The sequence below is a fragment of the bacterium genome (genome assembly GCA_030685015.1).
Lineage (GTDB): Bacteria > CAIWAD01 > CAIWAD01 > CAIWAD01 > CAIWAD01 > CAIWAD01.
Window position 1 is genome coordinate 1 of sequence record JAUXWS010000105.1, and the last position, 50,563, is coordinate 50,563.

40 protein-coding genes and 1 pseudogene are annotated in these 50,563 nt (G+C 67.3%); 31 read left to right on the forward strand and 10 right to left on the reverse strand.

Going from position 1 to position 50,563, the window contains the following annotated elements; all coding sequences use genetic code 11:
* The coding region (locus Q8O14_15285; protein ID MDP2362091.1) for an SUMF1/EgtB/PvdO family nonheme iron enzyme at positions 1–679 on the forward strand (679 nt) is incomplete at its 5' end.
* Between the two features lie 105 nt (positions 680–784).
* Here Q8O14_15285 and Q8O14_15290 read toward each other — a convergent pair.
* Genes Q8O14_15290 through Q8O14_15300 form a run of 3 tightly spaced genes read right to left on the reverse strand, consistent with a single transcriptional unit; the run spans position 785 to position 3,113 of the window.
* Positions 785–1,561: a hypothetical protein gene (locus Q8O14_15290; protein MDP2362092.1), complete on the reverse strand. Its 777-nt coding sequence runs from the start codon at positions 1,559–1,561 to the stop codon at positions 785–787.
* Positions 1,558–2,319, reverse strand: coding sequence for a hypothetical protein (locus Q8O14_15295; GenBank protein ID MDP2362093.1), 762 nt, complete (start codon positions 2,317–2,319; stop codon positions 1,558–1,560). The genes Q8O14_15290 and Q8O14_15295 overlap by 4 nt, the downstream gene beginning before the upstream one ends.
* An 11-nt stretch (positions 2,320–2,330) precedes the next feature.
* Entirely contained in the window at positions 2,331–3,113 is a 783-nt protein-coding gene (locus Q8O14_15300; protein ID MDP2362094.1) for a hypothetical protein, read from the reverse strand.
* A 136-nt stretch (positions 3,114–3,249) separates the two neighbouring features.
* On the opposite strand from Q8O14_15300, the gene Q8O14_15305 reads away from it, so the two are divergent.
* From Q8O14_15305 to Q8O14_15320, 4 genes and pseudogenes are all read left to right on the forward strand, one after another.
* Positions 3,250–3,918, forward strand: coding sequence for a helix-turn-helix domain-containing protein (locus tag Q8O14_15305; protein MDP2362095.1), 669 nt, complete (start codon positions 3,250–3,252; stop codon positions 3,916–3,918).
* 823 nt (positions 3,919–4,741) lie between these two features.
* Positions 4,742–6,805 (forward strand): RecQ family ATP-dependent DNA helicase, encoded by a 2,064-nt coding sequence (locus tag Q8O14_15310; protein ID MDP2362096.1) that lies wholly within the window; start codon positions 4,742–4,744, stop codon positions 6,803–6,805.
* Positions 6,806–6,810: 5 nt separating this feature from the next.
* On the forward strand, positions 6,811–8,220 hold the full coding sequence (locus Q8O14_15315; GenBank protein MDP2362097.1) for a DNA-processing protein DprA: 1,410 nt from the start codon (positions 6,811–6,813) through the stop codon (positions 8,218–8,220).
* Positions 8,221–8,601: 381 nt separating this feature from the next.
* Positions 8,602–8,985, forward strand: a pseudogene (locus Q8O14_15320) (SUMF1/EgtB/PvdO family nonheme iron enzyme).
* A gap of 165 nt (positions 8,986–9,150) precedes the next feature.
* Here the strand turns inward: Q8O14_15320 and Q8O14_15325 are convergent.
* Together Q8O14_15325 and Q8O14_15330 are read right to left on the reverse strand one after the other, a co-directional pair.
* Entirely contained in the window at positions 9,151–9,927 is a 777-nt protein-coding gene (locus tag Q8O14_15325) for a hypothetical protein (GenBank protein MDP2362098.1), read from the reverse strand.
* An 11-nt stretch (positions 9,928–9,938) separates the two neighbouring features.
* Positions 9,939–11,108 (reverse strand): hypothetical protein, encoded by a 1,170-nt coding sequence (locus Q8O14_15330; protein ID MDP2362099.1) that lies wholly within the window; start codon positions 11,106–11,108, stop codon positions 9,939–9,941.
* Between the two features lie 71 nt (positions 11,109–11,179).
* On the opposite strand from Q8O14_15330, the gene Q8O14_15335 reads away from it, so the two are divergent.
* Entirely contained in the window at positions 11,180–13,963 is a 2,784-nt protein-coding gene (locus Q8O14_15335) for a S8 family serine peptidase (GenBank protein MDP2362100.1), read from the forward strand.
* A gap of 49 nt (positions 13,964–14,012) precedes the next feature.
* Here the strand turns inward: Q8O14_15335 and Q8O14_15340 are convergent, their stop codons facing one another.
* Positions 14,013–15,365 (reverse strand): SpoIIE family protein phosphatase, encoded by a 1,353-nt coding sequence (locus tag Q8O14_15340; GenBank protein ID MDP2362101.1) that lies wholly within the window; start codon positions 15,363–15,365, stop codon positions 14,013–14,015.
* Between the two features lie 289 nt (positions 15,366–15,654).
* The gene (locus tag Q8O14_15345) at positions 15,655–16,170 is read right to left on the reverse strand and encodes a DinB family protein (protein ID MDP2362102.1); all 516 of its coding nucleotides are present in this window, start codon (positions 16,168–16,170) and stop codon (positions 15,655–15,657) included.
* Between the two features lie 98 nt (positions 16,171–16,268).
* On the opposite strand from Q8O14_15345, the gene Q8O14_15350 reads away from it, so the two are divergent.
* Complete coding sequence (locus Q8O14_15350) at positions 16,269–16,676, forward strand: c-type cytochrome (protein MDP2362103.1); 408 nt, start codon at positions 16,269–16,271, stop codon at positions 16,674–16,676.
* A gap of 54 nt (positions 16,677–16,730) precedes the next feature.
* The gene (locus Q8O14_15355; protein MDP2362104.1) at positions 16,731–17,915 is read left to right on the forward strand and encodes a hypothetical protein; all 1,185 of its coding nucleotides are present in this window, start codon (positions 16,731–16,733) and stop codon (positions 17,913–17,915) included.
* Positions 17,916–17,969: 54 nt separating this feature from the next.
* Here Q8O14_15355 and Q8O14_15360 read toward each other — a convergent pair whose 3' ends face one another.
* On the reverse strand, positions 17,970–20,273 hold the full coding sequence (locus Q8O14_15360) for a methyl-accepting chemotaxis protein (protein ID MDP2362105.1): 2,304 nt from the start codon (positions 20,271–20,273) through the stop codon (positions 17,970–17,972).
* Between the two features lie 104 nt (positions 20,274–20,377).
* Between Q8O14_15360 and Q8O14_15365 the strand changes: the two genes are divergently transcribed.
* From Q8O14_15365 to Q8O14_15390, 6 genes are all read left to right on the forward strand, one after another.
* Positions 20,378–21,817 carry an alpha/beta hydrolase-fold protein gene (locus Q8O14_15365; protein MDP2362106.1) on the forward strand — a complete coding sequence of 480 codons (1,440 nt, stop codon included), beginning with the start codon at positions 20,378–20,380 and terminating at the stop codon, positions 21,815–21,817.
* Positions 21,818–22,240: 423 nt separating this feature from the next.
* A complete protein-coding gene (locus Q8O14_15370) occupies positions 22,241–23,620 on the forward strand; it encodes an MmgE/PrpD family protein (GenBank protein ID MDP2362107.1) in 1,380 nt (459 codons plus the stop codon).
* A 180-nt stretch (positions 23,621–23,800) separates the two neighbouring features.
* Positions 23,801–24,652 (forward strand): ABC transporter ATP-binding protein, encoded by an 852-nt coding sequence (locus Q8O14_15375; protein MDP2362108.1) that lies wholly within the window; start codon positions 23,801–23,803, stop codon positions 24,650–24,652.
* A 1-nt stretch (position 24,653) separates the two neighbouring features.
* Positions 24,654–25,952 carry an ABC transporter permease gene (locus Q8O14_15380; protein MDP2362109.1) on the forward strand — a complete coding sequence of 433 codons (1,299 nt, stop codon included), beginning with the start codon at positions 24,654–24,656 and terminating at the stop codon, positions 25,950–25,952.
* Between the two features lie 61 nt (positions 25,953–26,013).
* Positions 26,014–27,126: a tRNA pseudouridine(13) synthase TruD gene (locus Q8O14_15385; GenBank protein ID MDP2362110.1), complete on the forward strand. Its 1,113-nt coding sequence runs from the start codon at positions 26,014–26,016 to the stop codon at positions 27,124–27,126.
* The gene (locus Q8O14_15390; GenBank protein ID MDP2362111.1) at positions 27,123–28,124 is read left to right on the forward strand and encodes an isoaspartyl peptidase/L-asparaginase; all 1,002 of its coding nucleotides are present in this window, start codon (positions 27,123–27,125) and stop codon (positions 28,122–28,124) included. Before Q8O14_15385 ends, Q8O14_15390 begins: the two co-directional genes overlap by 4 nt.
* Before the next feature lie 93 nt (positions 28,125–28,217).
* On the opposite strand, the gene Q8O14_15395 is transcribed toward Q8O14_15390, so the two are convergent.
* A complete protein-coding gene (locus tag Q8O14_15395) occupies positions 28,218–28,607 on the reverse strand; it encodes a co-chaperone GroES family protein (protein ID MDP2362112.1) in 390 nt (129 codons plus the stop codon).
* 132 nt (positions 28,608–28,739) lie between these two features.
* Here Q8O14_15395 and Q8O14_15400 point away from each other — a divergent pair, with 132 nt between their 5' ends.
* From Q8O14_15400 to Q8O14_15430, 7 genes are read left to right on the forward strand one after another with little or no spacing between them, the layout of a single operon-like run.
* Positions 28,740–29,165 carry a SufE family protein gene (locus Q8O14_15400; protein MDP2362113.1) on the forward strand — a complete coding sequence of 142 codons (426 nt, stop codon included), beginning with the start codon at positions 28,740–28,742 and terminating at the stop codon, positions 29,163–29,165.
* 58 nt (positions 29,166–29,223) lie between these two features.
* Positions 29,224–30,021: a M55 family metallopeptidase gene (locus Q8O14_15405; GenBank protein MDP2362114.1), complete on the forward strand. Its 798-nt coding sequence runs from the start codon at positions 29,224–29,226 to the stop codon at positions 30,019–30,021.
* Positions 30,021–30,701 carry a phosphoribosylanthranilate isomerase gene (locus Q8O14_15410; GenBank protein ID MDP2362115.1) on the forward strand — a complete coding sequence of 227 codons (681 nt, stop codon included), beginning with the start codon at positions 30,021–30,023 and terminating at the stop codon, positions 30,699–30,701. The genes Q8O14_15405 and Q8O14_15410 overlap by 1 nt, the downstream gene beginning before the upstream one ends.
* Positions 30,698–31,117 (forward strand): secondary thiamine-phosphate synthase enzyme YjbQ, encoded by a 420-nt coding sequence (locus Q8O14_15415; GenBank protein MDP2362116.1) that lies wholly within the window; start codon positions 30,698–30,700, stop codon positions 31,115–31,117. The genes Q8O14_15410 and Q8O14_15415 overlap by 4 nt, the downstream gene beginning before the upstream one ends.
* A 2-nt stretch (positions 31,118–31,119) precedes the next feature.
* The gene (locus tag Q8O14_15420; protein MDP2362117.1) at positions 31,120–32,424 is read left to right on the forward strand and encodes a glycosyltransferase; all 1,305 of its coding nucleotides are present in this window, start codon (positions 31,120–31,122) and stop codon (positions 32,422–32,424) included.
* Positions 32,421–33,629, forward strand: coding sequence for a glycosyltransferase family 4 protein (locus Q8O14_15425; GenBank protein MDP2362118.1), 1,209 nt, complete (start codon positions 32,421–32,423; stop codon positions 33,627–33,629). The genes Q8O14_15420 and Q8O14_15425 overlap by 4 nt, the downstream gene beginning before the upstream one ends.
* The gene (locus tag Q8O14_15430) at positions 33,626–34,861 is read left to right on the forward strand and encodes a M23 family metallopeptidase (GenBank protein MDP2362119.1); all 1,236 of its coding nucleotides are present in this window, start codon (positions 33,626–33,628) and stop codon (positions 34,859–34,861) included. The genes Q8O14_15425 and Q8O14_15430 overlap by 4 nt, the downstream gene beginning before the upstream one ends.
* Positions 34,862–34,956: 95 nt before the next feature.
* Here the strand turns inward: Q8O14_15430 and Q8O14_15435 are convergent, their stop codons facing one another.
* On the reverse strand, positions 34,957–36,783 hold the full coding sequence (locus Q8O14_15435) for a peptidylprolyl isomerase (protein MDP2362120.1): 1,827 nt from the start codon (positions 36,781–36,783) through the stop codon (positions 34,957–34,959).
* A gap of 129 nt (positions 36,784–36,912) precedes the next feature.
* Here Q8O14_15435 and Q8O14_15440 point away from each other — a divergent pair, with 129 nt between their 5' ends.
* From Q8O14_15440 to Q8O14_15485, 10 genes are all read left to right on the forward strand, one after another.
* Positions 36,913–37,743 carry a phosphatidate cytidylyltransferase gene (locus Q8O14_15440; protein MDP2362121.1) on the forward strand — a complete coding sequence of 277 codons (831 nt, stop codon included), beginning with the start codon at positions 36,913–36,915 and terminating at the stop codon, positions 37,741–37,743.
* 28 nt (positions 37,744–37,771) lie between these two features.
* A complete protein-coding gene (locus Q8O14_15445; protein MDP2362122.1) occupies positions 37,772–40,474 on the forward strand; it encodes a SpoIIE family protein phosphatase in 2,703 nt (900 codons plus the stop codon).
* Positions 40,471–41,304, forward strand: a complete 834-nt coding sequence (locus Q8O14_15450) for a biotin--[acetyl-CoA-carboxylase] ligase (protein MDP2362123.1) — start codon at positions 40,471–40,473, stop codon at positions 41,302–41,304. The genes Q8O14_15445 and Q8O14_15450 overlap by 4 nt, the downstream gene beginning before the upstream one ends.
* Entirely contained in the window at positions 41,286–42,173 is an 888-nt protein-coding gene (locus Q8O14_15455; protein MDP2362124.1) for a type III pantothenate kinase, read from the forward strand. Before Q8O14_15450 ends, Q8O14_15455 begins: the two co-directional genes overlap by 19 nt.
* Positions 42,174–42,192: 19 nt before the next feature.
* Positions 42,193–43,704 (forward strand): N-acetylmuramoyl-L-alanine amidase, encoded by a 1,512-nt coding sequence (locus Q8O14_15460; GenBank protein ID MDP2362125.1) that lies wholly within the window; start codon positions 42,193–42,195, stop codon positions 43,702–43,704.
* Positions 43,705–43,779: 75 nt separating this feature from the next.
* Positions 43,780–44,751 (forward strand): hypothetical protein, encoded by a 972-nt coding sequence (locus Q8O14_15465; GenBank protein MDP2362126.1) that lies wholly within the window; start codon positions 43,780–43,782, stop codon positions 44,749–44,751.
* Between the two features lie 126 nt (positions 44,752–44,877).
* Positions 44,878–45,930 carry a DHH family phosphoesterase gene (locus tag Q8O14_15470; GenBank protein ID MDP2362127.1) on the forward strand — a complete coding sequence of 351 codons (1,053 nt, stop codon included), beginning with the start codon at positions 44,878–44,880 and terminating at the stop codon, positions 45,928–45,930.
* A complete protein-coding gene (locus Q8O14_15475) occupies positions 45,927–46,874 on the forward strand; it encodes a hypothetical protein (GenBank protein ID MDP2362128.1) in 948 nt (315 codons plus the stop codon). Before Q8O14_15470 ends, Q8O14_15475 begins: the two co-directional genes overlap by 4 nt.
* A gap of 227 nt (positions 46,875–47,101) precedes the next feature.
* The gene (locus Q8O14_15480) at positions 47,102–48,646 is read left to right on the forward strand and encodes an acyl-CoA carboxylase subunit beta (protein MDP2362129.1); all 1,545 of its coding nucleotides are present in this window, start codon (positions 47,102–47,104) and stop codon (positions 48,644–48,646) included.
* A gap of 173 nt (positions 48,647–48,819) precedes the next feature.
* Positions 48,820–50,355, forward strand: a complete 1,536-nt coding sequence (locus Q8O14_15485) for a YifB family Mg chelatase-like AAA ATPase (protein ID MDP2362130.1) — start codon at positions 48,820–48,822, stop codon at positions 50,353–50,355.
* Positions 50,356–50,563: the final 208 nt, after the last annotated feature.

The following is a 50,563-nucleotide window of genomic DNA, read 5'->3' on the forward strand; positions in this document are numbered from 1 at the left end:
AGTTGAAAATGATGTTGTAATGAACGGTAATGTGATTTTGCATATTAATCAAGAATATATGATAGGATTTGTCGGCAATGAATTCTTACTCAACGAAGTTTATTACGGCGTTTATCATGGACAGGCGAGCGACAATCATCCAGTTACTGGAGTTACATTTTATGGTGCGATAGAATACTGCGATTGGCTGTCAGCCATAACTGGCCTTGAACCATTTTATAATGGCAATTTAGACAACAATGAATTCCATAATCCTTATTTAAGTAATGGATATCGTCTTCCAACATCTGCCGAGTGGGAATATGCTGATCAATATAATGATCATAGAATTTATCCGTGGGGGGATTTTGGGCCGCTTCCTGAAATCGTCAATGCTCATCAATGGTATGGCGGAACAACTCCAGTTGGTTCGTTTCCAGATGGATCCGGCTTGCTTGGCATTATGGATATGGCAGGAAATGTTTGGGAATATTGTAATGACTGGTCATATGATTACACCACCGATTCAGTTATAGATCCAATCGGTCCAGAATTTGGCACAAGCAAAATCTACAAAGGTGGGAGTTGGCTAAACACGCAAGGGAATTATATGTATTCATGTTCTTTTAGAGTTATAGGTTCGCCAATTTCTTTTGCTGATGCGACACACGGATTTAGAATATGTAAGACGATAAGATAGAAAATTATAAGAGCAGACGAGATATCAGGGGGTCATCTTGATCCCCTTTTTCTACCTCCTCCCCCTCCCTTCAAAATCCTCACCACCCCACCAACTCCAACCACTTCACCTACCTTGCCCAACCATCATCACCACCCCTGTCCCATTGTCTTCCGACAGCACCCGGTAAAACCCACGCTCCTGGTCTACCTGGTTGCGGTGGGTGAAGGTTGTGCTGGGAGTGTAGCCGATCCTGGTGAAGCGGACCCCACCATCCAAGGCAGAGGACCATTCAATCCGATACGCAGTCGCTGTAGGCACTGGGGTCCAGCTGATCACGTAGTCTTGGCCAACCTGCTGGATGTCAAGTTCCTGTGGCGGACTGATAGGTGGATTGCCGGTGGCGATGCCGTAGACAGCAAAGTTTTGGTTGCTGGCATCAACTTGAACTATGACATCGTCAAAACCATCGCTATCATAGTCTAACACAATTGGACCGCCGTGAACAAGAAGTGAGGCCAATAGTGCTCCACTTTCGATGTCGATAATCTGACAAGTTTGCGTGTTTGGTATTCTATAGAAGTATTCTCCCGATCCCGGATTTCTCATTTGCAAACCGTAAACAATATGGTATGATGATCCACTTCCCTGTGGATAAACATATCTTATTTCATAAGGAATGGTATATCTATGAAGAGAAACAGCATCATAATAACCATTTCCAGTAGGCAATTCTTTGCATCCATCATTATTTACGTCAATTGGTTCCATAACCTTGGCTGAACAACTTAAACCACCAGGCGTGCCAAAGCTTATAAAACTTGCCTTCAGCACAATGTCTTGTGCCCAGACCAAACCGCTCCCAGCCAACAAGGTGGCCAAGGTCAACATTTTCACATTCATTTTGTGCTCCCAACCATCCTGACCACCCCTGTGCCGTTATCTTCCGACAGCACCCGGTAGTATCCCTGTGACTGGTCGGCCTGGTTCCTGTGGGTGAACGAGGTCTCCGTGGTGTATCCTATCCTGGTAAAGGATACGCCGTCGATGGCAGATGACCACTCAACACGATATGCCGTTGCCGTAGGCACCGCAGACCAGCTGATGACGTAATCCTGGCCTACCGTTTGGATGTAGAGTTCCTGGGGAGGCGAGATGGGCGGATTGCCGGTGGCTACTCCGAATACCTGAAAGGTAGTCATATCCAAGGGGATCAGGACATCATCAAGCCCATCATTGTCAAAGTCGTATATCATAATTTGATCACCAAGAACAATTTGCTCGGTCAAAAGGTCACCGGAGTATATGTCAATGAATTTCCATTTTAATGGTTGATAAGTATTATCAATAGCGATATATTCCGCAATTCCAGGATTTCTCATTTTTGCTACAAATATGTTGTTATAAGCAAAGCTATGGTTATTATTGCAAAAAGGCAGAAAGTAAGGAGCTGTTGTTATAGTATCAAAAAATCCGCACGGAAGGATAGGTATCTCGTCAATACCGTCACAATTTACATCAGTCGGAACCACTTGTCGAACTGCCGTTAGCATTGAAGTTAAAGACATTTGTGGATGAAATGTTGCCTTCAGAACAATCTCCTGTGCCCATCCCTGATGCAGGATGGCCAAGACTGCAAAGGAACCGATGATGGATTTCATAGGATGCCCCGTTAACGCCTTCCTTCCCCAGCCACAGGCCCAGAACGTCCACCAGCTGTCACAGCGATGACCTTGTAGAAGCCTTTTGGTACATCGCCAAAGCCTATGTGTTGGAAGGTCGAGCTTGTTGCATAGCCGACTTGTGTGAAGCAGGGTGCGTCCGGATCCGCGGACCACAGCACTCGATAGCCATCTGCATTCGGGACGGACTGCCAAGTCAGCAGGACATCTGGCCCAATGGTCGTGATGTCGAGGGTTTGCCCGGGGGAAGCGAGGAAGGAAGAACCAACACCATAGACTTGATATGTGTAACAAGTCGGGTCATCTCCGTAACCTGTTCTTGGAGAGAATACAAAGATGTCATCCAATCCATCAGCGTCGTAATCTCTGCACACAACTCTCTGAACTCCACCGGCTGTCAGCCCTTGGAAAATGATTTCACGAGTATTTATATCATAAACATAGATGCCATCATTAGACCCGTTTACGAATTCACCAACCCATTGATTTCGGCACTTACAAAGACAAACATTCGACGGAAGTGCATACATATCACTCATGCTTGCAGGTATTACATACATCTGACCGGTAATGACATTTAGTAATCCTATCCCACCTTGTGGTCCTGCCGAATATCCAGTATTTACCTCCAATACGCCATCGCCGTCCACATCGATATCAAGCCAAGAGGTTAGACCATTGTATAGTGAGATGTTGGCCATCTGCCCAGTGTGCTTCAATCCAATCTGGGCGAAAGTCACCACAGGCACGATAAACAACCAAGCGATCTTCATAAGAACTCCGGCCATTGACGCGGGGGAGGATGCCGAAACGAAGGCAAATGAAGACGGAATATGCAAGGAAGAAGTCAGGAGAGTGACATTGGGATACTATCTTTGATAGATCAACTACTTCAGGTAGGCCAGAGACGTGCAGATCCGCCACCACATCCATTACCTCGACCGCGGGGAGGATTGCTACCGGGCAGAACTTCGCTTTGATCCGCCTTATGATGTTGGCGTTATGTTGGGTGCCATCGACCAGATCTACCCAAAGGATCTCGGCCATCATCCCAGTGCCCAAGCCGTCGATGTGGACTACGTGTTGAGCGTGGTGTCTGCAAACGGCGTGCTACACGTTGTGGAGCCCGTGGACAAGGCATCGGTTGTCAGCGTCACCATCCGCCAAGGCCACACGGTGCAGGACCTGGTGGTGCGGGAGAGTGATGAAGTCATCCTGCTGGCGGGCACGAAGTGTCTTGTGTTGTGGGTGGTGGCGGGAAACCCCGGCATCTTGGCGGTTAAGGCCCTCGTTGTGCCCGACAAGGATGGCACGCACAGCAAAATCCGACGCAACATCGGCGACCTGCCCTTGCAGGAATACCTGACCAGGAAGCTCCTACACAAGCCGGAGGACGAAGACCTGGCTGTCACCCGGTGGCCGGATGTGTTGAAGACCCGCGAGGCATCCGCATATCTGCGGATCGGGGATAGCACCCTTCGTCAGAAAGTGGCGGAAGGGCTGATCCGTCGCACGGCATCCAAGAAATTTCTGAAGGTGGACCTGGATGCATACCTCGCGGGCATAAGGAAACGCTGACCGTGTGCCCAAAATGTGCCCAAAAAGCTGACGAGATCCACCATTTTTCAGCTGTTTCTGGCGGTCGGACATTGCGAAACTCGGCACGTAAAGTTATGATAATCAACAAGAAATGATGACCATCAACGGATAGGCAAGAAATGCGTCTGGCGAGTCCCTCCCTCTCCGTTGAAGAAAAAGGCCCGCCAGGGCCTTTTTCTTCAACGGAGAGGCATATGTGGGTCCCGCGCTTAGCGGGACCTTCCTTAGGGATTCACGGAGTCGCGACGAGTCACATCGCTGCTCTGTGGACCTGATGCGCGACTCCGTCGACCCGCTTGATCATCAGCGCGGCTTGCCGCGATGATGGTCCTCCGAGGGGTTCCGCGCTTGGCGGAACCTTCCGCCGGGTCCTGCACGCCCGAGCCATTCTCATGGGCGAAGCGGGACATCTGACCCGGGCGTGCTATCCCACCCAACGCGACCGCCGAAGGCCAAGATGGCCCGCCAGGGCCTTTTGCATGAACGGAGAGGAATACATGGGGCGTGCGCTTGGCACGCCTTGCCATAGGGATTCGCGTGTTCGCGCCGACGACCAAGGCCCGTGTCGCGAACATTGTCCGCGAACACGCCGACCCGCTCGACCATCAGCGCGGTTTGCCGCGATGAGGGTCCTCCGAGGGGTTCCGCGTTAGCGGAACCTTCCACTGGGTCCTGCCCGCCCGAGCCATTCTTTTGGGCCAAGCGGGAGATCCTCCGCGGGCATGCCTTCCTACCCACCATGACCGCCGAAGGCTACCAGTGGGGCCATCGTTTAGCGACATTCACGGCCATGAGCTCGCCCATGAACTATTCCCCGGCCAGGGCCTTGGAACTGCTGCGCATCGGCTCCGGCATTCCCGCGGCATCCTTTCGAGAAGGCCAGGAAGACGCCATCCGTCATGTGGTGGAGGGCCGGGGTCGCCTGTTGGTGGTGCAGAAGACAGGCTGGGGCAAGAGCTTCGTCTATTTCATCGCGGCGCGCCTCCTGCGCGAGCAAGGCAGCGGGCCGGCCATCTTGATTTCACCCTTGTTGGCACTGATGCGCAACCAGATCCGTGCCGCGGAGAGAATGGGGGTACGTGCGGCCACCATTCATTCCGACAACCAGCAGGACTGGCCGGAGATCGAGAGTCGCCTGGCGCGCCATGAGATCGACTTGCTGTTGATTTCGCCGGAACGCTTGGCCAACGAGCATTTCACGGGCAAGGTGCTGGCCCCCATTGCCGCTCAGGTTGGTCTCCTGGTCATTGACGAGGCGCATTGCATATCAGATTGGGGTCATGATTTCCGACCCCATTACCGGCTCATCGAACGCATCGTGCGAACCTTGCCCCCCACTTTGCGCTTGCTGGCCACAACGGCCACGGCCAATGACCGGGTGATGGAGGATCTGCGCTCGATCCTGGGTCCACGTCTGGAGGTCATGCGTGGCGATCTGAACCGGCCATCCTTGCTTCTGCAGACAATCACCATGCCCAGCCAGGCCGAGCGCATGGCCTGGTTGGCGGAGCGGATCCCCGCCTTGCCCGGCAGCGGCATCGTTTACACCCTCACCGTTCGGGATGCCAGGCAGGTGGCGGAGTGGTTGGCTTCGCGCGGCATGCTCGCCCAGGCCTACACCAGCGATTCCGCGGATCGCGAGAGCTTGGAGGATGCCCTGCTCGAAAACCGCATCAAGGTGATGGTGGCCACCACGGCCCTCGGCATGGGCTTTGACAAGCCGGACCTGGCCTTTGTGATCCACTACCAGACACCTGGTTCCGCCGTGGCCTATTACCAGCAGGTGGGACGCGCCGGACGCGCCCTGGAAGCCGCTTATGGCGTGCTGTTCAGCGGCGCGGAAGACGCGGACATCACGGACTACTTCATCAACTCCGCTTTCCCCACGCGGGAGGAAGTGCGGCAGGTCCTCTCCACCCTTGATCAGGAAGCCCAAGGCCTCTCCATCCCTGAGATCCTCGCCCGGATCAATCTCAGCAAGGGCCGTGTGGAGAAGGCCTTGTTCCTCCTCTCGCTGGAGTCGCCGGCGCCCATCGTCAAGGATGGAAGCCGCTGGCAATTGACCGCGGCGCAGCTAAGCCCCCAGTTCTGGGAGCGCGCCGAGCGATTGACCATCCTGCGGCGGGCCGAGCAGGCGCAAATGGAAGAGTATGCGGCCTTGCGACAGGGCCACATGGAGTTCTTGATCCATGCGCTGGATGGCGACGCCAGGGGCATTCAGCCGCCCCGCCTTGACCCTTTGCCCGCCGGAACCAAGCCGGCCCTGGTCCAGGCGGCCATCGAGTTCCTCAGGCGCACGAAGCTCGTCATTGAACCACGCAGGCTTTGGCCAACGGGCGGGATGCCATCACTCGACCAGAAGGGGAGGATCTCTCCCAAATTCCAGATGGAGGAAGGACGGGCTCTTTGTGCCTGGGGTGATGCGGGCTGGGGAAGTCTGGTTCGGCAGGGGAAGTACCAGGATGGACACTTCTCGGATGACCTCGTGCAGGCTTGTGCCAGGATGATCCGGGCATGGCGGCCACAACCACCCATCGAGTGGGTCACGGCTGTACCATCCTTGCGTCACCCCCGCTTGGTGCCGGATTTTGCCCGGCGCCTGGCAGCGGAGCTGGGCCTGCCTTTCCAGGAATCCTTGCGCAAGACAGGGCATCGTCCGGAGCAGAAGACCATGGCCAATTCCATCCAGCAGGCCCGCAATGTCGACGGATCTCTCAGCGTGAATGCACTGGCCGTCCTGCCTGGGGCCGTCTTGCTGGTGGACGACATGGTGGACTCGCGCTGGACACTGACCCTGGGGGCCTATCTTCTTCGCGAGCACGGCGGTGGCGCCGTGTTTCCCTTGGCTCTGGCCACAACAGGATAGACACCATGTTCTCCCAAATCAGCCCGAACACCCAGGCCATGTTGATGCTCACCGCGCCCCTGATCACAGGTCGGGGTGTCGCCGAGGGGGACCTGCTGAAACCCAGCGAGTACAGAGTGCTGGCGAGGATGCTGCGCGACAACGAGGCTGAGCCGGCCGACTTGATGGGTCCGGCGGGCCTGAGCCTGATGCAGCGGCTGCCGGTCCCGCTGGATCCCTCACGGATTTCACGCTTGTTGAATCGCGGCTTTCAACTGAGCCAAGCCATCGAACACTGGAGTGCGCGGGCCATCTGGGTGATCAGCCGTGCCGACGCCGCCTACCCCGACCGCTACAAGAAACGGCTGCGCGAGGAGGCGCCCATCGTGTTGTACGGTGTGGGCGACAAAGGTCTGCTGGATCAGGGCGGGCTGGCCGTGGTCGGTTCCCGGGATGCATCCCCGGCGGCGCTGGAACACGCCCGGGCGGCGGGTCGACTGGCGGCGGCCGCGGATGTGATGATCATCTCGGGCGGGGCGCGGGGCATCGATCAAGCCGCCATGGCCGCCTCGTTGGAGGAGGGGGGAAGGGCGGCCGGGATCTTGGCCGACAGCCTGGAACGCGCCGCCCTCGAACGTAGCTCGCGGGAGGCCCTGATCCATCGCCGCCTGGTGCTGACCTCGCCCTACGATCCTTCCGCCCGCTTCCAGGTTGGGCATGCCATGCAGCGCAACAAGCTGATCTATGCCTTGGCGGACCTGGCCTTGGTGGAGGATTCGGACCACAACCGGGGGGGGACCTGGGCGGGAGCTGTTGAGCAACTCGAGAAACTGCGCTTCGTGCCCGTGCTCGTGCGGGACGACCACGATCAGAGCAAAGGCCTGTCGGCATTGGTGCGCAAGGGAGCTAGTCGGTGGCCGGAGCCCCGCGGCCCCGCTGAACTGCACCAGTTGATCAAAAGCATGGAAAGCACCGGCGCCTTGTCGAATCCCTATCAGCTGGCCCTGGATGACCCGGGTGTCCTCGCGGCCAAGCCCGACCCGACACGTGTGCGCGAATCACCGGCGGGTGCTGCCCCAGACGTGCAGGAACTAGCGAGTTCCGCCATGGCCCCCGCATCCAGTCCAGTCGCCCAGCCAGTGTGCAAGGCGAGCGTGGCGCCAGCATCCACCATGGCTTGTGAACTCTACCTCTTGGTGCGGTCACTGGCCTCCCGCCTGTCCGAACCCTTGCTCGAGAGGGAGATCGCGGAGCTGTGGGGCGTGACGCCCAAGCAGGCGAAGGCATGGATCGGCAAGCTGGTCAAGGATGGCATCCTGCTGCGCTCCGTGCGACCGGCTCGCTACCGGGCCCAGCCTCAACCTCTGCCGCTCCTTGAGGAGGAGCCAGATCCAGCAGAAGATCGCCCGAAGGGATCCAAGGCCACCAAATCGTGACCATGGAACGCGGCATGACGAGGGCATGATGGCAGCCCTGGCCCTGTCCTGGCTGCAAATGCCGGGCTGGGCCATGAGCTTTGGCCCCGCCATCGCTCCCGGCGAGGTTGCGGCCGGGCGCGTTTTTCTACGATTAGATCGTGTGGCGAGAAATCTCGAAAACGCTGGTCCAACGATCCTAACCACACCCGTTCCATTGTCTTCTGAAAGAACCCGGCGGAATCCACGTTCCTGATCGCATGGGCGATTGCATTTAAATGATAGCATCGCTCATTTCTCTGTTGAGTGTCCGGTAGCATTGGACCTGGTTGGGCATATCCAAACGGATATGAGCTAGAGGAGTTACCTGTAAAGGAGGTTAGTTAGTACGGTGCCGTATGTTATTGCGACTGGCGTAGTTTAATGGATGGGCTCCCTTCGTATTACAATGAGAACTGGGAACTCATCACTCCTTCTAATAGTCAATATGGAGCAATAGGTTATCGTTTACCAACAGAGGCCGAGTGGGAGTTTGGTGTAAGATATAATGATAATCGTTCTTACAATTGGGGCAATAAATCGCCTGATTGCCAAAGAGCAAACTTTTATAATGAAGAATTTTGTGTTTGGTGGACAAGTCCAGTTGGAAGTAATCCTGTTGGTACATCTTGTTTAGGATTACAGGATATGTCTGGTACTCTATTAGAGTGGTGCAATGATTGGTATGATGACTACAGAGCTGATCAAAAAATCGATCCTTTAGGCCCTTCTACTGGCAGTCTTTAGGTGTTCCGCGGTGGTCATTGGGATAATAGTGATGTTGCATTGAAATGTGCTAATAATAATGCGGGAAACCCGAACACTCGTACCAGCAATGTTGGTTTCCGCATCTGCAGGACCGCCCAATATGGAAGGATTAGCAATCAACCATTGGACATCCAGACTGTGATGTTAGAAATCAATGTAGAGCATATGTCCGTTTGATTCGCCTCTTCGAATTCCAATAGTCATGAAATCTGATCCATCAAACGCTAGTCCCCAAAACTGATACCCGGTAACTTTGATAGAGTCAGCTGTAGATCCATAGTAGTTCAATTTATAAATAGTAGACCACCTATCTTCATTTGGATTCAATCTACTTGGATGCATAACACAACATATATAGTTTCCATCCCAACAAGCTCCACTATTAAATGTAGAATTATTCATTGAGTATATTAATTGACCATTTATCGATACTTGGCTCCAAACACCATTGAAAAGCCATAAATCTTGTCCATCAAAAACAATGTCTTGTGGATGAGGTACTGGCGATTGCCAACTTAACAATACATTACCCTCTCTATCAACTTTGTAAACGTTTATAATTGGGGTCGTGATTGTGTATGTTATAGGGCCATCATGAACCCAAAAATATTCACCATCCCATTCGATTGCTCCACAACGCCCACCAGGCGCGGGAAAGAAGTCAATAACTTCACCTTCTTCATCAAGACAGCAAAGGTACCGAGAAAATGATATATAACTGCTAACAACCCACAAGTTATCCCCATCCCAAGTCATTCTACCAGAGCCTAAAGTGTCAATAATTGGAAAACTCACTCTGACATTGTTATCTTCCATTTCAGACTCGCATCCGAAAACCATTAAAACAGAAAATAGCATCATTACTAATCTAATGGCTGAAACGGAAGCGTAATTTATCTCTATAAACGAGTATGCTTTCACAATTAGACTCCTTATCTATTCTTAAGTTTGCCGTGAACTTCGGTCGCAAAAATAATTCCACCCTGTATTAGAATGTTACTCGCTTCGCCAGGAGGATAATCACCGGTCAGTCTGGATGCTTCAACGAAAATTCCATTCTGACCGAAAACACAATAAGTACCTGCACCAATAGTTGTTAACCTACCACCTTCTTCAATATCAATTTCACCAAAGCTATGAGGATGACTATCTGTGCCGGTTAAGATGAAGAAACCAAGACCGCCAGAAACGTACGGATAGATGTAGCCCCTTGTCATTGAAAATCTATTCCCAAGAAGCAATTTCATTTGAAGAAAGTTACATCCAGCACTGACATTTCTGCCATATATCTCATAATTGTATTTCGTCAATAAAGTTACATCCAAAGCCGTCCCAAGATACTTGCCATGAAGAAAGGCATCACCAATCAACAGCCCACTTTCACCGATTTCATCCCCTTCGACGGTGCTTTTGTTGATATAGCCGAAGCTGATCGCACCACCGCCATTGACTAATCCCTGGCATGTAGAAGACAAGAGAAGTACCAAGGCAGGGGAGATCATTTGTCTGGCATTCATAGGACACCATCCTGATGTTTTACTTTTGGAATTATTACTACTTTCCCAAGTGAGTACTTCACCGCTCTGCCCACTTGCCCCAACCATCCTGACCACCCCCGTCCCGTTGTCTTCCGATAGCACCCGATAGAAGCCACGCTCTTGGCCTACCTGGTTGCGATGGGTAAAAGTTGTGCCTGTGGTGTAGCCGATCCCAGCTGCAATTGGACTCCTGGGCAGATGTCGATGTTGGATTGTGAAGCCTGTGACGCGTGGGTGCGCGAGGGTGGCAAATCCGGCCTTAAGATTCAATGGGGAATGTCGCAAGCCACAACATCCATCATGCACCAGCCGACGGGACAATCCTGTGCTGGAATGGACGAGGCAGGGCCCTTGATCCTGGATTGCCTGGTTCCAGTGGGTGAAGGTCGTGCCCGTGGCATAGCCGATGCGGGTGAACGTGGCCCCGTGGATGACGGATGACCATTCCACCCCACAGGCCTTCGTGCCGGCTGCGGGCCAACCCGTCCTTCTTCCATTTTTCCATTGGGCGGACGGAGGAGCTTCCTTAGCTTCGCCTCGCCCAACGCCGCCGCGACCATCCACCCGCTGCTCCCCGCCGGGGGCTTGCCGTGCCGCGCGGCGCCCGCGTCACCAACCAATGAGAGGGAGCCCTCATGCGCCTGCCCACCCTTTGCCTGCTCAGCCTGCTCGCCGCCGGCGCCGCCTCGGCCTGGACCACAGGCGGCACACCCTATGTCGAGGGACAGATCCTCGTGCGCTTCGGCGAGGACGTGAAGGACGAGGCCGAGGCCCGCCAATGGCTGGCCGACGACCGCTGCGAGCCGGCCCGCGCCCTCGCCCCCTCCCTGGGCATCTGGCTGGTGGAGTTGAAGGAGGGTCTCTCCGTGGAGCAGGCCCTGGCCGAGCTGGAGGGCAACCGCGCCCTGCGCTGGGCCCAGGCCGACCACAAGCTCCAGTGGCGCCAGACCTTCCCCAACGATCCCATGTGGTCCAGCCAGTGGGACCTGCACAACACGGGGCAGGGCGGCGGCACGCCCGACGCCGACATCGACGCGCCGGAGGCCTGGGACCTGGGCACGGGCGGCCTGGACGGCAACGGCGACCCCATCGTGGTGGCCATCGTGGACGGGGGCATGGAGCTGACCCACTCCAACCTGGCGCCCAACCTCTGGGTGAACGCGGCCGAGGCGGCGGGCACCCCCGGCGTGGACGACGACGGCAACGGCTACGTGGACGACATCAACGGCTGGGACGCCTACGCCGGGGACGGCAGCATCCCCTCCAACGGCCACGGCACCCACGTGGCGGGCACGGTGGGGGCGCGCGGCAACGACGGCAGCCAGGTGACCGGCATCAACTGGAACGTCAAGTTGATGGCCGTGGCCGCCTCCAGCGGCACCACCTCCATCGCCGTGGCAGGCTACAACTACGTGCTGGTGCAGAAGACGCGCTGGCTGCAGACGGGTGGAGCGAGCGGCGCCAACGTGGTGGCCACCAACTCCAGCTTCGGCGTGGACCTGGCCAACTGCGCCAGCGGCTCCTACCCCGCCTGGAACGACGTGTACAACGCCATGGGCCAGGTGGGCATCCTCTCCGCCGCCGCCACGGCCAACGCCAATTACAACGTGGACGTCCAGGGCGACGTGCCCACCGGCTGCTCCAGCGACTGGCTGGTGACCGTCACCAACACGACCAACACGGATGTCAAGTACAACGGCGCGGGCTACGGCGCCACCACCATCGACCTGGGGGCGCCGGGCACCAGCGTGCTCTCCACCTACACGGGCAACGGCACCAGCACGCTCACGGGCACCTCCATGGCCACGCCCCACGTGGCGGGTGCCATCGGCTTCCTCCACAGCGTGGCCAGCCCTGGCTTCACGGCCGAGTACAACGCCGACCCGGCGGGGGCGGCCCTCACCCTCAAGCAGATCATCCTCGACACGACGGATCCCAAGCCCTCCTTGCAGGGCATCACCGTCTCCGGCGGCCGCCTCAACCTTTTCAACGCCGCGCTGGAACTCTCCACCTACGGCGGCGGCCTGCTCGAAGGGGTGGTCAGCAGCCAGGCCTCGGGCGATCCCCTCGCCGGCGCCCTCGTCGTGGCCAGTCCGGGCAACCGCAGCACCACCAGCAATGCCCAGGGCGCCTACATCCTGGCCCTCCAGCCCGGCGACTACCTGCTCAGTTTCAGCGCCTACGGCCACCAGACGGCCGAGCTGCCCCTCACCATGCCGGCCGAGGGCGGGGCCACGCTGAATGCCGCCCTGGCCGCGGCGCCCATGGCCACCCTCTCCGGCGTCCTGCTGGGCGGCGACGGCCTGCCCCTGGCCGGCGGCGAGATCGAGATCCAGGGCGCCCCGCTGCCCTCCCAGATCACGGACGGGTCCGGCGGCTTCTCCTTCCAGGTGCCCCTGGGCCAGGAGGTGGCGCTGATCAGCCGCACGGCGCCGGGCGAGCTGCATGATCCCCAGGAGGCCGACGCCCACGGTTATCGCGCCTTCGATCCCGGCGACGCCGACTGGAGCCGCACGGTCCTCACCCTGGCCGGCGACCAGGTCGTCACCCTGCGCGGCGCCAACCGCGCCGTCTACGCTTGGACCACCATCAGCCCCGAGCAGGGCGGCCCGGGCACGGCCCTGGTCTACACGTCGGACGACCAGACGCAGACCATCGCCCTGCCCTTCCCCTTCACCTACTACGGCCAGGTCTTCACCACCCTCTCCGTCTGCGGCAACGGCTGGCTGGCCCTGGGCGCCACCACCAGCACCGAGTACCGCGGCCAGGCCATTCCCACGGCCGCCCAGCCCAACGCCGTGCTCGCCCCCTTCTGGGAGGACCTCTCCCCGCAGCAGGCCGCCTCGGGCGAGATCAGCACCTGGCACGACGTGGCGGACGGCCGCTTCATCGTCGAGTTCTTCGACATCCGCCAGTACACGCCGGCCACGGACTTCGAGCGCTTCCAGGCGATCCTCTTCGATCCGGCCCAGCACCCCACTGTCACGGGCGACGGCGCCATCCTCTTCCAGTACGCCCAGGTGGGGGAGACGGACAACACGACGGTGGGCATCGAGGACCCGGCGGGCGCCGTGGGCCTCCAGTACTACTACGGGCGCGGCAACGGCGTCAACACGCCGGGCGGCATCCTGCCCTCCACCAACCCGGCCCTTGCCCCGGGCCTGGCCCTGCTCTTCACCACTGGCCTGCTGCCGGTGGAGGCGGGGCTGGGACCCGTGACCGATCTGGCCATCGCGGTCCAGACCGGCCAGGTGGCGCTGGACTGGAGTCCTGTCGCGGGCGCCACGGCCTACCGGGTGGAGAGCGCCCCCGTCCTGGGCGGTGCCTGGACGGGGGCCGGCGTGGTGGGCGCGCCGGGCTGGAGCGGGCCCGCGCCGGCGGACGGCCAGCGGATCTACCGCGTGATCGCCATGAATTGAAGCGCTGCCACCGGAGCATGCTGGAAGGGGGCCCGCGCGGCCCCCTTGCTCATGCCGGGGGAAGGGCGGAGGCCGTCTCGAGGACCAGCAGGGTCAGATCGTCGAAGGGAGCCGCGGCGCCCACGAAGGCGTCCACGGCGTCCAGCACATCGTCGATCAGGGCCTGGGGGCCGTCCGCCGGCCGGCAAGCCAGCACCAGGGCCTCCAGCCGGTGGTCGCCGAACTCCTCCTCGGCCAGGTTGAGCGCCTCGGTCACGCCGTCGGAGAAGAGGACCAGCACCTGGCCCGGGTGCAGCTCCCGGCGGCCGGTCTGGAAGTCGACGAAATCGAAGGCCCCCAGCAGCGGCCCGCCGATCTCGAGACGCTCGAGGCCCCCGGTGGAGGGCTCGGCGAGGAGGGGCGGGTTGTGTCCGGCGTTGACGAAGTCCAGCATGCGGGTCCGCGGATCGTAAATGCCGGCGAAGAGCGTGGCGAAGGATCCTTCCGGCGAGTCGCGCAGCAGGCTCAGGTTGACGCGGGCGATGATCTCGTCCAGGCTCTGGTCGTACTCCAGGTGGGAGCGGAGGGTGGAGCGCAGGGCGCTCATGAGGAGGGCGGCGGCCGGTCCCTTGCCGCAGACGTCGCCCAGGGCCAGGCCGATCCGTCCGTCGGCCAGGCGGAAGAAATCGTAGTAGTCACCTCCCACCTGGCTGGCGGGACGGCTGAAGCCCGCCACGCTGATGGTGCCGTCCAGGGCGCCGGCCACCGGCCACAGGCCCTTCTGGATCTCGTTGGCCAGGGCCAGCTGCTCCACCAGGCGGGTGTGGGTCAAGGACTCCCGGTGCAGGCGGTCGCGCTCCAGGGCGATGGCCGCCTGGTCGGCCAGAGCCTCGAGCAGGGCGAGATCCTCCCGGTCGAAGGGCGTCTCGCCCCGGCGGTTGAGGGCCTGGAGGACGCCGATCACGCGGCCGTCGGGCCGCTTGACGGGGACGCAGGTGAGGTTCCGCGTGACGAAGCTGCCGGCCAGCTCGCCGAAGAAGCGCGGGTCGCGGGCAGGGTCGTTGCTGAAGAGGCCCCGCCCCTCACGCGCCACCCAGCCGCAGATGCCCTGGCCGGCAGGGATGCGGCGGCCGGTGATCTCGGCGCTGGCCGGACCCGTGGGCAGGTGGAGGACCAGCTCGCCGCTGGCCTCGTCGAGCAGGAGCAGGGAGCTGGCCTCGGTGCGCAGGATGGCCGCCGCCGAATGCATGATCGAGGCCAGCAGGCGCTCCGGCTCCAGGCTGGAATTGATCTGTCCGATCTGCTCGATCAGCTTGGCCAGCCGCGGAGCGCCGCAGCAGGCGAGCGGATGGTCGGCGCGCCGGAGGTCGGGTGGCGCGGCGCCCTGGGTGGCGGCGCTGCTGGAATCAAGATCCTGATGCATGGACACTCCTGCGCTGCAGCCTGGCTGGCGGTGGATTCCCGGGTCTCCACTTTGCATATGCTTGAATAGTAAGGGGAACCTAAGTTATGAGGCAGGACGGGTCAAGGTGACTGAACTGGATTCGAGGTGAAGGAGGCCGGTCGGGCGCGGCCTGCGAGGGGATGCTGGTCCAGGGCGGGACCGTCACTGCCGTGATCCCTTGGCTCAGCCTGGCAGCTTGTGCTGGAAAGCGGCGGAAGGAGCGGGCCGGGTGGGGCGATGAAGGCCGCGAAAGGGCCGGGACCGACAGCTAAGCGATGGGTCCGGCATAGTCCGGGACGAAGGGGGCCGCCTCCCGGCGCAGCCAGAGAAGGTGCAGGCGCGTCAGCTGCCGCAGGTGGAGCAGGTCGTGGGCCGCCCAGGCCGCCAGGAGGTCCCCGGCGCGCAGGGAGAAACCGTCGCGGTGGGTGTGCTCCAGCTCCCAGTCGGGCGCCGCCAACTGCTCCAGCCAGGCCAGCGAGGCGGCGCGCTCCTCGCGCCAGCGGGCCGCCACTTCCGCCAGGTCGCGCCCGGCGTAGGCCCGCGCCTCCACCCAGCCCCGGGGATCGATGGGCGGCCAGTCCCCGGCGGGATCCGCCAAGGTCTGGCGCAGGCGAGCGCGGAAGTCCTCGCGCTCCTCGTCCAGCAGGTGGCAGGCCACGTCGAGAATGGACCAGTGGCCTTCCGCCGGCCGCCAGCGGGCCTGCCCTTCATCGACTCCCTCCAGCACCATCTCCAGCCATGTGGCCTGGCGTCGCAGCGCTTCAATCATCTTCCGAGCGTCCATGCCTTCCTCCTTGCCGGCCCAAGATGGCACCCAGCGGCCTGTCCTGCTTTCCTAACTTGCGGCCAAGGTCCCTCGACATCCATCACACGAGGTTGCACATGAAGACGCTGCTCCTGCCTGGTCTCGCCCTGGGTCTTCTGCTGGCCGCCGGATGCGGCGGCGACAAGCCCGCCGACCAGGCCGCCACGGTGGCCCCCGACGCCGCGCCGGCCGCCGGTCCGGCCTATCCCGTCGACCTGGAGAACGGCAAGCGGGTCTACGACAAGGCCTGCTTCGCCTGCCACATGACGGGGGTGTCGGGCGCGGCCCCGCTCACGGACAGGGCGCGCTGGACCATCCAGGCGGCCAAGGGGATGGCCACCCTGCACAAGCACGTCATCGAGGGCTTCACCGGGGAGTTCGGCGTGCTGCCCGCCAAGGGCACGTGCATGGATTGCACGGACAAGGACCTCCACGACGCCATCCATTACATGCTGGACCAGGCCGGCGTTCGGCCCACGTACTGATCCCGGCGCCGGGGCGGTGCGCCGCGCCGGCCCAAGCATTGCCACAGGATGCCCATGCACCCACCCGATCCGGACCGGCTGGCGGCCTCTCGCCGTCGTTTGAGCCAAGCCGGCGCCCGCGCCGCCACGCTCGAGGACTATGCCCAGGCCCTCCTGATCCACGTCAACGAGGCGGCGGCCGCCCTGCGCCATCCGGCGGATCCGCCCCGCGGCAGCGTCTTCCGCGTGGGCCTGGCCTACCTGGGGGAGGACGGCCTGGTCATCCCCGTGCCATTCCGGCACCGCGCCCCCTCCCTCTTCCTGGACCAGTTCCATGTGCTGCCCCTGCACGCCACCAGCCTGGGTTCCCTCGTCGAGCGGGGCCGGGGCGACCGCATCGACGACATGGAGGCCCACCTGGCCTCCCGCGGCATCTCCCTGTCAAGCCAGGTGGCCCTGCGCGAGGGGATCCGCTCCAATGTCCGCCTGCCTTGGCGAAGCCTGGACCGCCACGGCTTCCTCTGGTTCTCCGCCGACACGCCCCGCTTCTTCGATGACGCCCTCTTCGCCCACCTGGAAGGCCTGGTGCCCGAGGTGGAACTCCATCTGCGCCTGCTGGACGTGCTCAGCCCGCTGCTGCCAACCGGTCCGGCCCGGCCCGCCTCCCTCGAAGGGTCGGTGGAAGGCCTGGGGCGGTTGGGGCGGCTGCTGGAAGTGGAGGAGAACCCCTTTCCAGGGCGTCTGGCGCTGGACTGGAACCCGCCCGCGGCGGGCCCTCCCGGCCTGGTCAACCTCTGGCGCCTGGGGGAGGGGCTGGCCCTGCTCGCCTCGCTGGAATGCACCGGTTCCGGAGCGGCGGCCCATCGCCTGCTGCTGGCCCTGCGCGGCTGGATCCTGCAGCAGGCCGTGCGTTGGCGCAACCCCTCCCGCCTCTGCGAGGAGGTGGAGGCCTTGCTGGCGACGGCCTGGCGCGACGGCGCGCTGCCGAGGGAGAGCTCCATCCGCGCCGTGGCGCTGGCCGTGCTGCACCTGGACAGCGGACAGACGGACCACGTGGTGGTGGGCGGACCGCGCCTCTGGATCGAGCAGGACGGGGAGACACGGCCCCTTGCCTACGACCCGTCCCCGGCGGGCGCCCGGACGCCGCGGCAAGCCGGCGTGGTCAACCTGGGCGGAGGCCGTCTGCTGTTGGCGCAGGGCGACCGGAGCGCGGAAGCCGGCGGCCATCGGCTGGCCATCCGGCTTTCCTTCGCGCCATGAGCTGAGGCAGGCGGTCCGGCCGCCTTGGCGCAAGTGGCGGACCACGTTCGCGTCTCAGTACCTGAACTTGGCCACGTGTTGCTGCAGGGCGGAGGAGAGGTCGGCCAGCCGAGACGCCGCCGCCGCCGTCTGCTCCGCTTCCCGCCGCGCCATGTCCGTTCCCCCCAGCACCTCATCCAGGGAGGTGGCCACCTCGCTGGTTGAACCCGCCACCTGGCTGATTTGGCCGGCGAACTCGCGGGTGGTGGTGGCCTGCTCCTCGATGGCGCCGGCGATGTTGCCCTGCAGGTCGCGGATGCGGGTCACCACCTCCAGGATGTGACCAATGCCGTCCACCGTGCGGGTGGTGTCCTGCTGGATGGCGTCGATCATGCGACGGATGTCCTCGGTGGCGCGCGTCGTGCCGGAGGCCAGTTCCTTCACCTCCCCCGCCACCACGGCGAAGCCCTTGCCCGCCTCGCCGGCGCGGGCCGCTTCGATCGTGGCGTTGAGGGCCAGCAGATTGGTCTGCTTGGCGATGGTGTCGATCACCTGGATGACGGCGCTGATCTTCTGGCTCGAATCGTCCAGGGTCTGGATGGCAAGGCTGGCCTGGTCGGCCGACTGGACGGCCTCGCCGGCCACCACGGTCGCCTGGTGGGAGGAGTTGGCGATCTCCTGGATCGTGGCCGAGATCTCCTCGGTGGCCGCCGCCATGGCCTGCATCGTGCCGTCCATGTCCTTCAAATGGTGGGTGGCGCCCTCGGCCTTGTCACGGGTGCGGGCCGAGACCAGCTTCAGCTCGCCGGCGATGCGGTCCAACTGGCCGGATGTGGTCTGCAGCTCGCCGGAACTGCCCGCCAGGTCGGCCATCAGGCGCCGGATGGTGGCCAGGGCCGAATTGAATCCCGCGATGAGCCGGCCCAACTCGTCCTCGCGCTCCACTTGCACACTGACGGTGAGATCTCCCTGGGCGAAGCGGGTGACCGCCTGCAGCAGGTGTTCCACGTTGCGGTTGAGGTAGGCGCGCTGGTCCTCCAGCTCGCCCATGCTGCGGCGGATGCTGCCGATCATGCCGGAGAAACTGCTGGCCAGCTCCCCCACCTCGGAGATCCGTTCCAGGGAGCGGTCGGCCAGCGCCTCCTCCTGGTTGAGATTGCCCTCCATCGCCTCCCGCAAGATGGCCGACAGCCGGACGATGGGCTGGGCCATGCGCCCGGCGCTGGCCAGGGCGAACCAGCCGGAGAGGACCAGGGCACCCAGCGCGACCAGCAGCGTGATGATCAGGGTGAGGCGCGCCCCCTTGGCGATACGGTGGACAGGGTCCATGAAGTCGTCCTCCCAGGCGCTGGCACCGATCACCCAGTCCCAGGGCTGGTAGTAGACCACGGCCGCCACTTTGGGGGCCGTGCGCTTGCTCATCGTGTCGTGCCACAGGTAGCGCACCTGGATGATCTGGCCGGGCACCGCCTTGGCCTCGTCGACGATGGTGCGGATGACGGGCTTGCCCTCCGCGTCCTTGGCCTCAAGGATGTTCTCGCCGTCCCGCTTGCCCTGCTGGCTGATGATGTAGTGGCCGTGGTGCTGGCCCTCGCCGCCAATGACCCAGACGTAGCCGGTCTTGCCCACCACGATGTCCATGATGCTCTTGCGCAGGGACTCGATGGACTCCTGCTTGACGCCCACGTGGAGCATGCCCGCCACCTCGCCGCCCTCCATCAGTGGCACATAGCTCGTCGTATACCAGGAGTCCACGACAAAGGCCTTGCCCCGGTAGGTCTCGCCCTTGAGCACGGTCTTCACCACCGTATTGGCGGCGCCGTCCGGGTTGACGGCCGGGATGTAGGTGCCGATGGCGCGCCGGCCTTCCTTGTTGAGCACGGTGGTGGCCACGCGCAGCATGTCGCCGGTCTCGTTCATGCGCTGGAAGACAGTGACCGTGCCGCCCACCAGATCCCGCACCGTGTCGACCAGGGGAACCGCCGTGGTGGCGTCGTCGATGGGCGTCACGTTCCATGAACCCAGTTGGATGGCGGGCAGGCTGACGCTCGCGCTCTCCTGGCTATGCTGGTTGGTGGCTTGCCAGGTGAGTGTACCGGCCACCTGGTTGACGCCGCCCATGCGGCGCACTTGCTCCAGGGCCACCCGCATGTTTCCTTCCACCTGCATCTCCACCAGGGCGTGGGCGGTGGCCACCTGCTGCTGCACGCCGTAGGCGATATGGGCCAGGTCGCTCTTCAACAGGCCGTCCGTCTCTTCAACGACCTGTTTGCGCTGAATCTGCTGGACGAGCAGGCTGGCCACCAGCAGCAGGACGATGGGCAGGGCTGTGCAAAGCAGGACCAGGCGGACGATGCGTGATTTGATCGAGTGCTTCATGTATCCTCCTGGGTGATGCCCAACGTCATCGGCTTCCAAGTGATTGTTCTTGAAAACTCTCACCTTCTTTCCCCCAAGCGGGACCATCATGAACGGAGTCGCGCATGAGAGCCACTCAAAACACGGTTATTCTGGTAATCGCTCTGTTGTCCGGCACCCTTCCCGCCCTGGGTCAGGGCTTTCAGGACTTCATCAACCACATCCATGCCCTTCCCGCCGACCAGCGTCCCGCGCTGGTGGACAGCCTGATGGCGAACCTGCCCGGCAGCGCGACGCCCATCCGCGAGGCGGACCGCGCCTGGTTCCTCTATCGCGGCACAGCCTCCACCCTGGCCCTGGCCGGCGACATGACGGGCTGGCAGCCCGACTTCGCGCTCAGCCTGATCGGCGGGACGGACCTCTGGTATCGCGGCTTCCTCTGCGAGGAGGATGCGCGGCTGGACTACAAGTTCGTGCGCAATGGCTCCCAATGGATCCTTGATCCGCTCAACCCCCTCACCTGCAACGGCGGCTTCGGACCCAACAGCGAACTGGCCATGCCCGCCTACGTGCAACCCCCGGAGATCCTCAACCAGGGGCTGCCGGCGGGCACGCTGGTCACCTGGAACAACTTCCACAGCCCCCAGCTGGGCAACACGCGGACCATCCAGATCCTGCTGCCGCCAGGCCACGTGGAGGGGCAGGCGCGCGGCGTGTGTCTGGTCCACGACGGCCTGGAATACCTGTCGCTGGCCTACCTGCGCAACGTGGTGGCCTGGCTGGCCAACGAGCATCCCACCCTGGAGCTGCCCATCTTCGTCTGCGTGCCGCCCGTCAACCGCACCGCCGAGTACCAGACCACCCAGCAGGCCGCTTTTGGCCTCTTCATCGCCGAGACGGTGGTCCCCGCCGTGCGGGCGGCCTGGGCCACGCACGAGGATCCGGCGCGCTGGATCACCCTGGGCGCCTCCAACGGGGGCAACATCTCGGCCTACCTCCTGGGAGAGTTCCCGCTGATCTTCGGGCGCGGCATCCTCATGAGTCCCTATCTCCCCCAGGCCCAGCAGAATCGGCTGGCCGCCCTCTCCCCGGACAGCCTGCGCCTCTACCTCAATTGGGGCAGCTACGACCTGGACGCCATCCGGCCCCTCGCCGAGCAGACGGCGGAGCTGCTGGAGGCGCGGGGCGTGCCGCACCTGGCGCGCGTCTACCACGAGGGCCACTCCTGGGGCCTGTGGCGGGCCACCATCGACGAGGGCCTGCTTTTCGTGCTGGAGGCGGAAACGGCGCTGCCGCGCTCGGACGGAGGCGTCCGGCCCGGCCGCCTGGACCTGCGGGCCTGGCCCAATCCCTTCAACTCCACCCTGAGCGTGAGCCTGGATGGCATGGGGTCCGCCCATCTGCGGCTCTTCGACGGATTGGGCCGTCTGCGCCAGGAACGGGAGATGCCTGCGCACAGGCAAGTGCTCAGCTGGGAGATGGACACCCTGCCCACCGGCCGCTACTGGATCGAGGCCAGGCGCGGACAGGCCCGGGGCCTGACTTCCGTGACCTTGGTGCGGTGACTGGTCGTTCCCGCCGGTAGGCCGGAGCGCGGGAGCTGTTGTCCAGCGGGCAATGCTTCACGCGTCCTGGACGGTTCGCGACGACCCTTCGAAGCCGTGACAGCATGGGTGGACGGGAGGCTTGCCTCAGGTCGGGCGCCGGGCATCCATGTCAACCGCGGTCGCCACGGCCTGCGCCGGACTGCGAAATCATGCGCTCGGAACGGGAACCCGCCCCGCCGATTTCCCGTTTGGCCCCGCGCTCCCCATGACGCCCTTCGAAGGGCGGGTGGGGGGAGGTGGGAGGGCCTGGAAAAATGCGTATGAATTGAGGCGCCAACGGCGGCGCACCAGCTCCCCCGCTCCCTTCCCACCGCTCTTCTCATGCTACCTTGGTCGTCGACGGCAGGAGGCCGGCGCACCAAACCAGCTCACGAGGAGACCATGACCAGCATTTCCCGCCAGATGGCCCGCTTCGCCCTGGGCCTGCGCCATGAGGATATGCCGGCCGCCGCCCTGCGCGAGGCCTGTCGCTACCTGTATGATTCCGTCGGCTGCGCCTATGGCAGCGTGCGCACCCGGGACGTCAACGCCTTGCGCGGACTCTATCTGGACCTGGGCGGCAAGCCCGAGTCCACCCTCATCGGCTTCGGGGACCGGCTGCCCGGCATCAGCGCCAGCCTGGTCAACAGCCTGATGATCCGCGCCCTGGACTTCAACGACATCTATTGGAAGGAGGACCCCAGCCACCCCTCCGACCTCATCCCGGCCGCGCTGGCGGCGGGCGAGATGGCGGACCGCTCCATGAAGGAGGTGCTGGTGGCCATTCTTCTCGCCTACGAGTTCGAGCAGCGGCTCTGCCTCTTCGCCGTGCCCGGTGTCCGCGAACGCGGCTGGCACCACGCCACCCTCACCCAGTTCGTCAGCCCGCTGGTGGCCGGCTGGCTGCTGGGCCTGGACGAGGACCAGCTGGTCAACGCCATCGGCATCGCCGGTTGCCACAGCCACACCATCGGCTGCCCCACGGCGGGCAAGCTGACCATGATGAAGAACACGGTGGATCCGCTGGCGGTGCAGGCCGGTGTGCAGGCGGCGTTGATGGCCCAGCGAGGCTACACGGGCACCGAAGCCGTCTTCGAGGGCAAGGAGGGCTTCCAGCACTGTTTCGGTCCCGGCTGGAACGAGGACGCCCTGCTGGGCGCCCTGCCGGGCTCGGAGGGCGGGCGGCCGTGGAAGATCCTCGAATGCAGCATGAAGGCCTTCCCCACCGAGGCCCTGACCCACACCCACCTCTCCGCCACCCTCAAGGCCATGCGCAAGGGCCGGCTGGGCTGGCAGGACCTTGAGAAGGTGACGGTGACCACCATCGCCCGCGCCTGCGACATCCTCTTCGATCCCCACAAGTACCGCCCGGAGAGCCGCGAAACGGCGGACCACAGCCTGCCCTACTGCATCGCCGCCGCCATCGTGGACGGCCAGGTGACCACGGCCAGCTTCTCCGACGAGAAGATCCACGACCCGGCCATCCGCGAGGTGATCGACCGCATCGAGGGCGAGGCCTCCCTCGAGTTCGAGGCGATGTTCCCGGCCAAGCAGCCCAGCCGCGTGCGCATCCTGACCAAGGACGGCCGCCTCCTCGAGGAATATCTCGAGTATCCCAAGGGGGATCCGCGGGAACCCATGACCGAGGAGGATCTGGACGCCAAGTTCGGCGCCCTGGCCGCCCCGGTCCTGGACGAGGCGGGCCGCGCCCGGGTCAAGCAGGCCATCTTCGGCTGCGAGGCGCTCTCCGCCCGCGAGTTCATGGATGCCTTGCGCTTCTAGCAGACAGACGAGGGTGGACCGCTGAGAGGTTTGCGCCCTGCGAGCGCGGTTTTCAGGATGTCGCAGCGCATGCCGGTGGCATGTGCAGGAAGGCTGTGGTGAATCCGGTCCGATCGGGGAGGATAAGTCCGACCGGCGGCAGGATCGAAGGGGCGTGACGCAGGGGAAGGAGCCGGGGGCGTGGCCTTGCTGTTGAAGGTTGATCACCTGTCCTTCTCCTACGGCGATCGATCCGCCCTGGACGATCTCAGCCTCGAGCTGCGCCCGGGCGAGATCCTCGGCCTGCTGGGACCCAATGGGGCGGGCAAGAGCACGCTGATGGCCCTCGCCACCGGCCTGCTGGAGCCCCGGTCCGGGAGCGTGCGCACGGCGGGCGGCGATCCCCGCGATCCGGCCGTGCGCGCCCGCTTCGGCCTGGCCCCGCAGGAGCTGGCCCTTTACGACGATCTCAGCGCGTGGGAGAACCTGCTCTTTTTCGGCCGCGTGCAGGGCTTGGCGGGCAACGGCCTGGCCCTCCGGGCCCGGCAGGTCCTGGCCGAGTCGGGCTTGACCGGCCGCGAGCGGGACCGCGTCTCCACCTTCTCCGGCGGCATGAAGCGCCGGCTCAATCTGGCCGTGGCGCTGCTTCACCAGCCGGATCTGCTGCTGCTGGACGAGCCCACGGCGGGGGTCGATCCCCAGTCCCGCCTCGCCCTCTATGACCTGGTCCTTGCCCAGCGGGCGGCGGGGCGCGGCGTCCTCTACGCCACGCATTACATGGAGGAGGCCCAGCGTCTCTGCGACCACGTGGCCGTGCTGGACCAGGGGCGCCTGCTGGATTGCGGAGCGGTTCCCGAGCTGCTGGAGCGCCATGGCGGCCCGTCCATCCTAGAGGCGCAGCGCGCCGGCGGGACGATCCGGCGTGAGACGACCGATCCCATGGGGGAGCTGCTCCGCTTGCACGCCGAGGGGCCGCTCGCGGCCTTCACCGTCCGCCCGCCGGACCTCGAGCAGGTTTTCCTGCGCCTGACCGGCCGCCGTCTGAGGGATTGAAATGGGCAGCATGCTCGCCATCGCCATCAAGGACCTGCGCCTGCTTCTGAGGGATCGCGCCGGTCTCTTCTTCACCATGGCCTTCCCTTTCATCTATGCGCTCTTCTTCGGGGCCATCTTCTCGCCGGGCGAGGAGGGCGCGCGCCGCATTCCCCTGCGCCTGGTGGATCTGGACGGCAGCCCCGCGGCGGCCGCCTTCCTCGATTCGCTGGCGGCGCGACCTGGTCTGGACTGCCGGCGGGACAGCCTGGCGGGCGCCGAGCAGGCGGTGCGGCGGGGTTGGGCCAGCGCCGCCCTCATCCTGCCGCCGGGCTTCGGTCAGGGGCTCGTCCACCCCTTTCGCGGGCAGCCCGTCGAAGTCGAACTGCTCCATGATCCGGTCCGCCGGGCGGAGGCCGGCCTCCTGCAGGGCTTGCTCATGGAACAGGCTTTCCGCGGCCTGGCGCAGCGCTTCCAGGATCCCCGCTCCTTCCTCCCGGATGTGCGCGCCTGGCGGGACAGCCTGGACCGGCCCGCCGCCGCCACCGCGCGCCTCGATCCCCTGCGCCGCTGGCTGGGAGAGCTGGACCGCTTCCTGGTCCATGAGGCCGCCGCCGAGTCCCTGGCCGCCGGTGCGGCGCCACTGGCCGCGCCACGCTCCGGGCTGGCGGACTTCATCCCGCTGAGGATCAAGGCCCGCGAACTGTCGGTGGTGCGGGAGGGACCCCGCTCCTACTTCGAGATCTCCTTTCCCCAGGGCCTGCTCTGGGGCCTGATCAGCGTGGCCGCCACCTTCGGCGTCTCGCTGGTGGTGGAGCGCAAGGAGGGCACGCTGCGCCGCCTGCGCGCCTCGCGCCTGCGCCGCCGGCAGATCCTGGGCGGCAAGGCCCTGGCTTGCGCCGCCACCGTGATGGCCCTGGCCCTCCTCATGCTGGTGGCCGGCCTGCCCCTGGGCGTGCGGGCGGAACGGCCCCTCCTGCTGCTGGCCGCCATCCCCGCCACCGCGGCGGCTTTCACCGGCCTGATGCTGCTGGTCTCCGTCCTGGGTCGCACGGAGCGTTCCGCCTCGGGCATCGGCTGGTCCCTCCTGCTGGTGTTGGCCATGCTGGGGGGCGGCATGGTGCCGCTCTTCATGATGCCGGAGTGGATGCGCGTCCTGGGGAACGCCAGTCCGGTCAAGTGGGCCATCCTCGCCTTCGAGGGAGTGCTCTGGCGCGGCTTCGGCTGGGCCGAGCTGTGGCCGGTCTGCGCCATCCTCTGCGCCTTCGGCGCCGCGGCGGCCGCCATCGGCCTGCGCGCCTTCCGCTGGAACGAGTCTTGACACGCGGCGCCCCGGCCTTGGACGCCCACAGGGCCGGTCGGCCGCTGCGAAAGGAACTGACGTGGAGTGGACGTGGAGCACCCGTCGATGGGAGATCCTTGATCCGGCGCCCCTGCTGGAGGGCGAACGGCTGCGCGGCCTGATCCGCGCCGTCCCCGAGGATTTCGTCGTGGAGGAAGTGCCTGCCTATGAACCCGATGGCGGGGAGGGCCACCTCTTTCTCACGCTGACCAAGCGGGGCTGGACCACCGACGCGGCCCTGCACGAGGTGGCGCGGCAGCTGGGCCTGCCCCGCGGCGAGATTGGCGTGGCCGGCCTCAAGGACCGCCATGCCCTCACCACCCAGTGGATCAGCCTGCCCGCCGCCGGCGCCGCCCGCCACGGCGACTTCCAGCATGCGGACCTGCAATTGGGCGCTCCCCATCCCCACCGCCACAAACTGCGCCGCGGCCACCTCAAGGGCAACCGCTTCCGCATCACCCTGCGCGAGCTGGACCGCCCGGCCGCCCCGGCGCTGGAGTTGGCGCGGGACCGGGCGGAGCGCCTGGCGGAGGCGGGCGGCATGGGCCACCTCTTCGGCCGCCAGCGCTTCGGCCCGGACGGCCGCAACGTGGATCTCGGCCTGCGCCTGCTGGGGCAGCCCCGCCGCCTGCGGCCGGGGGACTTCGCCCTCTCCGCCCTCCAGGGAGCCCTCTTCAACCTGTTCTGGTGCCTGCGCCGGGAGCGGGGCCAGCTGCGCACGGTGCTGGGCGGGGACATCCTGCAGAAGACGGAGACGGGCGGCCTCTTTTCCAGCGCCGATCCTGTGACGGACCAGCAGCGGCTGGAGGCGGGGGAGCTGCGCATCACGGGCCCCATCTTCGGCGCGGACCGCCTGGTGCCGCCGCCGGACAGCCCGGCCCGCGCCCTGGAGGAGGAGGTCCTGGCCGCCTTCGGCCTGGCGCGGGTGCAGTGGACCGGCCTGGGCAAGAAGGCTCCCGGCACGCGGCGCGCCCTGCAGACCCAGGCCGGCGGCCTGACCATCCAGGCGGGCGGGGAAGGGGCCAGCCTGGTGCTGGACTTCGAGCTGGAGGCGGGCGCCTTCGCCACCCGCCTGCTGGGCGAAATGGCGGACTGGCGGGAGGCGGAGCGCGGCGGAGCGGACCCGGACCTGGCGCAGGGGACGAGGGCATGAACATGACGCACCTGGGGCCGGGCTCTGGTCCCCTCCTCCTGATCCACGGCGGGGCGGGACCCATCCGCGCGGACATGACCAGCGAGGAGCTGGTGAGGGGGCGCATGGCCGGCCTGCGCGCCGCCCTCGCCGCCGGCTGGCGCATCCTGGCGGCGGGAGGCCCGGCGCTGGCCGCCGTGCAGGAGGCGGTCATGGCGCTGGAGGACGACCCCCTCTACAACGCGGGCCGCGGTTCCGTCCTCAATGAGGCGGGCGAGGTGGAGCTGGACGCCTCCCTCATGTGCGGCCGCACGCGGCGGGCGGGAGCCCTTTGCGGGGCGCGGCGCCTGCGCCACCCCGTCCGCGCCGCCTGGCGCCTGCTCGAGGCGGGGCGCGTGCTGGGCGCCGGGGTCGCCGTGGAGGACTGGCTGGCCGCCCGGGGCGAGGAGCTGGCGGACCCCGCCTGGTTCGTCACGCGGGAGCGGCAGGCCCAGTTGGAGGCCGCCCGCGGGCGGGGACAGGCCGTGCTGGACCACGCCGGGGAGCTGGCGGGCGGGGATGATGCCGGCACGGTGGGCGCCGTGGCCCGCGACCTGGCCGGCGACCTGGCCGCCGCCACCTCCACCGGCGGCATGACCAACAAGCCCCGCGGGCGCATCGGCGACAGCCCCGTGATCGGGGCCGGCACCTATGCCGACAACCGCTCCCTGGCCCTCTCGGCCACCGGGGCGGGAGAGGCCTTCCTCCGCGCCGTCTTCGCCCACGAGGTGGAGGCGCGTCTCCGGCTGGGCGGTCAGGATCTGGCCGAGGCCTGCGCGGCGGCCCTGACCAACGTGGCGGAGCTGGGTGGCGAGGGCGGCTGTGTGGCCCTCAGCGCGGAGCGGGGCGTGCTGGCCTTCAACAGCCAGGGCATGTACCGCGCCTGGGCCGACCCCGCCATTGGGCGCTGGGGCTTGGCCATCTTCGAAGAGGAACTGCTTGAGGGGGGCGATCTCCGACAGCTTGAATTCACGGAGTGATGCGGGGATTCGGGCGGCCCCTTGGGCGCAGGAGGACCGGCCCGGAGGGCGGGTGCTGATCCACGTGTCGCGGTTTCACGAGGCGCCGCCGCCTCATTCCCCGCCCAGCAGCTCGTCCAGGGGCAGGTGGTTCTCGTCCCGCTCCACCAGCAGGATGCCGGCCAGGGGCACAATCAGGTAGCGGTGGCCCTGGTAGGTGACCTCGATCGCCGCCTTCTTCAGGTAGAGGGCGTAGTCGCCCGCCTCCACCTCCATGGGCAGGTGGCGCAGGCGGCCCGGGGCCGGTCGCCAGGGTTCGTCCGAGCTGTCCGGGTCGGGCATGGGCGTGCCCGGCCCCACCGCCACCACCGTGCCGCCCTGCACGATGTCCTTGTCGCTCACGCTGGGGGGCAGGTAGAGGCCGGCTCCCGTCCGCTGCTGGCCGGCGTCGGGCAGGATCAGCACCCGGTCGCCGATCACCTTGAGATGCTCCAGGCCGCTCATCCCACCTCCAGGAGTTGATCGCCTCGGCGGGCGGAATATAGCGCCCGGTCGGCGGTCCGCATCGGCGGCGGGCGCCTGCCGCAGTCACCGGGGACCATGCCTTATCTTGGCCCCGGACAGCCCGGGAGCACCATGGATGAGCGGCAAGCGCGCATTGTGAAGGAATTCGAGGCCCTGCCCGGTTGGGAGGAACGCTATGAGCGCCTCATCCAGCTGGGCGCCGCCCTCCCCCCCTACCCCGACGAGTGGCGCGGCGAGGCGCTCAAGGTGAAGGGCTGCCAGTCCCAGGTCTGGCTGCACGCCCGGCTGGAGGAGGGCAAGGTCGTCCTGGACGCCGACAGCGACGCCCTCATCGTCAAGGGTCTCATCGCCCTGCTGCTGCGCGTGTATTCCGGCCTGAGCCCCGACGCCATCCTGGCCACCCGGCCCGAGTTCGTCGAGGCGATCGGCATGCGCCAGCACCTGTCGCCCACGCGCGCCAACGGCCTGGCGGCCATGGTCAAGCAGATCCAGCTCTACGCCTTGGCCTTCCGGCTCAGCGCCCCGGCCTCGGCCTGAGACGCGGCCCCAAGGCCCGTAGCGGCGGTCGAGCGCGCCCTTCTCCTGGGAGGACGAGATGAAAGTCTACCTGAGCGTGGACATGGAGGGCGTCACCGGCGCCCAGCACTGGGACGAGACGGAGATCGGCAAGCCCGGCTACGAGCGGCTGCGGGATCGCATGGCCCGTGAGGCCGCCACCGTGGCCGCGGCCGCCCTCGAAGCGGGGGCGTGTGAGGTGTGGGTGCAGGACGCCCATGACACGGGCCGCAACCTGGCGCCCGAGGACCTGCCCCCCGGCTGCCGCCTCATCCGCGGTTGGAGCGGCGACCCCCGCCTCATGGTGCAGGAGCTGGACAAGAGCTTTGCCGCGCTGCTGGTGGTGGGTTGGCACAGCGGGGCGGGCAGCGGCGGATCGCCCCTCTGCCATGCCATGTCCACGGGTCTGACCGGCCTGCGCCTCAACGGCGAGCCCTGCTCCGAGCTGCGCCTCGCCGGGTTGACGGCCGCGGGGCTGGGCGTGCCGCTCGTCTTCTGCGCCGGCGACCAGGCCCTCTGCGCGGAGGCGCGGGCCTGGCTGCCCGGCATCCGCACGGTGGCCACCCAGGAGGGACGCGGCGAGAGCGTGGTCTGCCACGACGCCCAGGCGGTCCTCGCGCGGATGGCCGAGGCCGGCCGGGCCGCCCTGGCCAACCTGTCCGCCGCCCGTCTGCCCCGCCTGCCCCGCCGCTGGGAGCTGGAAATGGACTTCCGCAGCCCGGCGCGGGCCCGGCGCGCCTCCTTCTATCCGGGGATGAGGCAGGTCACGCCCTCGACCGTGCGTCTGCGCGGCGCGGCGCTGGACGATCTGCTGCGCGCCCTGCTCTTCGCCGTCTGATGAAGGGCTTGGTCCAGGCGGCGGGCATCCGCGACGAGGAGGAGGCCCGCCTCTGCCTGGCGGAGGGGGTGGACCTGCTCGGCTTTCCCTTCCGCCTGCCCGTCCACCGGGAGGACCTGGACGAGGGGGAGGCGGCCCGGCTCATCCGCTCCCTGGACATCGGGGCGCGCTGCGTGCTCATCACCTACCTGGACCGCGCCGCCGAGATCCGGGAGCTGGCCGATTTCCTGGGCTGCGGCTGGGTGCAGGTGCACGGGGCGATGGGAGCGGGGGAGCTGGCCAACCTGCGCCGGGCCGGACCCGGGCTGCATATCATCCGCAGCCTGATCATCCGCGGCCCCGACCTGGTGGAGCCGCTGGCCCTCCTGCGGGAGGCGGAGGCCCAGGTGGACGCCTTCCTCACGGACAGCCACGATCCGGCCACCGGGGCCGACGGCGCCACGGGCCGGGTCCATGACTGGAGCCTCAGCCGCCGCCTGCGCGAGGCGACCACGCGGCGGCTCATCCTGGCCGGCGGGCTGCACGCCGGCAACGTGGGGGAGGCCATCCGCGCCGTGGGACCGGCCGGGGTGGACGCCCACAGCGGCCTGGAGGACAGGGAGGGCGCCAAGGACAGGAAGCGCGTGCGCGCCTTCGTCGCGGCGGCCCGGGCAGGATTCGCCGAAGAGGGGGGCGCATGATAAGCCATCGCCGGGAGCTGGTCCTCACCCTCCCCGCCCGTCGCGCTTTTGTCAACATCACGCCCCAGGTCGAACTGGCGCTGGCCGAGAGTGGCGTGGCCGAGGGACTCGTCCTCGTCAACGCCATGCACATCACGGCCAGCGTCTTCATCAACGACGACGAGGGCGGGCTGCACGCCGACTTCGAGCGCTGGCTGGAGGAGCTGGCCCCCCACCAACCGGTCTCCCGCTATGCCCACAATCGCACGGGGGAGGACAACGGCGACGCCCACCTCAAGCGTCAGGTGATGGGGCGCGAGGTGGTGGTGGCGGTGACGGGGGGCCGCCTGGATTTCGGGCCCTGGGAGCAGATCTTCTACGGCGAGTTCGACGGCCGGCGACCCAAGCGGATCCTTGTCAAGATCATCGGGGAGTGACCGTGCGCATCCTGGCCCTGACGCACACCTATCCGCGCTTCCCCGCCGACACCAACGGACCCTTTGTCCGTTTCCTCATGGACGAGCTGGCCCGCCGCGGCCACGAGGTGCGCATCCTGACGGCCTGGGACCGGGGCTTCGATCCCGCCGAGCTGGAGCGGGACCTGGACGGGCGTGGCCGCGCCCGCGCCCGGCTCTCCGCCTACCGCTACGCCCCATGGGACGCCTGGCACCTCCTGGGCTATTCGCGCACCATCCGCGAGGATGTCCGGCTGAGGACCCGCATGCTCCTGCTCAGTCCGCTCATGCTGGCGGCGGGGGCCCGCGCCCTGCGGCGCGCGGCGCAGGAGTTCCGCCCCGACCTGCTGCATGCCCACTGGTTCCTGCCCAACGCCTTCATGGCCGCCGGCGTGGCCCGCCGCCTGGGCCTGCCCCTGGTGGCCACCTTGCACGGCAGCGACGTGTTCGTGGCGGAGAAGGGCTGGCCCTTCTCGCACATGACGCGCGTGGCGCTGCGCGCCACCACGCGCCTGACGAGCTGCTCGCCGGAGCTGCGGGATCGCGTTTGCGCCCTGGGCCTGGACCGGCGGCGCAGCCATGTCATCCCCTATGCCGCCGATCCCGGCCTGCTCGAGGGCGGGATCGATCCGGCCGCCGCCGCCCGCATGCGGGAGCGCCTGCTGGCCGGCGCGCCCGGCCCCCTCGTGCTGGCCCTCGGGCGGCTGGTCTGGAAGAAGGGCTTCCACGTCCTGCTGGAGGCGCTGCCTCCCTTGCGCGCCCAGCATCCCGGCCTGCGCGTCGCCATCGCCGGCGAGGGCGATCTGGCGGAGCGCCTGAAGACAATGGTCCGCGAACGCGGCCTGCAGCTGGTGGTCGACTTCCCCGGCCGATTGTCGCGGGAGGAGGTGGGTCCGGCCATGGCGGCCTGCGACCTCTTCGTCATGCCCAGCGTGCACGACGAGGCGGGCAACGTGGACGGCCTGCCCAATGTCATCCTCGAGGCGATGGCGGCCCGGCGCGCCGTGGTGGCCAGCGAGGTGGCCGGCATTCCCCTGGCCGTGCGCCATGGCGTGACCGGCCTGCTGGCCGCGCCGGACGACCCGCGCTCCCTCAAGCAGGCCCTGCGCCTGGCCCTGTCCGACGCGGAGGTCCGCCGCCGCTGGGGCGAGGCGGGGCGCGCCCTGATCGAGTCGGAACTCAACTGGCCGGCGGTGGCCGCCCGCTATGAGGAGATCTATCGGCTGGCCCGGGCGGACGGCCCCGGTGGCGCCGGGAGCCGGACACGGACGCGGCTGGACGCGCCATGAGAATCTGCCTGGTCCAGCAGCATCCCGTCGACGAGGAGCGCATCCCGGCGGCCATCCTGCGCTGGGTGGTGCTCCACGACCGCCTGCTGGCCCGCGGCCACGAGGTGGTGAGCGTGGGGCCCAACCAGCGCTGGCGCCTGGAGACCCGGATCTTCCGCGGCGCGCCCCAGCTCATGGTCCCGGGGCCGGGCAGCGGCATCAAGGCCCTGGACATGGCGGTCTTCGCCCTGCTGCTGGGACCTGTCCTGCTCCTGGCACGCCGGCGCTGGCGGCCGGAGGCCTGGTTCATGGACGAACTCTTCGTGGGGCCCGGCCTCGCCCTGCTCCGCCTCGTCCACCGGCGGGAGGCGGTGGTCTACGACGTGATGGGGATCCACTACCATCAAGTCCGCAAGCACAACCGCAATCTGTGGCGGCAGCTGCCCCTGGCCTGGATCTACGGGGCGCTGGAGCGCCTCACCCTGTGGGGCGCCACCCTCGTCTCCACCGTCAACGAGGCGCACCGCACGGAGCTGCTCCGCTGGACGCGGCGGCCGGTTGCCGTCATCCGCGATGCGGCGGAGTTCCCGGATGGCGCCCCGCCCGCCCTCGCCCTGCCGGCCAAGGAGGAGGGGACGATCTGGCTCAGCTTCGTGGGGAAGATCTCCAACCGCCGCCTGGACGACCTCTACCACATCCTGCCCGACCTGATGGCCGCCGAGGCGCGCCTGCGCCTCATCATCGTGGGCAACGGTCCCTTCCACCGCCGCTACACGGAGTGGACAGCCCGCCTGGGGTTGCAGGACCGCGTCCACTTCGCCGATTTCGTGCCCCATGCCCAGCTGCCCGCCTGGCTGGCGCCCGCCGACATCACCTACAGCGACGACTGGTCGGACATCGGTTTCCCCATGAAGGTCTTCGAGTACATGGCGCTGGGCAAGGCCATCCTGGTGGAGGACACGCCCGCCGTGCGCGAGGTGATGCGTCACGAGGAGAACGGCTTGCTCTATGAAGGACAGGAAGGCCTGCGCGATGGCATCCTGCGCCTGTGCCGCGACGGCGGGCTGCGTCGCCGCATCGGCGCGGCGGCCGCGGCGGAGGCCCGGGCCCGGCACCGCTGGGATGACCGCATCGACCGCTTCGAGCGGCTCTTCGCCCAGGCGCGCCTAGGGGCATTGGAGTCCCTGGGACGGTCGGAATCGCCCAAAGCGGGGGACGATCTATGAAGATTTTGCTGCTCCTGCTCCTGCTCCTGCTCGCGCTGGGTCTGGGCGCCCTGGCGCCGCGCCCCACGGCGGAGGCGCCCCTGCGCTGGCCCGAGTGGATCCCCGTCCTGCGCGACGAAGTGCGGGCGGGCGACACGATGCAGGGGGTGCTGGCCCGCCTCGGCCTGCCCGACATGTTGCTGCCCGACATCGTGGCGGCCTGCGAGGGCCTGCTCGACCTGCGCCGCCTGCGCCCCGGGGAGCCGGTCCTGCTGGTCCGCCACAGCGTGGGCGATTCCCTCCGCCTGGTCCATTACGGGTCCGGCGCCCGTTGCCTGGAACTGACCCTGCCCCTGGCCCTGCGCGGTGATTCCCTTGTCGCCGTGGAAAGAACCTGCCGGGCCCGGCTGGACAGCGCGCGCACCACGCCGCAGGTGGTGGTGCACCAGGGCCGGGTCGGCTCGCACCTCTACGAGGCCGTGCTGGCGGCGGGCGGTGGCCCCCAGCTCGTGCTGGGCTTCGCCGATATCTTCCAGTGGGACGTGGACTTCCTGCTGGATGTGCGGGAGGGCGACATGTTCTGGCTGGCGGTGGAGGAATCCCGCGTGGCGCGGAGCTACCTGGGCGACAGCGTGACGGTGGAGGGCCGCATCCTGGCGGCGCGCTACGAGAACGGCGGCCGCCGCCTGGAGGCCTGTCGCCTGGACGGCTGCGGGGAGGCAGGCTATTTCAATGGACAGGGCCAGTCCTATCAGAAGGAGTTCCTGACCAGCCCCCTCACCTTCCGCCGCGTCAGCTCGCACTTCGGCCTGCGCCGACACCCGGTGCTGCGTCAGGTGCGCATGCATCATGGCATCGATTACGCCGCTCCCCACGGCACCCCGGTGGTGGCGGCCGCCGCCGGCGTGGTGACCAAGGCCGGCTGGGAGAAGGGGTACGGGCAGGTGGTGCGCATCCGCCACAACCAGCGCCGGGAGACAGTCTACGGACACTTGAGTTCCCTGGCCGACGGTATGCGGACCGGGCGCCGCGTGGCCCAGGACGAGTTCATCGGACGGGTGGGGGCCACCGGCCTGGCCACGGGTCCGCACCTGCACTACGAGATCATCGAGAATGGCCGTAGCGTGGACCCACGCAAGGTGCGCAACGAGCCGGGCAAGCCCGTGCCCCCGAACTGCCTGCCCGCCTTCCTGGCCGAATTCGATCGGTGGTTTGGCGCGGATCCACCTGGGTTGGAAGCGGCAGAGCGGTAGGGCATGGATGCAGCTGGACAAGGAGCGAGCGCCCTGGGCGGGGCGCTCGCTCGCTGTCTCAGGCGGATCCTGGTGGGCAGAATCCGGCTTGCTGCCTAATAATCGATGCCGAAGCGGACCCGGTGGTCCTTGATGGCCGCCCGCTCCCGCATCCAGGATGACCAGTTGCCGTAGATGCCGCCCTTCTGCTGGCGGATGGTCTCCACACGCCGCGTCGGCAGCTCGGCGGCGTAGGCCTGCAGGACCTCCTGCTCGTCGTCCCGCTGCAGGCAGTGGATCAGATAGACGCCCCGCTCCCCGGCCACGGGCTCCGACACGGCGCCCACGGGCATGGTGAAGAGGGTGGCGCTGAAGGCCAGGTCGCGGCCCACATTGCCGCGGATGAACTGATTGATGCGCACCGGCTGGTCCAGCTGTCCGAACTCCGCCCGCGGCGGCAGGGCCATCGTGCTGTCCAGCGCGGTGGGGCGGGCGCTGGCCAGGTAATCCCGGGCCGCCTGCAGGGCCAGGGCCTTCTGCTTCTCCCGGCGCACGGCGCTCTCCGCCTCGGCGCGGCGCTCCTTGAAGGAGTCGGTGCCCTTGGGCAGGATCTGCTTCACGCGCATCACATACCAGCCCCCCTGCTCCGAGTAGGCGGGGGCCAGGACCTCGCCCTGCTTGGCCTGGAAGACGAGGGCCGCCGCCCGCTGGCTGCGTCCCACGCCCGGAACGGTGCCATCGATGGTGAAGGGCCGCCCCGGCTGGATCTTGAGCTGGCGCTCGGCACAGAGCACCTCGAAATCATGGCCGTTCTGCACGTCCTCGTACAGCGCATCGGCCCTGGCGCGCAGGTCGCTGTGCGTCATGGAGCTGGGCTCGATCTTGATCAGGATGTGCTGGACGCTGGCCTGCTCCTCCTTGACCCCCGTGCCGTTGTCCCGCAGCTCGCGCCCGTTGATCTTCAACAGGTGCAGGCCGAAACGGGTGGCCACCGGGCCCACCACGCTGCCCACCGGCTCGCCGAAGGAGGCCGCGTCGAACTCCGGCACCATCCGGCCCCGCCCGAACCAGCCCAGGTCGCCGCCCTTGTCGGCGTTGGACTCGTCCATGCTGTAGATGCGGGCCAGATCCTCGAAGCTCTCGCCGTTGTCCAGCTGCTTGCGCACGAACTCAATCTGGTCGCGGGCATCCAGACTGTCCTCGCGGCTGGGCACGACGGGGAACTGCACGTACTCGATCTCCCGCCGCTCCTCCAGCTCGAACTTCTTCTGGTTCTCCTTGAACCAGGCCAGCAGCTCCGCTTCGCTGATCTCGCTGGAATCCACCGGGAAGGCGGCGTAGATGAAGACAAGAAAACTGCCCAGGGCCGTCTGGCTGCGCTGCAGATGGTCCTCCAGCAGGTTGGCGTCGCTGGCCAGGGCCGTGGACATCAAGCGTGCGCGGAACTTCTCCAAGGGCATGGACTGGCGGAGCTGGTCTTCCATGCCCAGGAGCCAGGAGCGCATGTTCTCGCCCCGCAGGATCTCGTGCCACTTCAGCGTGTCGAACTGGCCGTTGGTCTGGAAAGTGCTGTCCTGGGCAACCCAGCTGGGCAGGTAGAGGATGCGGTCGGTGATCTCCCGATCGCTGGCCCTGAGGCCCATCGCGCGGGCCAGGCGGCGCTCAAGGCTGAGATGGATCAGGTCGTTCCAGCTCTGGCTGCGCGCCTGGGTGACCGCCCGGCTGTCGGTCTGATTGCCGGATTGCTGCAGCCGGTTGGAGACCAGCCGCTCGTAATCCTGGTACTCCACCTCCTCGCCGTTGATCGAGGCGACGACGGTCTTGCCGCCTCCGCTGATCGTGTCGAAGCCGCCCATGCCCCAGCTGAAGACGATGGTGCCGACAAACGCCAGGATCAGGACCCAAAGCACCACAGCCGTGTTGTCGCGGAGTTTCCGCATCATATGGCCAGTTCCCCCGAAAATGGAAGCCCTCAGCATATTGCTTTCACGGCCGGAATTCAAGGCATGTGGGGCCTTTGCGCAGGGCCGGACCGGCGGAGCGCTGTGCGAAGAGACCATTACCTTGGCGCCATGGCCACTTCCGATCTGAAAACCCGCGTCTTGACCTCCCTGGTGGGCATCCCCCTCCTCCTCCTTGTTTTCTGGCAGGGGGGCCTCCCGTTGACAGTGCTTGTTCTGGCAATCTGCCTGTTTTCCTTTTACGAGATGCATCGATTGTATCGGTCCAAGGGAGTTGGCCACAGCATCTGGCTGGTGCTGCCCTATGTGGTCTGCCTGCCGATCGGGGCCAGCCGCCTCTTCGACGGCCGGGCGGATTTCCTTCACTTCTGGGGCGGCCTGACCTTCGTCTGGCTGCTGCTGCTCTTGCTCAGGGAGCTTTTCTCCCGGCGGGAGCAGATCCTTTCCAGCATCGGAGCGGCCGTGCTCATCGGCATGATCAGCACCCTGCCCTTCGCCTCGCTCATCGCCCTGGACCAGGCCCTGCCGGAGGAGCGGCGGCGAGCGCTCATGCTCGCCTTCCTGCTCTGCACTTGGGCCACGGACACCTTCGCCTATTTCGGCGGTCGCTGGTTGGGGCGGCACAAGCTCTTCGAGCGCGCCAGCCCGAAAAAGACCGTGGAGGGCTTCCTGGCCGGCCTGATCGGGGCCGTGGCCGTGGGCGGCGCCGTGGGAGGGCTGGCGGGCCCCGGGCTGCTTGCCCAGGGCCTGGGCATCGGCCTGCTGCTGGGGGTGCTGGGTCCAGCCGGGGATCTGCTGGAATCACGACTCAAGCGGGATGCCGGGGTGAAGGACAGCGCCCGCTTCCTGCCCGGCCATGGCGGCGTGTTGGACCGCTTCGATTCTTGGATCTTCTGCGCTCCGGCCGGCTATCTGCTGGCCTGGTTGGGGTGGCTGGCCTGAGGCCGGTCCCGCCCACCCGGTTCCTGCGATGAGAGGGGTTGACGCGATGGGGGACTGGTTCAGCCGCCTGCAAGGCAAAGCCGCGCGAGTCCTGTCGCTGCCGCTGCCCCTGTTGGCCGGCCTGTCCCTGGCCTGGCTGGCCGCCTCGCTCCTGTTGCCGGCGGACGCGCCGTGGCGAGTGGCGCAGGCGCCGGGCCAGATCGGCCTGGCCATGGTGCTCTGGCGCCTGCTGCGCGACGGCTGCTGGCAGGAGCGGTTGCCGCTGGCCTGGCTGCTGCTCATGCTGGGCCAACGGCTCCTCCTATCCCAGCACCTGGTCAACCCGGAGGATCTGCTCTGGCAGGTCCTCACCCTCCCCGGCACCCTGACCGTGACAGCCCTGGTCCTGGTCCAGGCGGGCGAGGAGATCTGGCTGCATCGCCCCTGGCGGACCCGCCGCCGTGAGCTGCTGGGCCTGTGGGCGGCCGCGCTGCTGGGCGCCATCGGGCTGGTGGCGGGCAGTCCCCTCATGCTCATGCCCCTCCTCGTGCGGCCCGTCCTCCGATGGCTGCGCAACCCCGCCCTGCGCCCGCGCCTGGCCTGGTATGCCCTGTTCTGGCTGATCCTGCTGGCCTGGGCCTGGACCCGCGAGATCACCCAGGGTCTCCAGCTCCAGGCCCAGAGCGAGACCTTCAACCTGCACATCGGGGAAGGTCTGGGCCAGGGACGCCTGCTGGAAACGCTGGGTCCGCTCCAGACCATCGCCCAGGCCTGGCTGGGCTTGCAGTTGCCTGCCGCGCTCCTGGTGCTGGTGGGGCGCCTCCTGCGCCAATCCCGCATCCGCACCAAGCTGGCCATGAACGCCCTCTTCTCGAGCGTGTTGCCCCTCATCCTGCTCACCCTGCTCTTCGGCACGATGGCCGTGATCGTCATGGGCAGCTACCGGGCCCGCCTGGTGCGCGCCCAGTTCGACCAGCGCCTGGAAAGCGGCCGCCTGGTCACCGCCTGGTTCGCCCAGGCCTTCGCCGATCCGCTGGACCGCTCCGCCCAGCGCCGCTTCGAGCAACAACTGCGCAGCATGGGCGACGAGACGCACATCGGGCGCGGCTTCTTCTGTCTCTACTGGTCGGCGGACACGCCGGGCGGCAGTGTCGCGCCCGGCGAGGGGGACAGTCTGCGCCGCGAGCACTGGCGGCGCCTGGTGGCCACCTGGCGCATGCCCAGCGACTTTCCCCTGGAGGAGATCCAGTTGCCGCCCGATTGGCGCGCCGGCTGCACGGCGGGCCTCGTCCGCGTGGGCCAGCGCGCCTGGCAGGTCTCCCTCATCGAGCAGAACAACCTCCTCTCGGCGGGCTTCTTCCCGCTGGACGAGGAGGCGCTGGAGGAGATCGGCACGACCCTGGGCACCAGCATCCGGCTGGTCTCGGTGGAGGGGGAGGAGAACCTGGTGCGCTTCGGCCTGCGCCAGATCGGCCTCCGGCCCGAGGCGGACGAACGGGAGCTGGACCGCACGCGGGAGTTTCCGGGGGCGGATGCCCCCTTGCGCGACCGCATCTTCCAGGTGGGGCTGGCCCGGCTGGTCCACGAGGGCTTTCCCCTCAATCCGCCGGGCGAGGAGCTGCTCGTCCAGGTGGAATCCCTGCCCGGACGCATCCTGCCCGCCGTCCTCATGGATGACATGACCATCGTCTTTCCCTATGTCCTGTTGCTGCTCCTGCAGCTGCTTGTGCTGGCCCCCCTGCTCGTGACGGGGATCTGGATCGCCTGGATGCTCAACTGGCGCATCACCCGATCCATCGGCGAGTTGAAACTGGGGACGGATGAGCTGGCCCGGGGCAACCTGGACATCCGGCTGCCAGAGGAGACGGACGACGAGCTGGGGCTGCTGGCCCGTTCCTTCAACACCATGAGCCGGCGCATCCGCGACAACATGCGGCAACTGGCCGCCCAGGAGCGCCTGGAGCGGGAACTGAGCATCGCGCGGACCATCCAGCAGGGCCTGCTGCCCGGCGAGGCGCCTGAGCATCCGGCCCTCGACATCGCCAGCACCTGCCGCATGGCCCACGAGGTGGGCGGCGACTACTACGATTTCCGCCGCAACCGCCAGGGCGATCTCGCCCTCGCCCTGGGCGACGTCTCGGGCAAGGGCATGGCCGCCGCCCTGGTCATGAGCAACGTGCAGGCCTCGTGGCGCAGCCTGCTCGACCAGGGTCTCGATCCCGGGCGACTCAACGCCCGCCTCAACGACCAGCTGGCCGAGACGACGGCCGACGACATCTACGTCACCTTCGTGCAGGGCCTCATCCGCTCCTCTGCCGACGGCCTGCGCTTCCATTATTCCAACGCCGGCCACAATCCGCCCCTCCTCGTGCGGGATGGACGGATCCGTCACCTGGACAGCGGCGGCCTGGCCTTGGGCATGTTCGGCGGGAGCGCCTACCAGACGGAGGACCTGGACCTGAAGCCCGGCGACCAGCTGGTCTTCTACACGGACGGCTTGACCGAGGCGATGAGCACGGCGGAGGAGGAGTTCGGGCAGCGGCGCCTGGAGCAGACCCTGCTCTCCAGCCGACAGCCATGCGCGCGCGACACCCTGCAACATCTGCTCGAGGTGGTGGATCGTTTCGAGACGGGCGCCCGCCAGTACGACGACCAGACCCTGGTGGTCCTCCACGTGCGCGATGCGGTCCGCCTCGCGCCGGCCGCGGCATCCGCCAGCGATCCGGCCACTCCGCGGGACAGCCTGGCATGAGGCTCGAAGGGGTGGCGGCGGCCCTGGCCAGGATGCCGGACCAGCCGCCCTGGCGCCTGCACGCCGTGGCAGAGACGGACTCCACCAACCGGCGCCTGCTGGAGGCGCTGGAGGGGGGAGGTCCCCTGGACCGGCCCTGGACCGTGCTGACGGCCGAGGCGCAGACGGCCGGCCGCGGACGACACGAGCGACACTGGGACTGCCCGGCGGGCGAGGGTCTCCTGGTCTCCCTGCGCCTGGACCTGGATCTGGAGCGCCATCATCTGTCCCTGGTCGGGCATTGGGCGGCCCTCGCCCTGGCGCGGGTCCTCGCCCGCAGCTGTCAGGGGGCGGAGGGCGACGCGCGTGTCTGGTGGAAGTGGCCCAACGACCTGCTGCTCGAGGACGGGGCGGGCGCCGGCAAGGTGGCGGGACTGCTCGTGCAAACCCGCATTGTGGGAAGCCGCGCCCATGTGGTGGTCGGCCTGGGTCTCAACCTTGGGCAGCGGACCTTTCCCCCCGGACTGCGGCAGCCGGCCCGCTCCCTGGCCCAGGGCGGCGTGGCCGTGGAGCGGGAGGAGCTGTTGGCGGCCTGGCTGGGCGAGCTGGGCGGCCGCGGGCTGCCCGCCCGCCCTGCCCCGCCACCGGGGCTGGCGGAGGCGGACCTGCTCGCCTCCCGCCCGGTCTGGATCCGCGACGGGGAGCGGACGCACCGCCTGGCGGACCACGAACACCTGGCCGATGGCCGCCTGCGCCTGGCCTGGCCGGGCGGTGGCGCCCTGCTGGCCGACGGCGGACTGCGCCTGGAGGAGTTGCGAAAGGAGGGCATGTGGTGCAGGCTGGAAGCCTGAGGCCGGGCGGCTTCACCCGCCGGCTGCTGGCGGTGGACATCGGCAACACCCACATCGTGCTGGGCGTGATCGAGAAGGGGCGCCTCAGCGCCCACTGGCGGCTGGCCTCCAGCCACGCCCGCACCATCGACGAGAGCTGGGTCATGCTCAGCACGCTCTTCCGCAGCGTGGGGCTGGACCCCCAGGCGCTCAGCGGCGTGGCCATCGCCAGCGTGGTGCCCGACTTGAACTTCGTCTGGATCAAGCTGGCCGAACACTATCTGCGCATCGCACCGCTCTTGCTGGGGCCCGACTCGTCGGGCGCGCCCGCCATCCGCCTCCAGGAGCCGGCCACGGTGGGCGCCGACCGCCTCTGCAACGCCGCCGCCGTCTGGCACCTTCATCGCCAGGCGGCCGTGGTGGTGGACTTCGGCACGGCCACGACCTTCGACGTCGTCCATGCCGACGGCGCCTTCCTGGGCGGCCTCATCCTGCCCGGCCCCCAATCCGCCCTGCGCAGCCTGCACCAGAGCGCCGCCCTCCTGCCCAAAGTGGCCCTGGCCTTTCCCCCGCGGGTGATCGGCTCGACCACCGAGCAGGCCATGCAGAGCGGCCTGTTGCACGGGGCCGTGGCCCAGGTGGAGGGCCTGGTCGCCCGCATCCGGGAGGAGCTCGCCGGCGCGGGCGTCCCCGCTCCGCTGCGCGTGGTCTCCACCGGCGGATTCGGCCGCATCATGGCGCGCCACACCACGGTCATCGAGCGGCACCTCCCTTATCTGGTGCTGCACGGACTGGCCCTCATCACCGCCCGCACCCTGGGCGAGCCCGAGCTGGATCCCGGCGAGATCGGCATCGAACGGTTGCCCGATGAGGATCCGGTGGACGAGTGAGCCGGGTCGGATGATCGAGATGGAAGGGAAAACGATGGATCGCAGCCGGCCCGCGCGTCGCCTGCTTCTGTTGGGGCTCGTGCTGGGCGCCTTTCTGGCGCCGGGCCGGGGGGCGACGGGCGCTCCCCTCCCACTGCCCGATGGGGGCCTGCTCTGCCATCCCCGCCCCGCGGGCGCCGACAGCCTGCCGCGCCTGGCGGCGGGCAAATGGCTTTATGTCAACGGGCATCTGGGCCGGGCCGAGACCATCCTGGCGGAGGGGCGGCCCCTGCGCCGGACGGCGGACGGACGCTTCGCCGCCCAGGTGCCCTGGCCCGCCGATCGCGTGCTGCGCCTGAACCTGGAGCATCCCGACAGCGTCTGGACCTTCCACCTGCGCCTGGCGGAGCCCGCCGCGGACGCCCCGCCCGACTCGCAAAAGACGGCGGCGCCCCGGGAGCTGCCCGCCCGGGTCCGGCTGGACGGCAGTCCCCTGTCCACGGCGCCGGGCGCCAGCTATTGGATCTTCCCCCAGGCCGGCACGGAGTGGATCGCTGATCAGCGCCGGGATGGCTGGCTCCGCCTGCCCATGAGCTCCACGCTGGCGGCCTGGGTGCCGGAGCGGCGCGTGGCGCACCTGGGCCCGGCCCCGCCGGAGCCGCCGGAGCCGCGCTGGTTGGGACCTGCCGTCCAGACCCGCCGGTTGGAGCAGGGCGACTTGGAGCTGAGCCTGGCCGTCAGCGGTGACTCGCCGCCCCTCTGGCGGGAGGAGGGCACCGCCAGCGGCGGCTGGCGCTTCATCTTTCCCCGGATGCGGGGCCGGCTGGACTGGGTGCAGCTGGACGAGGCCGGGGATCTCCGCCAGTTGGATTGGGAGCCGCTGGCCGGCGATGAGTTGTCCCTGCGCGCCGACCTGGCGCCCGGGGCCTTCCAGGGGCACTCCCTGCGCTGGGAGCCCGGCCGCCTGATCATCACCTTCCAGCGGCGCGCCTCCTCCCTCAAGGAGGCGCTCATCGTGCTGGACCCCGGGCACGGCGGCGGCGAGAGCGGCGCGATCGGCGCCTCCGGCGTGATGGAGAAGGACCTGGCCCTCCTCCTGGCCCGCGAGCTGAAGACGGAGCTGGAACGAGCCGGGGCCGAGGTGCGGCTGACGCGAGACGGGGACAGCACCCTCAGCCTGGGCGATAGGGTGGCGCAGGCGCGGGAGTTGCGGGCCGATCTACTGCTTTCGCTGCACTACAACAGCGTGGGGGAGGGCGAGGACCCGTGGAAGTCGGACGGCTTCATGGTCTTCTCCTGGAGCCCCTGGTCGGCCGAGGCGGCCCAACTGCTCCACGAACAGCTCAAGCGGCGCTTGCCCCTGCGCGATCGCGGCCTTCATTGGCGCAGCCTGGGGGTCTGTCGGCACCATGGCTGCCCGGCCATCCTGCTGGAGGCCGGCAGCCTGGCCCATCCCGGCGAGGAGGAGTGGATGCTGGATCCGCACGTCCGCCGCAAACAGGTGAAGGCCATCCGGCGCGGCATCGAGGCCTGGCTGCGGGAAGGCCGCTGAGCCGCGATCAGAGGACCACCGGCATCGATAGTCAAGCCGTCGCGCCGGAAGGGCGGACGGGCAAGGAGGATCCACATGATGCCACTCGCCTGGCCGCGCCAACTGATCGCGGGGCTGCTCCTGGCCCTGCTCTCCTCCTGCGCCCGGCCACCTCTGCCCATGGCCGAGGATCCCCGCCTGGCGGGAGCCGATCCCTGGCTGGCGCCTGATCTCGAGGCGGCGTCCCGCGAGTTGCCGGGCGAACTGCTGCTTGACCTGGCCCGTCTGCGCCTGATCGAAGGCCAAGTGGAGGATCCGCGTCCCCTGGCTGGCGGCTGGGTGCTCCATCTGCGGCGCGTCCTGCCCGGCGCGGGCGGCCAATCCGCCACCGGGCAGGCCCTGCTCGCCTGGCTGGGGGCGGGCACTGGGCGTGGCGCGACACGCCTGCTCCTGCGGGCCGACTCCCTGGTCGTCCTCCGGCAGGCGGCCGACCGCGGCGAGGCTCTGCTCGTGTTGTCCCGCCACCAGGGCGAGGACTTTCCCCGGCGTCGCCTCGACGTGGTGGATGCCCAGGGCCGGCGACGCCTTCTGGCCGAGGACGGGGCCGACCGTCTGCACTGGGACGGCCAGGCCCTCCTCGTGGCGGAGGCCCACGCCGCCCCCGCCTTCCGCGAGCGCCCGGGCAGCTGGCATCTGGACGTGCGCCGGCCGCTCCTGGGGAGCGGGGGCGATTGGCGGCTGGGGCCGGCCGTGCGATTGGACAGCCCCTACCGCGCCCTCGGCGAGTTCCTGGACGCGGTGCGTCGCGGCCGGTGGGGCAAGGCCCGTGACCGGGCCGATCTCAGCCGCTTGCTGGCCCTGCCCGGCGGACACCACGGCACCGATCTGAAGGCGACGCTCAAGGCCGCCGCCCCGGAGTTGCTGGATAAGCGCCTTTTGCTGAGCGCCCCCCCTCGGGGCCCGATCTCGCGCATCGAGGCACCGGGCGGTCGTCCCGCCTGGCGCGTGGCGCTGGAGCACCGGGAGGACCGGGGCTGGGTGCTGACCAGGTTGGAGCGGGTGCTGTGAAGGCGTCGGGAGGCCGAGTTCGCCCGCGGCTTGCACTTCACCTGCCCGGTGCTACTTTGAGCGCCGGCCCTTGACGGACTCCGCTGCCGCGTGCAAACCCCGGCCGCAATCAAGAGTTGGAGCGGCATGACCCCCGTCCGCGAAAGTTCCCGACGGTTGCAGGATCTGAAGCTCGCGCTGGGCGCGGCGCGGCGCATCCTCATCGTCACCCACGACAATCCGGACCCGGACTGCGTGGCCAGTGCCATGGCCTTCAAGCTCATCTTCGAGCACATGGACCGGGAGGCGGTGGTCGGTTCCGGCGGCGAGCTGGGGCGCTCCGAGAACCGCACCATGCTGCAGATCCTCAATCTGCGCATCCACCCCCTGGACGAACTCCATCTGCCCGACTTCGACTTCTTCCTTTTTGTGGACAGCCAGCCGGGGAGCGGCAACAATTCCTGCCGCCTGCCCGCCGATGCCCGCTACGGCGTGGTGGACCACCACATCATGGGCGAAGCCTGGCCCCACGAACCGGTCTTCCTGGACCTGCGCGAGAGCTACGGCGCCACCGCCACCCTGGCCTACGAGTACCTGCTGGCGCGCAACCTCAAGGTGGATGTGCCCCTGGCCACCGCCCTCTACTACGCCATCCGCACCGAGACGAGCGACATGGGCCGCGGCGCCAGCAAGCCGGACCGCGCCGTCTACCTGAAGCTCCATCCCAAGATCGACTGGGACCTCTTGCATCTGATCGTCAACAGCCGCCTCCCGGTGGACTACTTCATCATGATGAAGGAGGCCGTCGAGCGGGCCGAGCGCTTCGGCAAGGCGATGGTGGTGGATCTGGGTCCCACCCGCCACCCGGATTTCGTGGCCGAGGTGGCGGACACCTTCCGCCGGCTGGAGGGAATCCATTGGGTGCTGGTCTGGGGCTGGCGCGAGGACCGCGTCGTCTTCTCCATCCGCAACAACCTGCAGGAACCCCATGTGGGGAGGCTGGCGCGGGAACTGGTGCGGGAGCACGGCAGCGCGGGCGGCCACCGCCACATGGCGGGGGGCCAGGTGTCGGCGGCGCGCATCGGCCTGGAGGAGGCGCGCCTGCTTTTCCGCCGCAGCATCGTCCCGGCCTTCCTGCGGGCCGTGGGCCAGCCCGAACAGGACGGGGTTTCCCTCGTCCAGGAAGCGAGCAGCTCATGAACATGTGGTGGCGCCTGCTCATGCTCGGCACCCTGGCCACCCTGGCTTGGGGAAAGGAGCGGCACGGCGGGGACTTCCTGCGGGCCGAGGTGGGGGCGGCGCCGGTGGCCCGCGGCCTGAGCGGCCTCCTGCTTGCCGACGGGGGCACCCGGGCTTGGTGGAATCCGGCCCTGTTGGTGGACGGCGGGGCCGGACTGGCTTCCTTCCAGCACCAGGAGGCCTTCGGCGGAATCCTCAGTCTGGACTACCTGTCCTGGAGCGCGCGTTGGAACGACCTGCCCGTCGCCGTCTTCCTGCTGCGGCAGGCCGTGCCGGACATCCCCATCAGCCGGTTGCTGGAGGGGGGGGGCACCTTCGAAGAGGGCGGGCGGCCCGTGGTCCGGCGCGAAGACGCGGCGGACTGGATCCTGGGGCTGTCCACGGCGCGGGAGCTGCGCCCCGGGCTGGCCGGCGGTCTGACGCTGAAGCTGATCCACCGCGACCTGGCCGTTCTGCGCGGCCAGGGGCTGGGCCTGGACGCCGGCCTGCGCTGGCAGACGGAAGCGGGTCTGGCCCTGGGCCTCAGCCTGCGGGATCTGACCGGCAGCGTGCTCTTCTGGGAGGATGGCGAGCAGGACTGGATCGCACCGGAGTGGGCGGTGGGCGCCGCCCTGGACCGCTCCTTGCCGCGCTGGCGCTCACGCCTGCGGGGGGAGCTTGCCCTGCGGGGCGAGCTGGAGGGCGCCGTGCCCGACCGCGACGGCCGCTGGCGCCGGGCCTGGCTGCACGGCGGCGCGGAGTGGATCGTGCTGGAGCGGCTGGCCCTGCGCGCCGGCCTGGCCGAGGGCGACCCCGCCGCCGGCGCCGGTCTGATCCTGGGCCGCTGGAGCGTGGACTATGCCTGGCGCCCGCACCAGGAACTGGGCGCCTCGCACCTCGTCACGCTCAGCGCCCTTCTCCCCTGACACCCTCAGACGAGATCGCCGGGGCATGACCACCCGGCGGACAGGGCACCGGGGCCATCCTGCTCCGTTGCCGGGAGTGCCCCGCCTTCATCATCTTGTCGCGGGATCGACAGAGACCGCGCGAGGCGCGCCTCGGCGGACCACGAGAAGAGCAGGACAGGCGGGACCGGACCCGGCCGATGGCCGGTCGGCTGCGTGTGCTCGGCCGACCATCCACAGGAGAAGCCATGAGCGTGCGGCGCGAGGATTTGCTGCGGCTGGAGGACGAGGCCCAGGAGCTGGGCGGCCGCGCCCGCGTGGCGCGTCAACACGAAGCCGGCAAGCTGACGGCGCGGGAGCGCCTCGACCTGCTGCTCGACGCCGGCAGCTTCGATGAGTCGGACATGCTGGTGCGCCACCAGTCCACCGCCTTCGGCCTGGACCAGAGCCGTCCCCTGGGCGACGGGGTGGTGACGGGTTTCGGCCGGGTGCACGGGCGGCCGGTGGCCGTCTTCAGCCAGGATTTCACCACCTACGGCGGCAGCCTGTCCCAGGCCCATGGCGCCAAGATCTGCAAGGTGATGGACCTGGCGCTCAAGGCGGGCATTCCCATCATCGGCCTGAACGACTCGGGCGGCGCCCGCGTCCAGGAGGGCGTCGCCAGCCTGGGGGCCTATGCCGACATCTTCCTGCGCAACACCCTGGCCAGCGGTGTGGTGCCGCAGATCAGCGCCATCCTGGGTCCCTGCGCCGGCGGCGCCGTCTACAGCCCCGCCATCACCGACTTCACCATCATGGTGGAGCGGACCAGCTACATGTTCGTCACCGGGCCCAAGGTGGTGAAGACGGTGACCCACGAGGAGGTGAGCAGCGAGGACCTGGGCGGCGCCCGCACCCACGCCGGCCGCAGCGGCGTGGCCCATTTCGCCGAGGCCAACGAGGGCCTGGCCCTCCAGCGCGTGCGCGACCTGCTGGCCTACCTGCCGCAGAACAACCTGGAGGCGCCCCGCGATCTGCCCGCGGCGGACCCGGTGGACCGGGCCGACGACAGCCTGCGCACGGTGGTGCCCGCCGATTCCAGCAAGCCCTACGACATCCGCGCGGCGATCCTGCCCGTGGTCGACCAGGATTCCTTCCTCGAGATCCATGCCGAGTTCGCCGCCAACCTGGTGGTGGGTCTGGCCCGCGTCGGCGGACGCGTCGTCGGGGTGGTGGCCAACCAGCCGGCCGTCCTCGCCGGAGTGCTGGACATCGACGCCAGCCGCAAGGGTGCCCGCTTCGTGCGCTTCTGCGACGCCTTCAACATCCCCCTGCTCACCTTCGTGGACGTGCCGGGCTTCCTGCCGGGAACGGATCAGGAGTGGCACGGCATCATCACCCATGGCGCCAAGCTGCTCTACGCCTTCTGCGAGGCCACCGTCCCCAAGATCACGGTCATCACCCGCAAGGCCTATGGCGGCGCCTACGACGTGATGAGCTCCAAGCACATCCGCGGCGACGCCAACTTCGCCTGGCCCAGCGCCGAGATCGCGGTGATGGGCCCCAAGGGCGCCGTCGAGATCATCTTCAGCCGCGAGATCCAGGCCGCCGCCGACCCCGCCGCCGCCCAGGAGAAGCTGATCCAGGACTACTCGGAGCACTTCGCCAATCCCTGGATCGCCGCCGAGCGCGGCTATGTGGACGCCGTCATCCTGCCGGAGCAGACCCGCGCCCGTGTCTTCCGCGCCCTGGAGCTGCTGCGCAACAAGGCCGAGCGCAACCCCCGGCGCAAGCACGGCAACATCCCCCTCTGATCCAGTCCCGGGCGCCCGCCCGTCGCGGATTGGACACAGGAGCCCATCGGGCCGTCCGCGGCGACGCGGTGCCCCGTTGCCTGGACACCCCCTGCATTTGATCGCCACGGCCCGCCTGCCAGGGGAACGGCCGCCCCGCCGGGCGGGTTGAGCTGCCTTCGCAAGGAGGCACCATGTACACGCAGGTCTGGACGGCCGTGCTGACCGGAGTGGAGGCGCAGGGAGTGCGGGTGGAGTGCCATGCCGCTTCCGGGCTGCCCAAGATCGTCCTCACCGGTCTGCCCGACAAGGCGATCCAGGAGGCCGTCCCCCGCATCTTCAGCGCCGCCCGCTTGAGCGGCCTGCCCATCTCGCTTTCGCAGCGCATCGTCGTCAATCTGGTTCCGGGGGACCTGCGCAAGAGCGGCTCGGCCTTCGATCTGCCCATCGCCGTGGCCTTGCTGGCCGCCGTGGGCCTGCGTCCGGCCGACGGCCTGGGGCGCACCCTGGTCCTGGGCGAACTGGGCCTCGACGGCCGCATCGAGCCGGTGCGGGGCGCCCTCTCGCTGGTGGGCGCGGGCAGCGGACTGGTGGAGCGGGTGCTTGTGCCGACGGAGAACCTGGCCGAGGCGCGGGCGGGCTGCCAGCTGCCCCTGGCCGCGGCTTCCACCCTGCGCGAGGCCCTGGACTGGATGTGCCGCGACACGGGGGATTGGCGGGCGGAGGGCCCGGATCCCGCCGTGGACGGGCGGAGCTTCAGTCTGGATCTGGCCCACGTGCGGGGCCAACGCCAGGCCCGGCGGGCCCTGGAGGTCGCGGCGGCGGGCGGGCACAATTTGCTGCTGGTGGGTTCGCCGGGCAGCGGCAAGACCCTGCTGGCCCGTTGTCTGCCGGGCATCCTGCCGCCCTTCACGCCGGTCGAGCGCCTGGAGGCCAGCCGCATCCACTCCGTCGCCGGATTGCTGCCCCCCTCCTGCGGCCTTTTGGCCCACCGGCCTTTCCGCGCCCCCCATGCCACCATCTCCGACGCCGGCCTGATCGGGTCCGGCCGACCGCCCCACGTGGGCGAGGTCAGCCTGGCCCACCGCGGCGTGCTCTTCCTGGATGAGCTGCCCCAGTTCCGCCGGCCCACCCTGGAACAACTGCGGCAACCGCTGGAGGACGGGCGCGTTCTCATCTCGCGGGCCGCCCTGCGCCTGGAGCTGCCCAGCCGCTTCACCCTCATCGCCGCCATGAATCCCTGCCCCTGCGGCATGCTGGGGGACGCCCGCCGCCGCTGCCGCTGCCCGCCCCTCGAGCGGCAACGCTATGCCTCCCGTGTCTCGGGGCCTGTGCTGGACCGGATCGACCTCCAGGTGGCGGTGCCCGCCCTGCCGCCGGAGGATCTGCTGGCCGATGCGCCGGCCGAGGCCTCGGCCAGCGTGGCCGCGCGGGTGGCGGAGGCCCGGCGGCGGCAGCAGCGCCGCTATCGGGATCGTGGTCGCCAAGCCAACGCCGATCTGGAGGGATCGGAGATCCGGGCCTGTTGCCGGCTGGGGGAGGCGGAGTCCCGCCTGCTGGCCGCCGCCATTTTGCGGGATTCCCTTAGTGGACGCAGTGTGGATCGCCTGCTCAAGGTGGCGCGCACCATCGCCGACCTGGCTGGGGCGGAGGAAATCAGCCGGAAGGAACTGGCGGAGGCCATGCTCCTGCGCACCGGCAGGCACTGGAAAGCCGGGGACGAGTCGTGAACGAGAAGTGAATCGCACAGGCGGCCGCCACCGGGTGCCGGGGTTTCGTCAGGGGGGACCCATGGAAAAGGGGGCCTCCGCCGAGGCCCCCTTCGGGTGGATGCGGATGTGGCGGTACCTATTTCACGAGGACGGCCTTGCCCGTCCGGCGCTCGGCGCCCGCCGTCAGGGTGTAGATGTAGACGCCGCTGGAGTGGCGCGAGGCGTC

Coding starts and splice junctions, on each gene's coding strand:
- Q8O14_15335 (MDP2362100.1), top strand. CDS start 11,180: ATGCGCCTGCCCACCCTTTGCCTGCTCAGCCTGCTCGCCGCCGGCGCC.
- Q8O14_15415 (MDP2362116.1), top strand. CDS start 30,698: ATGATAAGCCATCGCCGGGAGCTGGTCCTCACCCTCCCCGCCCGTCGC.
- Q8O14_15290 (MDP2362092.1), bottom strand. CDS start 1,561: ATGAATGTGAAAATGTTGACCTTGGCCACCTTGTTGGCTGGGAGCGGT.
- Q8O14_15355 (MDP2362104.1), top strand. CDS start 16,731: ATGCACCCACCCGATCCGGACCGGCTGGCGGCCTCTCGCCGTCGTTTG.
- Q8O14_15460 (MDP2362125.1), top strand. CDS start 42,193: ATGGAAGGGAAAACGATGGATCGCAGCCGGCCCGCGCGTCGCCTGCTT.
- Q8O14_15435 (MDP2362120.1), bottom strand. CDS start 36,783: ATGATGCGGAAACTCCGCGACAACACGGCTGTGGTGCTTTGGGTCCTG.
- Q8O14_15370 (MDP2362107.1), top strand. CDS start 22,241: ATGACCAGCATTTCCCGCCAGATGGCCCGCTTCGCCCTGGGCCTGCGC.
- Q8O14_15440 (MDP2362121.1), top strand. CDS start 36,913: ATGGCCACTTCCGATCTGAAAACCCGCGTCTTGACCTCCCTGGTGGGC.
- Q8O14_15465 (MDP2362126.1), top strand. CDS start 43,780: ATGATGCCACTCGCCTGGCCGCGCCAACTGATCGCGGGGCTGCTCCTG.
- Q8O14_15425 (MDP2362118.1), top strand. CDS start 32,421: ATGAGAATCTGCCTGGTCCAGCAGCATCCCGTCGACGAGGAGCGCATC.
- Q8O14_15405 (MDP2362114.1), top strand. CDS start 29,224: ATGAAAGTCTACCTGAGCGTGGACATGGAGGGCGTCACCGGCGCCCAG.
- Q8O14_15475 (MDP2362128.1), top strand. CDS start 45,927: ATGAACATGTGGTGGCGCCTGCTCATGCTCGGCACCCTGGCCACCCTG.
- Q8O14_15485 (MDP2362130.1), top strand. CDS start 48,820: ATGTACACGCAGGTCTGGACGGCCGTGCTGACCGGAGTGGAGGCGCAG.
- Q8O14_15300 (MDP2362094.1), bottom strand. CDS start 3,113: ATGAAGATCGCTTGGTTGTTTATCGTGCCTGTGGTGACTTTCGCCCAG.
- Q8O14_15400 (MDP2362113.1), top strand. CDS start 28,740: ATGGATGAGCGGCAAGCGCGCATTGTGAAGGAATTCGAGGCCCTGCCC.
- Q8O14_15350 (MDP2362103.1), top strand. CDS start 16,269: ATGAAGACGCTGCTCCTGCCTGGTCTCGCCCTGGGTCTTCTGCTGGCC.
- Q8O14_15360 (MDP2362105.1), bottom strand. CDS start 20,273: ATGAAGCACTCGATCAAATCACGCATCGTCCGCCTGGTCCTGCTTTGC.
- Q8O14_15380 (MDP2362109.1), top strand. CDS start 24,654: ATGGGCAGCATGCTCGCCATCGCCATCAAGGACCTGCGCCTGCTTCTG.
- Q8O14_15390 (MDP2362111.1), top strand. CDS start 27,123: ATGAACATGACGCACCTGGGGCCGGGCTCTGGTCCCCTCCTCCTGATC.
- Q8O14_15345 (MDP2362102.1), bottom strand. CDS start 16,170: ATGGACGCTCGGAAGATGATTGAAGCGCTGCGACGCCAGGCCACATGG.
- Q8O14_15470 (MDP2362127.1), top strand. CDS start 44,878: ATGACCCCCGTCCGCGAAAGTTCCCGACGGTTGCAGGATCTGAAGCTC.
- Q8O14_15445 (MDP2362122.1), top strand. CDS start 37,772: ATGAGAGGGGTTGACGCGATGGGGGACTGGTTCAGCCGCCTGCAAGGC.
- Q8O14_15410 (MDP2362115.1), top strand. CDS start 30,021: ATGAAGGGCTTGGTCCAGGCGGCGGGCATCCGCGACGAGGAGGAGGCC.
- Q8O14_15395 (MDP2362112.1), bottom strand. CDS start 28,607: ATGAGCGGCCTGGAGCATCTCAAGGTGATCGGCGACCGGGTGCTGATC.
- Q8O14_15480 (MDP2362129.1), top strand. CDS start 47,102: ATGAGCGTGCGGCGCGAGGATTTGCTGCGGCTGGAGGACGAGGCCCAG.
- Q8O14_15295 (MDP2362093.1), bottom strand. CDS start 2,319: ATGAAATCCATCATCGGTTCCTTTGCAGTCTTGGCCATCCTGCATCAG.
- Q8O14_15450 (MDP2362123.1), top strand. CDS start 40,471: ATGAGGCTCGAAGGGGTGGCGGCGGCCCTGGCCAGGATGCCGGACCAG.
- Q8O14_15365 (MDP2362106.1), top strand. CDS start 20,378: ATGAGAGCCACTCAAAACACGGTTATTCTGGTAATCGCTCTGTTGTCC.
- Q8O14_15315 (MDP2362097.1), top strand. CDS start 6,811: ATGTTCTCCCAAATCAGCCCGAACACCCAGGCCATGTTGATGCTCACC.
- Q8O14_15430 (MDP2362119.1), top strand. CDS start 33,626: ATGAAGATTTTGCTGCTCCTGCTCCTGCTCCTGCTCGCGCTGGGTCTG.
- Q8O14_15310 (MDP2362096.1), top strand. CDS start 4,742: ATGAACTATTCCCCGGCCAGGGCCTTGGAACTGCTGCGCATCGGCTCC.
- Q8O14_15340 (MDP2362101.1), bottom strand. CDS start 15,365: ATGCATCAGGATCTTGATTCCAGCAGCGCCGCCACCCAGGGCGCCGCG.